Below are 57,671 nucleotides of genomic sequence, written 5' to 3' on the forward strand. Positions count from 1 at the left end.
TTTTTTTTTTTTTTTTTTTTTTTTTTTTTTTTTTTTTTTTTTTTTTTATTTTTTTGTGTTTTATTTCCAATTTTCAGCTATGATTTTTAGATCATATTCGGATTAGTACAGACTTAGGCAATGATAAATTTAACCACAGATTCGCAGATTTTTATTTTGAATGCGAAGCATTTGTGCAATCCTAATAAACTACCATTGATTCCCAGATTAGTTCTATGTTGTAAAAAGAATAACCGCAGATTCAAAGATTTTAATAATCTGCGAATCTGCGGTTTTGATTACAAAAGTTTATTTGTTTAAAACAAAAATGCTTTTAAGTTATGCTACAACTGCCTTCTGATTTCTAAAAATAGTCCATTGTAAGAGTAACGAAATAACAATGGTGAGCATGGCACCTATAAAATTTAACCACAGGTAACCCAGTTTTTCTTCTCCACTTGGGAAAATATAGATGGCATAATAATAGATTATAAAAATTGTAAGTTGACTAATTACCGCACTGTAAAAAATAGCTTTGGATTGTACATTTTTGATATAAAAACCAACGAGAAAAATCCCTAGAACAGTTCCGTAAAATATAGATCCAATGATGTTTACCAATTGAATCAAATTTTCAAATAAGGTACCAATACAAGCAAAAAGGATGGCAATAACACCCCACAATAGAGTGAAAAATTTTGTTGCGTACAAGTAATGTCTTTCTGATTTTTCTTCTTTTAAGTTACGTTTATAAATGTCAATAGCAGTAGTCGATGCTAGTGCATTTAATCCTGAAGCGGTTGATGACATTGCTGCCGAAATAATTACTGCTAGTAACAAGCCGATAAGTCCTTTGGGTAGATAATTTAGGATAAAATGAAAAAACACATAATCTTTATCATTAGTTTCACTGTTGCTATCGGCTTTTAGGATTATTTCCTTTGCTCGATCTCTCAAATCTTTTTCTTTATTTGACAATGCGACTAATTCTTTTCGAAGAATTGGATTGTCATAATCTTGATTGAGCTGATCGATATACAACAGATTAATTACTTTTTTATCTTCTGATAAATCGTCTAATTTTTTCTCCAAAGCATTGTATTCGCCCTTAAAAGCTGATTTTTCAATCATAGCTTTGTTATTTGGATTGAAATTCAAAGGAACGGGATTGAATTGAAAAAAAACAAATACCATAACACCAGTCAATAAAATAAAGAACTGCATCGGCACTTTTAATAATCCGTTCATGATGAGTCCCATTTGACTTTCACGAACCGATCTCCCAGATAAATATCGTCCCACTTGAGATTGATCGGTTCCAAAATAGGCTAACGCTAAGAAAAAACCACCGGTTATTCCGCTCCAAAAGGTGTATTTTTCTTCAGGATCAAACGAAAAATTGACAATATTCATTTTATCATTCGCACCAGCGATATGCAAGGCAGAAGTAAAAGTCATGTCATTTGGTAAATAATGCAAGATTAGAAAAAAGGTAATAAACATACCCGACATGATGACAAACATCTGTTGTTTTTGAGTTACATTAACCGCTTTGGTTCCACCAGAAAAGGTATAAATGATGACTAAAACCCCAATGATAATATTCATATAGGTTAAGTTCCAACCTAATATCGCCGATAAGATAATGGCTGGTGCATAAATCGTTAATCCAGTTCCAAGTCCTCTTTGAAATAAAAACAAAATAGCCGCAAGCGAACGCGTTTTTAGGTCAAATCTTTTTTCGAGGTATTCATAAGCTGTATATACTTTGTATTTGTGATATAATGGGATAAAAGTAACGCAAATGACAACCATCGCTATGGGTAATCCAAAATAGAATTGCACAAAGCCCATTCCGTCATGGTAGGCTTGCCCTGGCGTAGATAGAAACGTAATGGCACTGGCTTGTGTTGCCATCACTGAAAGTCCTACAACGTGCCAAGGAGTTTCATTACTTCCTAGAATAAAGTCTTGAACATTTTTACTGCCTTTGGTTTTCCAAGCACCATAAATTACAATGAACAGTAAAGTGACTATGAGTATAATCCAATCAAATAATTGCATAATTTAGGCGTATAATTTCATAATGAGACAAAAGATCAAAATATAAATGGCATTGGCTACTAAGACCCAAGTATAGTTTTTTTTCCAGGTTTTTACTTTTTTTGTTTCCATTTTAGTTAGGTTTAGGGCTTGATTTTTTGTGTAGGAATCGTTTCTGATGGCTGTAACGAGATCATATTGGAAAGTAATTTATATGCACCAGTAACACCTTCAGGTAGTTCTCTAAAAAAACTTAACCCAGTATAAATGTAGTGTCCTTTTCCATAAGGAGCAATTAACAGAGCACTATTTTTTGGACTTTCCCCTTTATCATTTGAAGATAAAATAGGAGTGAAGGCTGTATCATATTCACCCGGATAATACAATCCTTGCTCTTGTTTCCAGCCTTCAAAATCTTTAGTTGTAATTTTGTTTGGAAAATTTAAAACGGGATGATTTGGTGCTAAAAAGCGAACTTCTGCATTTTCTTCTGTAACCCGATCACGAGAAAGTTTTAAAGGGTACGGCGCAATATTCTCCGTTACTAAATCGCCAGCAGTATTGTATTGTACGAGCATTGTTTTTCCTCCTTTTACAAAATCAAAAAGTATGTTTTGCTTATTGGCTAAGGCGGTTACAGTGTTGTAAGCCCGAACTCCGGTCATTACCACATCAAAATTTTCTAATTTTTCAGGTGTAATGTCTTCAGGTTTAAGGAGCGTTACGGTGTATCCTAATTGCGTTAAACTACTAGGAACTTCATCACCAGCACCCATGATGTAGCCAATTTTTTCGTTAATGGTTTTTAAGTCTGTTTTTATTACTTTGGCTTCAGCTGATTTTAAAACTTGCTGTTTGGTAATGTGGTCGTAATTAATGATAATTTGTTCCTTATCAAAACGTTTATTGTCAATAATTGCAATGCTTTTTGCAGTTGCTTCCTCCGATTTATTTGGAGCAGTTACTTCAAAATAGACGACTTGTTCGGCACCCTTTTTTTCAATAGTAAACGGAATTGATTTTGGGACAATTTTCCAGTTGTTAGGAAGTTCAAGTTGTAAATCTCCTTTTAATGCGTCTTTTCCGGCCTTGATTTTCACACCTACATATTTACTTTTTGAATCTCTAAAAAGCAAAACTTTGTCAATAATTGATGTGGTCACCTCAGGCACAATATCCAGATAATTATAGACTTCACCCTTTACGTCGTCATTGTATTTGTAAACTACAGTCCGCTCAAATGGAATTTCGATTCCGTTTATTTGAATCGTAAAAACTACTTTAACTTCGCGAATAATATCAGGAATACCTCTATTTTGTTGCTCATTTACAGTATACATTCCTACTGTTCCTTTTTCGTCTAACCAATACGGTTGCGTGTAGTTAATTGATTCAGGTACTTTTAAATCGAGGTTTATGTTATTTAGAATATTATTTTTTAACTCGCGATTCTGAGGTGTATTTATTTTTTCTGGTAAAGTGGTCACGCTCGTTAATTGTATAGGCGCTGAGCTTCTGTTAATGGCTTCAAGTTTCAGTTTAATAGTGCTTCCGGGAGTTGCTTCTTGATTTTGGGCTACGGCTTCTAAGTATAATCCTGAGCAGGCAGCTATAATTTCTTTTATTGCCTCAGATTTTAGCGGTACCCAATGATTTTCGTCCAAAGCTTTCATCATAGCATAGGCTTTCGCCAAATTTGGAATACTCGCAGATGGATTGTTATAATTGTATTCTGCTGCAATTTTAGATAGTAATTCGCCAATGGCTTTCCCTCCTTTAACACGATTCCAAGAGGTATCAATCCCTTCAAAAATAGATTTTTTCGCTTGCAGCGGTTCACCATTTATGAATTCTAAATATTCTGTTTCTTCACCTCGTGTTCCTGTGCTTCCAAAACCTTGTGATTGATGACGGCTGCGGCTTAAGGCAGCAATTTCCTGATTTGATTTACCAATGCCCGTATAAAATACACCAGTTTGCAAGGCAATTAAATTGGTTTTATCAGCTGCATTAAATTTTTCCATAGTACCGTAAAACCACCATGAGGTGTTAAAAAACTGGCGTTTTACTTGCCACGGTTGTACAAATTGTAATTGTTCAGGAAAAATAGTTGGATCGTTTGCTAAGGCAAAACTTTCTACACTTAGCATAGCTGATGCCGTGTGATGACCGTGAGTGGTTCCTGCAGAGCGATGATCAAATCGGTTGACAATTACATCGGGTTGAAATTTTCGTATAGCCCAAACAACATCAGCCAATACTTTCTCTTTATCCCAAATTTCTAATGTTTCTGTTGGGTTTTTAGAAAAACCAAAATCGTTTGCACGAGAGAAAAATTGCTCTCCTCCATCAATTTTTCTAGCTTCAATAAGTTCTTGAGTTCTTATCACGCCGAGTAATTCTCGTAATTGCGTTCCTATTAAGTTTTGTCCACCATCGCCTCGCGTCAAAGATAAATAGCCAGTTCTAGCTTTTTGTTCGTTAGCTAAATAGGCGATTAAACGTGTATTTTCATCATCTGGGTGTGCCGCGATATAGAGTGCGGATCCAAGAAAATTTAGTTTCTCAATTTGATTATAAATTTCAACAGAATTCGGCTTTTTGGGTTGTTGTGCAAGTAGTATTTGGCAACATACAAGAAAGAGAAATAGTGTTGAGAAGGATTTTTTTTGCATTGTTTTAAATTTAATTTGCAATTGCTTCAAATGTAGGAATTAAATAATCTCTTCTAAAATGTTTTGTATTTTCTTTAGTAACAAAAAAGAGAGAGAGAACCAAAACTGATTCTCTCTCTCTTTTAAACTATTATTTGCTTAATCTCTCTCATGTCCTTTTCCTTTACCATGCCCTTTATCGTGTTTTTTATATTCTTTTCGGTTATCATTATCATGATCTCTCTGATAATAATTTCTATTATCGTTGTCATAATACCTGCGATTATCATTGTAACCTATATTTCTTTGTTCTCTACCATGGTATCCTCTGTAATATTTTACTTTATGATTTCTAAAGTTGGTATACGGTCTAGAACCATGATAATCGTTGAGTACTACTTTGTATCCACCGTATAAATCATAGTTTCGATATTGATTTGGTAAATATCTAGAACGAATCCATCTACCACCACCAAAATAAATGAATTGAGTAGCTCTCACATCATAATAGGCTTCAACATCTGGTAAGTAGTAATATTCAGCTTCAGCGTAGCCAACAGGACCCCAGTTTGGAGCGGTACCTATGTTAAGATTTACAGAGATTTGTGCATGTATGGTACTCGAGGCAAAAAGGATAATTCCTATGGCGATTAGTTTTAATGTTCTCATCTTTTCAAAAATTTAATTAGTAATAATTTTAATATAATAGCTCGTAAACACGATTCTTTTATACTATTTCCAACAACTGTGCCAAATCATGCAAAAGGACATTTAGTTAAGCATTAATACCCTAAAAAAAAAGAGTCTCATTGCTGAGACTCTCCTTAAAAATTATATAAAATCAGTATTAATTTTTTCCATTTCCATTATTCCCTTTTCCACCTTTATGTCCATTTTCTTTATGTCCATTTCCTTTATTACCATTCTCATAATTCCCATTACTTTTGTATGCCTTGGTTTTATAACTTCCGTTGGAACCTATAGATTTTTGTGGTTTTCCTTTATATCCTTTGTAATATTTTACTTTGTGAGATTTAAAGTTACTGTAAGGTCTAGAACCACGGTAATCGTTTAGGACTACTTTATATCCATTGTATAAGTTATAGTTTCTGTATTGATTAGGAAGGTTTCTGGAACGAATCCATCTTCCTCCACCAAAATAAATAAACTGTGTAGCTCTAATATCATAGTATGCTTCGATATCTGGTAAATAATAATAATCTACAGAGGAGTAACCAACTGGACCCCATGAAGGAGGATTACCTAAATTTACATTTACTGAAACTTGTGCTTGGGTTGCAGTCGTGCTAGCAAAAAGTATAATTCCTGCAATAATTAATTTTAATGTTTTCATTTTTCAAAATTTTAATTAGTAATTAATACCTAGTAATTTTTAGTTACCGTATTATCTCGTTTTATGATAAAGCCAACAACTGTGCCAATATCATATAATTAACAATTAATAGTGTTATTTTACTTCATAAAAAAAGGAAACGAATATCGCTTCCTTTTTCTACAGTTATAAATTTATTTACAATAAAAGAATCAATAAAAGAATAACTATTATAATTGCTCCTACAGAAAGATATACACCATTTCCTGTAGATTTTAATTCTGCTTTAATTGCACGCACTTCTTTACGCAGCTCTTTTTTCTCTGAAGCGTTTAAAGATGATTTGTCCATTGCTTTTATTTCGTCAAGACGATTTAGCAATACTTTAACTTCAGCAGGTACTTCTTTTGGAGTATTTGAAACCGAAGTTGGATTTTTCTCTGCGGCTAACATTTGTGTTGGAACAACGCTTAATGATAATACCATCATCATTAAATAAAAGGTGATTTTTTTCATTTTTTATGGGTTTTTGTTAGTAACTAATTACAGTATAAAAGTAAGCATTATTAACAGATGTAATCTTATACAATTATTATATTAAATTACATAATTAACACTATTGGTTTTGCTGTTTTAAGAATAACTTATTGATAAGCTTGTAGTTATGTAAAATAATAAAAAACAGTTATTTATAATGATTGCGAGTTATTTAAAAATAACGGCTCGTGGTTTGCCTAAATCAAAATCTTGAAATCCAAAATCAGTAGTTTCAAATGAGTTCGTTTTAAAAACATTTTCGCCGGTACCAGGAATTGATGGATAGTAGGATAGTGAAATTTGGAAGGCACTAAATATTAAAAAGTCATTGTTTATAATCATTCCTATTCCAACTTTAGAATAGGCTTTACTTACTAATAGTCCACGGGTAGGGGTTCCAAGCAATGCGATAGAATAGTTAAAGTAAGGGTTTAATCGAAATCCCCATAGATTCCATGGTGCATATGCCTGCGTTTGCAAAGTCATTATTGCTTTTTGGGTTCCATATTCAGGACTATTAAATCCTTGGATGCCATTGTTGTCATTAATACTAAGCTGATCGCCAATGCTATTAAGTCGTTTGGAACCAATTATTAATTGTGGCTTTACGAACTGTCTCAATTTCCATTTCCCAAAGCTCATTAACTTGGTAAAGTAATTCGCTTGAAATGAAAAAGCACTTTGTTCGGTAATAGATTTATTTAGAAAAGTACCCAACTCAAAATTAGCGCTTAAAAATCCCCATTTATAATAATTTCCGAAAGCCGCACGTGCTCCTATGTAATAGCGCCCTAGATTATTTTTAAATTGGTATCCCGAAGTAATTCCAAATATTTTTCCAATGGGAACATCTTCAATAATTCCATTTCTGAAAATATAATTATCTTGAACGAACTTACGTGATGCAAGACCAATTCCTAAAAATGAAAATTGTTCATTAGTGTAAAATTTTTCAGGATCGTAAACCAGAGCCGGACTCTCTAAATATTTTACATTTAAAAAACGACCTGCAAGTATTAGATTCGTAGTTCGGTCACTTTCAGTATTCCGGTTAAGAATTTTAAAGGCATAACCAAGCCATAAATCATGGGAATTGTATTTGAAATTTTGGTATGAAAATACACGATTGTTATCTGGAAGCGTGTCTTTTCTAAACTGTGTATCAAGATAAATTCCTCCAGCCCATTTAGTAAGTGCAGAATAAAATAAACGTTCTATGTTGATGCTTTTACTGTAATAATCATCTAAATCGATCTGATAATTTACTGTAGTTTTAATGAATGTATTTTTAAAATTAGGAATGGTATACCCCACACCATAGGCATTTTTGCCATCGCTGAATCTGTTTCTAAATTTAGTGTTTAATTCATGACCAGAACCAATGATATTTCTATCAATAATTTCAAATCTACTTCCGGAACTAGACACAGAGCCTTTTGGAATAATACTCCAAGAATCTAAAACTCTAATATTAATATCTATCGAGTCACTATTGTTTAGAATTATTTGAGGAGCGATATCTACACGGCTGATGTACCGTTGGGTTCGAATTAAACGTTCAGATTCTTTGACCAATAAGGAATCAAATGGTTTATTTTTTTTTATGAGTAAAACATTTCTAATCGCACTTCGGCTGGTTTTGATGTGAATTCTATTACCAGAACGTTCTGCCCAATTTCTAGGTTTTTTAGTAGTGTCAAGTTCAGAATACCCAAATGGATCTAATGTTACAATATTGATGTTTCGAATAATTTTCCCTTCAAAAGTTTTAAATACTTTGGGGGCAATAGCTAAATCTTTAGTTTTTAGATTTACAGGTCTGAAAACGAGTTTATGAAAGAGTTTTGTAAATTTATTTTTCTTAGAGTAGGTCTGTATTTGTTTATACATGGCTGAGGAATCTTTTCGCTTTTTTTCAACCTGAGAAAAAGAAATTTGATAACAGCAGGCGATTAAAATAAGTAGAACCAGTCTTTGTTTTTTAAACATGATAAAAAATAATAATTTTAAACATTGTTAACCAAACAAAAGAAAAATCTTTTAAGTACTAGTTCGAATTAACAAAATTCAGAATTTGAATAGTCGAAAGATACTCTTTTAAAGATTATTCGTTGGTTCTAGTAGTGTCATTTTCGGTTGTAGTTTCAGTAAATACGGGGACTACAATATCAGTCTTGATAACTATTTTTTTTGGTGTTGATTCAGAATCAAACAACGGTAGCTTAATGTTGCGCCAAGTATATGTTTTGGGTAAATGATCTCCCATAAGGTAACCCCAAGGTTCTAAGGATTCTACTCTATCAAAAATTACTTTGAGTACTGCCAGAATAGGAAGTGCTAAAAACATACCGGAAACTCCTGCAATTGCACCACCTATAATAATTCCAATAATCGATATAAATGCATTAATTTCTACTTTTGAACTTACAATCATAGGAACCAAAATATTATTGTCAATTAATTGAACAATAACAGTGACAACGATGACACCAATAATTATGGACAAATCTGGTGAACTAGTTAGAGAAGCCACAATACTTAATACTCCAGCAAAAAGAATTCCGATGTACGGAATAAGGTTCAAAATCCCTGTGATTATTCCCAATAAAATGGCATATTTCACACCAATTACCATAAACCCGAGTGTTGTCATTGTGGAGACCAAAATCATTTCAATGATTAAACCCACGATGTAACTGTTTATGGCAACTCTTATGTTTGTCAATATATCTTTTAACTGCTCGTGGTTCTCTTTTTTGAATAACTTGGATAAAAACAATAAAAAATGCGTTCGATACAACAGAATTAAAAAAGTGTAAATAGGTATTAATGTCAAATTTACTAATGTATCCGTAAATGACATTAAAGTAGTACCAATCATTTCTTTTCCCTTTTCCATTGAATCTTCAGTAGCGGTATCAATATATTGTTTTTGCTCGCGGGAACTTAAATGGAAATTATCTCTTATAAATCCTTGAATATTTCGAATATGAATGTTGATGTTACGCTCAATTTTATCAAAATCTTCTGCAAAATCACTTATTTGAAAGGATAAAAAGACAAAAACCCCAATAAAAAACAAAACAAACAAAAGTACAGCCAGCATAACTGCCAAAACGTGTGGAAAGTAGAGTTTCGATTTTAGAAACTGCACTATTGGATACAGTAAAATAGCAAATAAAAAGGACATCATCACCGGCACTAAAATATCCTGACCAATATAGAGTACGAAAATTAGTGCTATTAGACCCAATAAAACAGCGGTTAATTTGGCATACAATGGAAATTTTAAAATGTCATTCATGTTTTATATTCTTTAAATAATTGGTACACTATTCCATACTGAATGGTTTAATTCCTAATCGACAAATATGAAAAATTAAAAAAAATGAAATATTATATATTTTCTATCAATAGTTGTAAAATTATCACTTTTAAAAAATAAATTTGGAATCTAAAATCGAAAAAAGTTATGCAATAATGTCTCAATCCACAAATTCTTTATCGTCAAAATAGTCTTTCAATATCGAAATTCCTTTCTGTAAAAGGAGATTATTAGGATAAATGATTTTTTCGCCTTCCCTTGTTTTTAAATACACATGAAATGCTCCAATATCTTCAATTTCAGCTTCGATAGGAAAATCTTTATCATGTATTTTTATGACATCACCAATTTTAAAAGGGAATGAAAAAAACAAAATAACACCTGATGTAATGTTGCTCAAAATAGACCATTGGGCAAACATAGCAACACCCACAACGGTTGTGATAGAAGAAAGTGCGATAAAAATATCCTTGGTTTGCACTCCCCAAATAATGATCAAAGCAATTACGACCAAAATATTGATAAACAAGTGAATGTATTTAATCACTAGATTGGTTCTATGATCCAGAGTTTGATTTGTTTTTGCGTAACGTCTCACTAGTTTTGTAGCAATTATTCGAAATAAAATCAAGAGAATTCCAAGGATTCCAGTGGCAATAAGTTCTCTTGTATATTCTTGAAAAAAGACCATATTCATAATTTATTTAAGCTAATTTACACAAATAGTCGTACACTTTATCTGTAGGCAGTCCCATTACATTGGCATAGGAGCCTTCAATTTTTGAAACTCCAATAAAACCAATCCATTCCTGGATGCCGTAAGCACCAGCTTTGTCGTAGGGTTTATAATTTTCTAAATAGTAATATATAGCTGCATCACTTAGTTCCTTAAAGGTGACTTTGGTAACATCGTGCAAAACATCCTCTTTCTCATTGGTTTTAAAACAAACCGATGTGATGACTTCATGGGTTGCATTTGATAAAGATTTCAGAATTTCAAAAGCATTTTGTTCGTCTTTTGGTTTACCCAAAGCGGTGTTGTTGTGCCAAACAATTGTATCGCTTGTTACTAGAATTTCACCTGCTTTTAATTCGCCTTCGTAAGCACCAGCTTTCAACACTGCTAAATAATTGGTAATTTGTTCGGCTTTTAACTCTGGAGGATAAATTTCGTCAATTTCTTTTAATCGAATTTCAAAATCCAAGTCTAAATCCTTAAAAAATTGTTGGCGTCTTGGTGAACCCGAAGCCAGAATTAAACGGTATTTTTCTAATTTATTTTTAAGCATTGTATTTCATATTTAAGCTAATAATAACAACGGAGAGAATTCCAAAGAACATAATCCATTTCAGGAGCAAACTCAACGTATGGAATTCTTTTTTAGATTTTGCCGACCAAACTTTTACAGTAAAATAAAATAAAGGACCCATTACAAAAAGCAACAAATAAATGGTGGTATAAATCAAGTTTAAAAGATACGAATTGATGTAATACAACAGGAATAAAATAGGAATAAAGCTAAGTCCAAATACTATTTTAGCAGTTCTAGATTTACCAATAACAATAGGTAAAGTGCGTATTCCTTGATTGTAATCACCATCTACATCTTCGATATCTTTAATGATTTCCCGCAGCATATTGATGAAAAAAGTAAAAATTGCATAGTCCAAAAGTATAGAAAAAACAATTCTCATTTGTTGTTGGTTTCCAGCGTCTATTGCGGGTAGTAAGTCAAAAATACCAATGATAATGACGCTGCAAGACAGTAGAATTGCCACTATGGTATTGCCAACAATTAGTATTTGTTTCAAACTTGTTGCATACAAATAAAGAGTGGCAGCCATCAAAATAAAAACAGCCGCAAAGCTAGGTTTCAAGATCACATTTGACAAATAAAAACCAATTGCTACGCCAACAACCGTAAGTGCCATATAAAGGGTATACGCATTGGTTTCGGAAATATTTTTTCCAATTATAACATTATTTGGCTTATTGATTGCATCTGTTTTTTGGTCCAAAATATTATTAATTACATAGCCACCAGCAGCAATCAAAACTGTGGATAAAACTAATAATCCGTATTGCCAATCGGCTAGAGCCAAAGGAATATCTTGAATTTTAAAAAAAGCATACCGAAAAACAAGCTGCATAAAAGCAAGCATTAGTAAGTTTTGGTAGCGAATGAGTTTTAAAATTGGAAACATTGATAATATTTAAAATTATAGTTTAACATTTAAAATAGTTCTAATCGTGTTTCCCATCAAAATGTGCCATCCATTTCCCTTGTGCTTTCATGACTTGTTCGATGACATCTCTTGCAGCGCCTTTTCCACCGTTTTTATGCGAAATATACTTAGAAATCGCCTTGATTTCTGGACTTGCATCTTGCGGACAGGCCGCTAAACCAACCAGTTTCATCACATGATAATCAGGAATATCATCGCCCATATACAAAACATGTTCTGGATTAATAGTGTAAACATTCGTGTATTCTTTAAATGTATCTACTTTATTTGGTGTTCCTAAGTGAATGTCTGTAATTCCTAAATTGCGCAATCTGACGCGAACGCCTTCATTGCTACCTCCAGAAATGATGCACACATTATAGCCACTTTCTACAGCAGCTTTCATGGCATAACCATCCCGAATATTCATAGTACGGAGAATTTCTCCTTCATTGTTCACAAAAACAGAACTGTCTGTAAGTACGCCGTCAACATCAAATATAAAGGTGCTGATATCATTCATGATTTCTTTATAACTTTTTGCCATTCTCTTGTATTGATTGTGTTAGTGTTTGATAAATTTTAAGATGATTTTCAGTTGTTAAAAATGCCTCATGTGCAGCAATAGTGTCTGTATCATTTCGCTTCGCTGGACCTGTTTGTGCATCTTGTGGCGAAAGTAACATTATTTTTTGAGCGGTTTCAGAAATTAAAGGAGTTAAAATTTCAAAAGGTACGCGGTTGTCAAGACAAATTTCATGTCCTATTTGGTACAGATGATTGGTGAAATTGTTAACAAAAACGGCCGCTACATGCAAGGCTTTTCGTTGTTCAGAGTTGATTGCGAATATCTTATCCGAAATTGATTTGGCTACTTTGTCCAATAATTGATAGTCAGTTGCATTTTCGCTTTCCAAGCAAATTGGAATAGTTCTAAAATCTACTTCCTTGTTTTTTGAAAAGGTTTGCAAGGGGTAAAAAACACCTTTTCGATTGTTATCATCCAAAGCATTCAAGGAAACGCTCCCCGAAGTGTGAACTACCAAGCGATTTTTAAACGGAAGTTGTGCAGCAATCTCAGCAATCACAGCATCAGATACAGCAATAATATAAAGATCAGCTTCTAGTAACGAATTCAAATCATCCGTAATTTTAGCATGATCGAGTAGGTGAGATACTGTTCCTAATCGCCTTGAATACACTTGTACCAATTCGATTTCAGTTCCCAAATTTTCAGCATTTTGAAAGGCAGTGATTAGATGCTGTGCTACATTTCCAGAACCAATAATAATAACTTTAGTCATGGGACAAAATTAGCAAAAAAATACGAAGTGTTTTTAGGGAATTTCTAAGTTGGTAATAAACTGAAAATCTATGAAAAATATGGTTTTACGCTTGAATTAGCATCTATTTAATTTTGGATTAAATTAACAAATGTGCGAATATAAGAGTCGAGATTTTTAAGTACTTTTGTGCCACTTTTATTAAAACATAATCCCTTAAAAATGGATAAAAAAATAGTTTCTTTTTTGTTTTCTACTCGATTAATGGCTTTGTTATTTATTGTTTATGCAGTTTCAATGGGTGCAGGAACTTTTATCGAAAGCAAATACAATACCGACACAGCAAAAATTCTAATTTATAATGCTTGGTGGTTTGAAGCCATTCATGTTTTCTTTATGATCAATTTTATTGGAAACATCAAGCGTTACCAATTATTAAAGAAAGAAAAATGGGCTACTTTATTGCTCCACCTCTCTTTTATTTTTATTATTTTAGGTGCTTTCGTAACACGTTACATTAGCTATGAAGGGATGATGCCCATAAGAGAAGGTGCCGCTGAGAATCAAATTTTTTCAGATAAAACCTTTCTGACTGTCTTTGTAGACGGTGAATTCAAAGGAGAAATGAAACGTCGTACGTATGAGAAACAAGTTCTTTTCTCTCCTGCAACGGACAACGATTTTAATATTTCTGGGAAATTTGCTGATACACCTTTTAAAATAGAATATGAAAATTTTATAATGGGTGCCAAAGAATACATCAAACCGGACCCTAACGGAGTGACTTATTTGAAAATTGTAGAAGCAGGTGATGGCGGACGTCATGAGCATTTCTTGAAAGAAGGTGAAGTTCAAAACATTCATAACGTACTTTTTTCAGTAAATAAATTTACAGATGGTGCTATAAACATAAACACAACTGGAACCGCTTACACCATTCAAACGCCATTTGAAGGAAACTTTATGCGAATGGCTGATAAGTTACAAGGAAATGTAACAAAGGATGCGGTACAACCCTTAATGATGCGCTCTTTATATAGTATTGGCGAAATGCGTTTTGTATTCCCAGATCCTGCGGTGAAAGGAATAGTAGATTATAAATCAGATAATGATTTTAAAGCGAAAAATCATGAGGATGCAATTGCAGTGAAACTTACTGCTGAAGGTCAAGAAAAAACAGTTACGCTATTAGGTTCCAAAGGTAAAATAGGAGAATCTAAAACAGTTAAGATTGGGAATATTGATTATACTTTTTTCTACGGAAGTAAAGCGTATGTATTGCCTTTTAAAATCAAATTAAACGATTTCATTGCAGAAAAATACCCCGGAACAGAGAAAAGTTATTCCGCGTTTGAGAGTAAAGTAACGGTTCAAGATAAAGAACCATTTGATGCCCGAATTTATATGAATAATGTACTGGATCATGGTGGTTATCGTTTTTTTCAATCTAGTTTTGATCCTGATGAAAAAGGAACTGTTTTGTCTGTTAATCACGATTTTTGGGGAACAGCGCTGACTTATGCGGGTTATTTTATGTTGTATTTTGCAATGATGGCTATTCTATTTACTAAGTATTCGCGTTTTGCAGATATCAAACGTAAATTGGAAGTGGTTAAAACCAAAAAAGCTAAATTATTGACCATTCTAATGTTGTTATTCAGTTTGAGTGGTTTTGCGCAAGAGCAAGAACACAATCATGATGAACATGACGGTCATGCCCATGTCGAAGCTGCTAAGCCGCCAGTAAAACATGAGAACCATACCAAAAAAGTATTGAGTCAAGAGGAACTAAATACTTTGATCACTAAATACAAAGTACCTGAAGAACATGCAGCAAAATTTGGTCGACTAGTGATTCAAGATGGTGGGGGAAGAATGAAACCCATCAATACGTTTTCATCTGAACTGTTGCGAAAAGTAAGTCACGATGATACTTACAATGGTATGAACTCTGATCAAGTATTTTTGTCTATGACACAATACGCCAGTTATTGGATTGAAATTCCAATTATTTATATCAAAAGTGGGAATGACAGTATTCGTAAAATTATAGGAATTGACAAGGAAGCTAAATTTGCTCCTTTCGTATCGTTTTTTGATGCAAAAGGAAATTACAAGCTTTCTAAATATTTAGAAGAAGCCTTCAAAGCGGCAAATCCTAATCAATTTGAGAAAGATTTTATTGAAACCGATAAGAAAGTAAACTTAATGGAATCAGCTTTGAGTGGCAGGATATTAAAAATTTTCCCAATACCAGAGGATAAAAACAATAAATGGGTTTCCTATTTAGAATTGAATGAGTCGGGATTCAAAGGGATGGAAGAAACGTATACCAAGAATGTATTGCCGTTGTATTTTGGATCTTTGGCGAATGCCTCTAGTTCCAATGACTTTAAAACTGCTGATGAATTACTAGAAAGTATTACTGGTTTTCAAAAACGTTTTGGTAGTAAAGTGATGCCAAGCGAGGAAAGAATTACATCTGAAGTATTGTATAACAAATATGATGTGTTTAAGAAGTTACCCTACTGGTATATTTTTGCTTCTATATTGATGTTGTTGTTAACAATTATGAACATCTTTAAGGAAAGAAAAGTGCTTAATTATTTGGTTAATTTCATGCATATAGTCATTGTTGCTTTGTTTGCATTACACACTTTTGGATTAATAGCCCGCTGGTACATTTCGGGTCACGCGCCTTGGAGTAATGCCTATGAATCGATTATTTATGTGGCTTGGGCAACGATGTTTTTTGGTTTGGCCTTTGACCGAAAGTCGAAATTGACGGTTGCTTCATCGGGATTTGTAACGGCTATGATTTTAGCTGCAGCTTATATGAACTGGATAGATCCTGAAATTGCCAATTTGCAACCTGTTTTAAATTCGTATTGGTTGATGATTCACGTGGCCGTAATTGTTGCTAGCTATGGGCCTTTTGCTTTAGGAATGATATTGGGAGCAGTTGCTTTGTTGTTAATTTTGTTTACCAATGAAAAAAACAAAGCCAAAATGGATTTGAATATTCAAGAAATAACTTATATAAACGAATTAGCATTAACGATTGGTTTGATCATGCTGACTATTGGTAACTTCCTTGGAGGACAATGGGCCAATGAAAGCTGGGGACGTTATTGGGGATGGGATCCAAAAGAGACTTGGGCCTTGATTAGTATTATGGTGTACGCATTTGTTATTCATGCTCGTTTTGTTCCTTCTTTACGAGGAAAATGGATTTTTAATTTGATGAGTATGTTTGCTTTTATATCTATTTTGTTTACCTATTATGGTGTAAATTTTCACTTGGTAGGATTGCATTCGTACGCTAGTGGAGAAGCACATTCATTGAATTGGATCTGGTACTCATTAGGTGCAATCACATTATTCGGAGTGATATCTTTTCCGAAATATAAAAAATATTATAAGAAATAAGTAGTTTTTTATTACTGAGAAAAGGGTTTAACATTAATAGTTTTGAACCTTTTTTTTTGTGCCCAAATCAGATTAATTATCTTATTTGGGCTTTTTTTTTAAGTATACTTGCTTAATACATCAGAATTATCAAACAATAATGTGTTTAGTTATTTAGCCCAATAGATTACGGCCTTTGTCTTATTTATATGAACATCAGTTTTTTATATAAAGTAATATTTACCTTGTTAAAAATAAATATTTAAGATTAAACGCATATTTTATCGTTGAAATACATTTATTTTGTGTAATATTGTGTTAAATTTTATATTTATGAAGTACTTACTTATATTATTTACGGTGACTTTTCATGGTCAGGTTTTACATCATCAAATGATTTCGGCGCAAGGTGCTTCCAAAAAATTACCAGATGGTGTTTTAGTATCACAAACTATTGGACAAAACAGTAGTGTTGGAACTTCAAGTTTTGATTATGTGATTCAGCAGGGATTTCAACAGAGTTTTTGGGGAAAGTATATTGCCTCAAATCCACCCGAGAAAATAAAATTTAATACCTATCCCAATCCATTTATTCAAACACTAAATTTCGAATTCTCAAAAATTGTTTCAGATGATATTGAAATAAATGTATTTGATGTAACTGGTAGGTTAGTTTTTAATCAAAGTAAAAAAGCAGATAATTTCCTCTTGACTGTTTTGCTTCCGTTTTTATCAAGAGGTGAATACCTAGTTCGCTTAAATACTTCAACCTTTTCAGTATATACCAAAATCATAAAACTATGACAAAAAATTACGCTTCCTTATGTGAGTGCTTAGCAACATTTTTGCAAATAAAAATAAAGAATTTTTGTGCTAAGAATACATTCAATGTTTACCAATTACTTTCGAAAAACTTCTTGTTCTATTTCTTACATCACTTTTATGAGTCTAAAAATAGGGTCATTACAAATTTCTGCAAACAGATTATTCAAAATGGCAATGTGAGTTATGTAATGCTTCCCATTATGGTAGAACTACCAAAAGTTCTATCGAAAACCTATAGGCAATTCTAATTTTTTTTAGAACGACATCAATCTTAGTTTTTAAAATTCATCACATTTAATGCATCAAATTATGAAAAAAATTATTTTACTTTTCATCTTTTTTCTTTGTGTAAAAGGTTTTTCACAAAGCAATGGAATTACCTACCAGGCCGTTATTTTGAAACCAACTAATAAAATTTCTACAGCAACTAGTGAAAATCTGCCTGTAGCAAACAAAAATGTTTGCATGCAATTCCAGTTTATAGATGAGTTTTCAAAGATCGAATACCAGGAAGTTATTCAAACTACAACAGATCAATACGGGATGGTAAATCTTGTTATTGGTACAGGCACTCCTAATGGGGGATATGCAGCTTCATTTGACAATATAGCATGGGTTGCTGCTCAAAAAAAGTTGGTTGTGAGTATAAATATTGCAGGCGAATGCTCATCATTTACTGAAATAAGCAACCAACCTTTTACGACCGTTCCGTTTGCTTATGCCGCAACAAATAGTACGAATGTAACAGGTGTTGTAGCTGTTGAAAATGGAGGTACAAATGCTACTACTGTTATAGGCGCTAAAACAACATTAGGATTAGATCAAGTTGACAATACCAGCGATGCAGCAAAGCCAATTAGCGATGCTACGAAATCTGCACTCCAATCGAAAGAAGATCTCGCCAATAAAAGCACTAATTTTTTACAAGATGGAAGTTCGGATGTTAAGTTTCCAACTGTAAAAGCAACTAAGTCTTATGTAGATACAGGAATAAATACCTTATTTACTGCTACACAAACCGCTTTAGATTTAAAAGCGCCATTGAATTCGCCAACATTCACCGGAACTGTTTCGGGAATCGATAAAACAATGGTCGGACTTGGAAATGTTAACAACACCAGCGATGTGAACAAACCCGTTTCAGCTGCTGCACAAATTGCTTTAGATTTGAAGGCAAATTTAGCTTCGCCAACATTTACAGGAACTGTTTCTGGAATTGATAAAACAATGGTTGGACTTGGTAATGTTGATAATACTAGCGATGCGAACAAACCTGTTTCAGCAGTTGCTCAAATTGCATTAGATTCAAAAGCGAATTTAGCTTCGCCAACTTTTACAGGAACTGTATCAGGAATTGATAAAACAATGGTGGGATTGTCAAATGTGGATAATACTAGCGATGCGAACAAACCAGTTTCTACAGCAACTCAAACGGCTTTAAATTTAAAAGCGGATTTAGCTTCGCCAACATTTACAGGAACCGTTTCAGGAATTGATAAAACAATGGTTGGACTTGGTAATGTTGATAATACTAGCGATGCGAACAAACCTGTTTCAGCAGTTGCTCAAATTGCATTAGATTCAAAAGCGAATTTAGCTTCGCCAACTTTTACAGGAACTGTTTCTGGAATTGATAAAACAATGGTGGGTTTAGGAAGTGTGGACAATACTAGCGATGTAAACAAACCAGTATCAACAGCTACGCAAAACGCTTTAGATTTAAAGGCGAATTTAGCTTCGCCAACATTTACAGGAACGGTTTCGGGAATTGATAAAACAATGGTTGGATTGTCGAATGTAGATAATACAAGCGATGCCAACAAGCCAGTTTCTAATTCAACTCAAACCGCTTTAGATTCAAAAGCACCATTGAATTCGCCAACATTTACAGGAACGGTTTCAGGAATCGATAAAACAATGATAGGATTATCCAATGTGGATAACACCAGCGATGCGAACAAACCTGTTTCAGCTGCGACTCAAATTGCATTAGACACAAAAGCGAATTTATCTTCACCAACTTTTACAGGAACCGTTTCGGGAATCGATAAAACGATGGTTGGACTCGGAAATGTAGACAATACCAGCGATTTAGCAAAGCCAATAAGTACCGCAACACAATCAGTTTTAGATTTAAAAGCTCCTTTGAATTCACCAACTTTCACCGGAACTGTTTCAGGAATTGATAAAACGATGATTGGACTTGGAAATGTTAACAACACTAGCGATTTAGCAAAGCCAATAAGTACCGCAACACAATCAGTTTTAGATTTAAAAGCTCCTTTGAATTCGCCAACTTTTACAGGAACTGTTTCTGGAATCGACAAAGCCATGGTAGGTTTAGGAAGTGTGGACAATACAAGTGATGTAAGTAAACCTGTTTCAGCTGCTGCTCAAACTGCTTTAGATTTAAAAGCGAATTTAGCTTCACCAACATTTACAGGAACCGTTTCTGGAATCGACAAAACAATGGTAGGTTTATCAAATGTAGATGATACTAGCGATGCGAACAAACCAGTTTCTATAGCAACTCAAACGGCTTTAAATTTAAAAGCACCTTTGAATTCGCCAACATTTACAGGAACCGTTTCGGGAATCGACAAAGCCATGGTAGGTTTAGGAAGTGTGGACAATACAAGTGATGTAAGTAAACCTGTTTCAGCTGCTGCACAAACCGCTTTAGATTTAAAAGCACCGCTAAATTCTCCTGTTTTCACTGGGACAGTAACAGGTGTAACTTCAACGATGGTTGGATTAGGAAATGTAAACAACACAAGTGATTTGAACAAACCGGTTTCAGCTGCTGCTCAAATTGCATTAGACACAAAAGCGGATTTAGCATCGCCAACATTTACAGGAACGGTTTCAGGAATTGATAAAACAATGGTTGGATTGTCAAATGTGGATGATACTAGCGATACGAACAAACCAGTTTCTTCAGCTACTCAATCGGCTTTAAATTTAAAAGCAACTTTGAATTCGCCAACATTTACAGGAACCGTTTCAGGAATTGATAAAACAATGGTTGGACTTGGTAATGTTGATAATACTAGCGATGCGAACAAACCCGTTTCAACAGTAGCTCAAATTGCATTAGATTCAAAAGCGAATTTAGCTTCACCAACATTTACAGGAACGGTTTCAGGAATTGATAAAGCGATGGTTGGATTATCAAATGTGGATGATACTAGTGACACGAATAAACCAATTTCAGCTGCAACGCAAACAGCCATAGATTTGAAGGCAAATTTAGCTTCGCCAACTTTCACAGGAACGGTAACTGGAGTAACTTCTGCGATGGTTGGATTAGGAAATGTAACCAATACAAGTGATGCCAACAAACCAGTTTCAAATGCTACACAAACCGCATTAGATTTAAAAGCGTCAATTGCTAGTTTAGATTTGAAAGCTCCACTAAACTCACCAGCTTTCACAGGAACGGTAACAGGTGTAACTTCTGCGATGGTTGGATTAGGAAATGCAGACAATACGAGTGATGCCAACAAACCCGTTTCAGCTGCTGCACAAACCGCTTTAGATTCAAAAGCACCATTGAATTCACCAACTTTTACAGGAACCGTTTCTGGAATTGATAAAACAATGGTAGGTTTAGGAAGTGTGGATGATACCAGCGATGCAAATAAACCCGTTTCAACTGCTGCGCAAACCGCTTTAGATTCAAAAGCACCATTGAACTCGCCAACTTTTACAGGAACTGTTTCTGGAATTGATAAAACAATGGTTGGATTATCAAATGTGGACGATACCAGCGATGCGAACAAACCAGTTTCTGCTTCTGTTCAAACCGCCTTAGATTCAAAAGCCCCCTTGAATTCGCCAACATTAACAGGACTACCTTTAGCTCCAACACCAAACCCAGGAGTTTCTAATGACCAAATTGCGACAACAGCATTTGTGACTGATGCCGTAACAACAGCTTCATCTACAACAAGTTCAAATCTTGTCAATTTAACAACAAATCAAACGATTTCAGGAATCAAAAATTTTACCGTTGATGCTATTATTAATGGCGTTACAGTTGGTAGAGGGAATTTTAATGAAAACTCTAATACAGCTATTGGACTAGGAACTTTAGCAAATAATGCGGGGTATGCTAATACTGGAGTAGGTAGAGGGGCATTAGCTTCTAATGGAGCGGCCGGAGGAAATACTGCATTGGGTTACATTGCATTATCTAACAATGTTTTAGGAACAGACAATGTTGCCATAGGTACTCAATCATTACAGTCAAATATATCAGGATCACAAAATACTGCTATTGGAAAAAATGCAGATGTCGCAGCAAATGGTATTTCTAATTCGGTTGCAATTGGAGCAAATGCAATTGTTACCTCTTCTAATACTATTCAATTAGGATCAGATGGTAGTGGCTCACATACAGCTATAACAGATGTAAAAACTAGTGGTAGTATAACAGCTGCAGGATACAAAATTCCAGGTAGTACTTCTACGGAATTTTTAAAAGCTGATGGCAGTTTAGATACAAGTACTTATCTCACTTCTACTGTAGCAACAGATATAACTGTTAATGGTGTTACAGTTGGTAGGGGTAATGGAGCAGAAGTTTCAAATACAACTTTTGGATCTCAAGCTCTAGTATCAAACACAACAGGTTTTTTAAATAGCGCTTTTGGTTTGGAAACTCTTCATAATAATACCGTGGGTTCAAGAAATACAGCGCTAGGAAGTAAAGCTTTATACTATAACAACGCATATGACAATACAGCTGTTGGCTATTTGACATTACAAAATAATACAACGGGTAGTTATAATGTAGGTTTAGGTTCTGAAACTATGTTTGATAATACTTCTGGAGGTTATAACACGGCAGTAGGTTCTATGGCTTTAAGATCAAATATTGGTGGAAATAGTAATACAGCGAGTGGATATAATTCTTTGGGTTCTAATACTTCTGGAGGTGGAAATACTGCTTCTGGATATAACTCTTTGCCTAGCAATACTACTGGTACATATAATTCCGGATTTGGTGTTCAAGCATTAGAACAAACATCTACAGGAAATCGTAATACAGCAATAGGCGTGGCTGCAATAGACCAAAACACTATAGGGAGTAATAATGCTATTTTAGGTGCATTTGCTGGTAGATATGTAAGAGACGGAAGTCCAAATACAATTATAAATAGTTCGATATTAATTGGTGCAGAAAGCAGACCAAACGCTATAAATGAATCTAATCAAATCGTAATTGGGTATGGAGCAGTTGGAAATGGATCGAATACCATTCAATTAGGAAATACTTCTATTACTGATGTGAAAACTAGCGGAACCATTACATCTATGGGTTATAAAACTCCAAGTGGTACTGCTTCTCAATATTTAATGGCTGATGGTTCAGTTTCTTTGGGTATTGCTCCGGTTAGAGAAGTCGCCGATGAATTTTCTGCGACGGCGTCGCAAACTAGTTTTACTTTAACTCAAACACCATCAGCAAATAGTAAAGTAAAAATGTATGTTAATGGCATTAGAATTAGTAATTCGGCTTACTCGGTTTCTGATGATACATTAACTTACTTTCCATCTAATAACGGATCATACACGTTGTCAGTAAACGACCGAATTCAATTTGATTATTTTTATTAATAGTAACTTCTAAAACAGGAATATGATGAAGTTTTATAAAAATATTTTTTTGATTTTGTTATCACTTTTAGCTTTTCAAGGATATTCTCAAAACAGTTTAGATGTGTTGGGTCTTGGAGGCACAACGCCAGCTGCAGTTGCTTATAGTTTACGAAAAGTAAGCAGCTCATATAGTGGCAATGCAATACAAATACGACGCAGCTTAGATAACGCTACTCTTAACATTGGTTTCGACGGTAGTGGAAATCTAGATTCTGCAGCTTTACTCTCATTTGTGGGTGTTCAAGATGGTTATGTTAATATTTGGTACGATCAAAGTGGGAATAATAGACACCTCGTAAAAGCAGATCTAAATCAACAACCTAGAATTGTATCAAACGGAATCTTCAAATATATAGGGACTAAGATTGCAATTGATTTTTCAGGGAATAAAGGTCTCGTATATTCGGGGGCATTAAATTTGGCAAGTATAACATCAGTAATACGTTCAGAGACTACTAATTGGCCAGGTTATCACTGTATTCTAGATGGTAGCCCAAGGATAGGAGGGATACTAGAAAACGGAGGAACAAATTTTCATTCTAATGTGTCTCCTGTAGCTATTTGGAGAAACGGAATTTCAAAATTGATTTCGAGCTCATTAGGGCCTACAAATGAAAGTATGGTATTGTCAATTACTACCAGTACGGATAATTTGAGCCAAATTTTTATAGGTAATTATGATGGTGGATCTAATGGAGGCTCTATTTTAGAAAACGAAGCTATTGGTTTTTCGACTTTAAATACTGTAGGAGTTAGACAATTATTAGAGTGTAATCAAGGAAGTTATTATGGAATTCCATTAACTCTATGTACAACTGCAATCCTTTCTAGTCCTTCACCACTAAATAAGTTTGAATGTAGAGGAACAGTTGCAACGCCATTAAGTGTTGAAGCTTCGGGTCAAAATCTAACTTTTCAATGGTATAGCAATACTATTCCAAGTACTGTGGGAGGCACATTAATTGCTGATGCAACTTCAGCGACTTTTATTCCACCAACCATAAATAATGGAACTACATATTATTACGTTGTTGTTTCTGGAGCTCTTGGTTTGCCAGCAGTAAGTCTCATTTCGGGACCTGTAATAGTTGAGGACCTTGGACCAGTAACTTTAAATCCTGCTTCAGTTTCCATAAATGCGGGCGATTCAGTTACTATTACTGCTTCTGGTGCACTTACTTATTCTTGGAGTAGCATTTTGTATACCCCTTTGGATCAAGTGACAACGGCTAAGTTAGCTGTTGGATTGCGATTGCTAAAATCTAATTATACGGGATTTGCAGTTCGTTTACGACGCGCAAGTGATAATGTAGAGGCTGATTTTGGCTTTTCAGGAAACAATCTAGATACCGCAGCAATTGATTCATGGTTAGGCGTTTCAGCTGGTTATTGTGTAAAACTATACGACCAATCAGGAAATGGAAATGACATGATCGCTCCTTCAACTAGTGCACAACCGCTTTACGTTGCAACGGGATTAAATTCAAAACCTATTTTAAGATTTAATCCTTCACAAAGCATTAAAAATAATTTTAATTTTTCGACACCTTATACCGTGGTATATACAGCAAAGCAAACAGGTCCAAGTAGAGGCAGGGTTTTAAATGGCTCTAATAATAACTGGCTACTTGGTTGGTGGAATGGAAGTAAAAGTCAAGCTCACTATGACGGTTGGGTTTCTAGAGATGGAAACACTCCAGCTGATAATAACACATATGTATATACTGCAACGGGAACTGGCAGTGCCTCAAGAATTTTTGAAAATGGGATTTCTAAAACTTTAAATACTAATGGAGGATTGAACGGTCCAAATGGATTAAGAATTAATGAATATGAGTCATCCGATGCAGATGTTGCTGATATTTTTGCTTTTCAATCTGATTTATCTGCAGTTGATAGAGTAAAAGTGGAGTTAAGTACAGGAACATATTATGGCATTTACCCTTCTATTCCTCTTGGACTTACAGCAGCGATTACTGTAACTCCGGCTGAAACAACAACCTATTTTGTGTCTGGTTTTTCTGCTAATGGCGCATGTGTTACCAATAATTCTATAACGGTAACTGTTTTAAAAGATCCAAATTTGAATAATTTTGAGAATAAAACAAAAACCTTTTTTGATGGCACTTATACAATTTCACCGCCAACGAGTCTAAGTTTAGGTACTTTTTCATTTACAAGTAGTGATACTACTGTAGCAACTATAGTAGGATCTACGGTAACAATTACTGGTCCAGGAACTGCTACAATTACAGCACTACAAAGTGCTACTACAACTCATTTTGCTGGAACTATAAATGCAACCTTAACGGTGAATAGCGTTCCTGTGCTCACAAGAAACGGGAAAATTTCTACTTCCGATGCTAATTATGTGAATAAATATGGAGCATTGCAAACCAGTAATTCGCTAACACCGTTTGGAAGTAAAACCAATACAAGATCGAATGATGGACTTTCAGCAGCTACAGCAGGAAGTAGTGCACTCCAAATTAAAACAGATTATCCAAATTCGGCAGATGGATTGTACTGGATCATTAATTCTAATATTAATGGAGGTTTACCATTTCAAATTTATGCAGACATGACTACTGACGGAGGTGGTTGGACCTTACTGCTTTGTAACAATAATAATTCAGGTTGGAACGGTACAAATGCAATTTTAAGAAATCAATCGACACCGACTCTAAATGGACAATATTCAATTATAGCCTTTGCAGATTATCTTAAAAAGAGTGCTAGTGGTTTTCAATATATGATTGAAGCAACCGCAAGAGGTCGTTGGGGAGGTATTTGGACCGCCAATCAAGCGTATAGTTTTGTAAATACAAACAATACACAAACCGATATTACTATAAATACAAGATTTGATTCGTGGAATTATAATAATGACGGAATTGAACAAATTATGCCTTGGTATTCTAATGGTTCACAAGGCGCCATAACAACAAGTAGCGATGCCAATGGTGCTTGGTGGGGTACTTTAGTGTCTACAAGCGGATATTCTCCCGCACCATGGATGGGTTGTTGTGGTATTGACAATCCAGGAATTATTTGGTATTGGGTGCGGTAAAAAAGAAAGTTATAGAAATAGCTTATCAAAAAAAAGGTTCAACTTTAAAGTTGAACCTTTTTTAGTAATACAGTAAAAGATATAGTTTATACTTTTCCTAATGTATATAATTGTTCCATTGTAGGAGTTAAGCTTCCGCCTTTAGGCTCTAGCGTTATCCCAAATGCTTGAGCTTCATTAGCATTATTTACAGCAAATAATTTTTGATCATTCTCATCAAAATTTTCTAATAAACCGATGCTTGTTGGTGTTAAAGGATTTAGTTTTAATGCCCATACTTGATATACCATTCCTTCTGGTGGTTCTGGCAATCCCGAGGCATCAACGTATACCACTTTTGTGTCTTGGTTCCAATATACTTTTGCAAAAGACTCTGGTGCAACTGCTTGACCACCTAAGCCCACGACTGTATTTTTGGTATCGCGTACTACTGCTAAACTTGTTTCAACAGCTGTATTTTTGATTTTTAAACTTTTAAATTCTTTCTCTAAAGTTGCTTTTTCGATTTGAGTATTTACAATTTGAGTACTAGATTGATTGAGCTGATTGTATTGGTAACCAACTCCAATCAATAATAGAATTGCCGCTGCCCAACCCATGTATTGAGATCTATTGCTAGATGGCTCCATCTGTATCACATTGGCATGTTTTAATTCTAGTTTTTCTTTAATTTTCTCAAAGTTGCCCACTGAGTGAAAAGGAGAAAAACTGGATGATAACGCCACAATAGCTTTTTCGATAGAAATGATCTCTGAGTTTATCTCAGCAGAATTTCTTGCTTTGCTGGCAACTTCTTCGTTTTCAGACTCGTTTAATAAGCCGTAAACATAAAGTTCCAGAATTCCTGATTCTATATATTCTTTTGTTTCCATTATACTTTCAAATAATTACGTAGATCGTTTATACAATTTCTATTTTGTGTTTTTACTGTTCCAAGGGGTATCGCTAATTCATCTGAAGCTTCTTGTTGCGTATACCCTTTAAAAAATAATAAGTCGATAATCTGAATGCATTTTGGTTTTAATTTTTTTACAAAATCTTGTAACCCAATGGTGTCCATCTTATCTGCCAGTTTCGAACTGTCTTCAAAGTGATTTACGAAATTATCTGTAGATAGGTTTTTTTGACTATTATTAAAATTCTTGGAACGCAATTTATCTATAGAAGTATTTCTAGCTATATTTAGTATCCAAGTGTAAAAACGTCCTTTGCTTTCATTGTATGAATCAATGTTTTTCCAAATTTTAACGAATACTTCTTGTAGAACGTCTTCTGCTTCCTCTCTATTTTTTACTAAAACACTAATTACAGAGAACAAGCTCTTAGAATACATATCGTATAGATGTGTAAATGCTCTCTCATCTTTTTTATAAATTAAAACCAATAATTCTTCTTGACTCATATGATTGTTTATTTTTAGTACTACAAATTTAAACTTTACTATCCATAAAAATAGTAAAATTATTCCAATGAACTTATTTCGGAAGTGCATTAATACGGCACATTTAATTTTTTTGATTAAAAACAGCTTTTTTGTAAAACTATTTTTGAATTGTTTACGTAAATATTCATGTAAAGAATTTAAAGGCACTTCTGTAAAATATAGCGAAATGCAGCTTATAAATTATTGTCCATGAACAAGTTAAACCTAAGGTTTAGCAGTTGAAATTTAAATACCACAATAAGTTTTGTTGTTTATTTGTTTGGAAGCCTGGCAGTTCATAGAGTCAGGCTTCTTTTTTTATTTAACTACTGTTTAACAAAAAAATAGTTTGTTGCGACAAAAAATTATTTAATTTTATAAAAAAATTAATATTATGAAAAAGTTAGTATGCATTGCCACTTTTACAATGATTTTGTTCAGCTGTCAAAATCAGGCACAACCTAAAAAATCTGAAACTAATATGACAACACCAGAGGTTATTAAAGAAAATATTTATCAGTTCAAAGTGGAAGATCTATCTGGAAAAGTATTTGACTTTGCTACTTTAAAAGGAAAAAAAATCATGATTGTAAATACCGCTTCAAAATGCGGAAACACGCCTCAGTACAAAGGTCTTGAAGCAACGTACAAGGAATATAAAGATAAAGGTTTTGTGATTGTTGGTTTTCCAGCGAATAACTTTGCCTCACAGGAGCCAGGCACCAACGAAGAAATAGCTACTTTTTGCCAGATGAATTACGGTGTTACTTTCCCAATGATGGACAAAGTATCTGTAAAAGGGGATGACATGGCTGCTATTTATCAATTTTTGACTCAGAAATCAAAGAATGGATTACAAGACTCTAAAGTAGAATGGAATTTTCAAAAGTACTTAATCAATGAAAAAGGGGAGTTGGATAAAGTAATTTCTCCGCGTACATTAGTTACCGATCCTGAAGTACTAGATTGGATAAAAGCTTAATTTTCTACCTCTAATTTGCTAATTTTTATTTAGTAAACAAAAAAAAGAGATTTTCAGTCAAATGAAAATCTCTTTTTTTTGTGGTTTAAGTACGTGTCGAATATTTTCTAAATTTGAAATCATTAACAAGTCAAGTTAGATTAAGAATCAGACCTTAATTTTTCTTAATTTCTTAAAGTTTATTTCTAATTAAATTTTTTCATTTTTGAAAATCTCAGCTACAGCAGCTTCATAATTCCGAATACTTTGTGCTTTTTTAATTTTTTTCAAAACCTTATGCGGAGTAGCAAACGTAACTGAAAAATATTCCCATAAGTGATACATTTTCAATAAAATATGTGTAGAACCTGAGAGTGATTCGCTGTAAATAGCATACAATGTATCATGAAACGCACTAAATAATTCCATTTTGTTGGTGGGATATTCCTGCGTATTATTTTTTATCATACTCGGTAAGAATGGATCAGAAATTAATCCTCTCCCAATCATCCAGTGATCAATACTCGGATAGCGTTCTTGCATTTCATGAAATTTTGCAACAGACGTGATATCTCCGTTGTAATACAATTTGTGCTTGGTCGTGTCAATACATTTTTGAAAGCCATCTAAATCTACACCGCCTTTGTATAATTGTTTTCCTAAACGAGCGTGAATAGCTATATTTTTCAGAGGATATTTGTCAAGAATAGGAAGTACATCAATAATTTCTTGAGGCGATTCATAACCCAATCGCATTTTCATTGATACTAAAATATCTGATTCAGTGTGTGCTCTTTCTAGAATATGATTGATTTTTTCGGTATTACTAATCAAACCAGATCCCATCCCAGACTTAGTAACCATCGGGTAAGGACAGCCCAAGTTCCAGTTGAGTTCTTTGTATCCAAGCGCCCGAACATACTTTGCCACAAATAAAAATTCATCAGCGTCATTTGTGATTACTTGTGGAATCACTTCTAAATCGAGATTGTTTTCAGGTAATAAGTCGCGTTCGTAAGAGGCTTTAATCACCATTTTTCCGTTCAAGCGAATATAAGGTGAATAAAAAGTATCGATACCTCCAAAAAGTTTGTTTTGGGCATTTCTAAATCTAAAATCGGTAAAACCCTGCAAAGGGGACGAAAGCAATGTAAAACTCATAAGTACTATAAAAACACAAAAGTACCTTTTTCAAGTTAGTAACACTAATTAAGGAGTCTTATTCTAAAATCAATTGCATAAAAACCGAGTGCAACCAGCGATCAAATTTATATCCAGATTCCTTAATAATCCCTACAGTTTTGAAACCATATTTCTCATGAAACTCTATGCTGCTTTGGTTTTCAGCATCTATTACGGCAATCATAGTGTGTAGCTTTTGATTCTTAGCAAGCTGAATGAGTTCTTGTAAAAGCAGTTTTCCAATCCCTTTTCCATGATGATTTTCGTTGACATAAACAGAATGTTCCACTGTAAATTTGTATGCCTCACGAAAACGAAACTCGCTATACATACCAAAACCAACCGCAATTCCGTCTAGTTCAGCAACTAGAACTGGAAAGCCTTTTCTGATTTTTTCTTCTAAAATATTTTTTTGTTGCTCAAATGACCTGATGGTATAATCATACAAGGCAGTCGAGTGTAAAATATTGAAATTAATGATGTCCAGTATCGCTTGGTTATCTTCAATTTTATAAGGTCGTAACGTGATTTTCATGAGTTGTTTATTTGCTTCAAAATTAAGAAAAAACAGTTAAAAATTAAGGAAAAAGGATTGCAAGTTTGTAACTTTGTATTTCAGAAAATTGATACAATGATATACCCCAAAATACCTTTAGCTCAAAGCATTATTGAGATTTGTTTGGCCAAAGGAATTACCAACATTATTATTTCTCCAGGTTCCAGAAATGCACCCTTAACAATAGGTTTTGTAAGTAATCCAGCCTTTCAATGTTACAGTATTGCTGATGAACGAACCGCAGCTTTTTTTGGATTAGGAATGGCGCAACAAACTAGAAAGCCAGTTGTATTAGTTTGTACGTCGGGTTCTGCTTTACTAAATTATTACCCTGCTTTTGCAGAAGCATTTTACAGTCAGATTCCTATGATTGTGATTTCAGCAGATCGCCCACAAAGTAAAATTGATATTGGAGACGGACAAACCATCCGTCAGGAAAATGTATTTGAAAATCATAGTTTGTACAATGCGAATTTGCATGAGGATGTTTCAGCTGAAAATGATTTAAAAATCAACGAGGCGATTAATACGGCTATTTCTCAAAAAGGTCCTGTTCATATTAATGCTCCTTTTGAAGAACCTTTGTACGAAACCGTTTCGGAACTTTCAGTCGAAGTAAAAACTACTGCTTCCGCAAATGTGACTCAGACGATTTCCATTGAAGACGTTTCGGAATTTGCAACGATTTGGAACAATTCAACCAAAAAAATGATTTTGGTTGGCGTGAATGAACCGAATGCCATCAATGAAAAAATAATCGATGCTTTTGCCAGAGACGAATCGGTTGTGGTGTTGACCGAAACAACTTCTAACTTGCATCACGATACTTTCATCAACAATATAGATACGATAATTACACCTTTTACGAATGAAGATTTTGAAAATTTTTGTCCAGAAATTTTAGTCACTTTTGGCGGAATGGTCGTTTCGAAACGAATCAAAGCTTTTTTAAGAAAATACAAACCAAAACACCATTGGCATATTGATTCTTGGCGAGCGTATGATACGTTTGGCGCTTTGACCAAACATTTTGAAGTAGACCCAAATGTGTTTTTTGACACTTTCTTACCGCTTACAAACGCAATAGAAAGTGATTATTTTCAGCAATTAGACGCTGTAAAAGCATTACGAAAGCTAAAAAGTGATATTTATTTAGATAAAATTCCTTTTTCGGATTTTAAAGTTTTTGAAAAAGTGATGCAGGGTTTACCAATCAATAGTCAGTTGCAAATCAGCAATAGCTCAGCTATTCGTTATGCGCAACTTATAGACATTCACCCTACAATTGAGGTATATTGTAATCGTGGAACTAGCGGTATTGACGGAAGCACCTCGACGGCTATTGGTGCGGCTGTAGCCAATGCAAAACTGACTGTTTTTATTACAGGTGATATCGGATTTTTGTACGATAGCAATGCATTATGGAACAATTACATTCCTAAAAATTTCAAGATTATATTGATTAATAACGGAGGTGGCGGAATTTTTAGAATTTTACCCGGTCACGAAGAAAGCCCTGTTTTTAATACTTTCTTTGAAACTTCACATTGTTTAACGGCGGAGCATTTGGCTAAAATGTTTGGTTTTGAATATACAATCGCTAGTGATGAGGCAAGTCTTGAAAGTGGTTTGTCTACGTTGTATGGACAAAATGACAAACCTAGTCTTTTAGAAGTTTTTACGCCTACATTAATAAATGACCGTATTTTACTTCAATATTTTAAAGAATTAGTCTAATTTTTTTTTAAAATTTGTTAAATTAAATGAATTAATGTTTAAATTTGAGAGTGTAAAACCCTAATAATCAAAACAAAACTTTAATTTATGAGTGCAAGAGAAGAATTAATTGTGAAGTATGCTGCCGATTTGAAAGAAAAATGCGGTGTAAATCCAGATATGGATTTGTTGACAAAAGTAACTATTGGTTGTGGACCGTCAATTTATAATGCTGATGCAGCAACGATAGCCGGAAGTCAGCAATCCGAATTAGATACGGTGAAAAACAATTTCTTAATTAAGAAATTAGGTCTTGCTGAAGGTCCAGAACTAGATGCCGCAATTGATGCTGTAATGGAAAAATACGGTCGTTCTAACAGGAATAAATACAGAGTGGTAATTTATTATTTACTGGCTGTTCACTTTAAAAAAGAAAGTGTTTACAATTAATACTTAATTTGTAAATGGTAGCCATAAAAAAAGAGTTTGCCTCAGGCAAACGCTTTTTTGTTTGATGTTTTATTGAACCTCTAAAAAATACGATTCAGTACTTAAAACTTAATTTTCTAAATGGGTGACTGATTAAAAATCTTCTAAAATTTAACGAATTGGTATTGGAAAAACTGGTAAACTGGAATGTCCTAATGCATCTACAGCTTGAACAGCAAACAAAAAGTTATCTTTTGAATACGGGATTACAGCTTTTGTATCTTTGACAAAAATTGTTTTTTCCCAATGTTGAGAGGATGTTTCTCGTACTAGAATATGATATCCGTAAACTGATTTTCCTTCAGGTGCAGTCCAAACTAATGTGGAGAAATTTGTTAAATCCTTCACTTCAATTCCAACGTTTGTAGGTGCTTTTGGAGACCACGCTAAATTACTAAATGTAGCCAAGTTAGAACAGGCTACTTTCTTTAAATATTCAAAGTCCATAAAATCAGCAAGATCGCCATATTGAATGTCATTTTCTTTACGTACGTTTTGGTGTTGATGGTCATAGTTTTCATTCATTTCACAAAAACGAATGGCTGTGAATCCATTTTGACTAAAAGGAGTGTGATCACCTCCGCGCAAGAAACGGTCGTTGCGATACACTAAATTAATATCCAGTTGCTCTACATATTGATTGGTAACCGTCTTGATGTATCGGGCTAATTGTCTGGATGGACTGTCATTATCACGATTAGTTGATTTACGCATTTTAGACTCCGCTTCTGTTTCTAAATAAGGGATGGTTTCACTAAAAACGCGTACTTTAGTATTGTCACGTAGCATTGTCCCGCTAGACAAACTGTTGCCAACCATGTCGTTATTCAGCATCGCAATTACATTCCATTTGCCATCTTTGGCAACATCTGCTAAATGTTTGGCTCCATACAATCCTTGCTCTTCACCAACAACAGCTACAAAAATTAAGGTAAAAGGAAATTCTCTCTTACTCATGATTCGGGCCAGTTCCATCATAGCTGCTACTCCAGAAGCATCATCATTTGCACCTGGTGCGTCAGATTTTGCATCCATTACATCTGAGGCACGTGAATCTAAATGGCCGCTTATAATCATTACTCGATCATCAGTAGGATCGGTTCCTTTTAAAGTTGCCATTACGTTTCCTAATTGGCTGTCGGTGGCAATTCGTTTTCCATCGGCTTTGATAGTAAAAAAATCAATAACAGAAGTTAGTCTTCCGCCTGATGCCATTGCATAGTTGTCAAATTCCGATTTTACCCATCGTTGCGCTGCGCCAATACCGCGGGTATTGCTTTTAGTGTCGCTTAAAGTGTGACGGGTTCCAAAAGAAACGAGTTTCCGAACGGTAGCTTCCATGTTTTCCGATTTTACTTCGGCTACCATTTTCTTTATTTCAGGATCATCGATTGTAGTTTGTGCGTAATTGGTATGAGAAATGAATAGTAGTAGGAACAAACAGAGAATTGAAGTTGGTTTCATTAATTGTTTTTTTAGTTTTCCCAAAGTTAGTAAAAAAGAAAAAGAGTTGTTCATGTCTTAGTAATTTTAGTAATTTTTTGAGGTTAAAATCAAAAACTAAGACTTGTTTTGCAATTCAGGATTCTACCTTTTAAGTTTTTTTTATTTCTATGCAGGTGGACATGCCACCATAATTCCTGCCTTAAAACGAAACAATAATTTTGGGTTTATATTTTTCAAATCTATTAAATCTTGGTCCGATGTTATGATGATTTGTTTTCGTTCTTGACAAAAAGTATCTAAAACGTCTAAGATTAACTCTTGAACAATTGTTTGTCCAGAAAGAAATTGAATATCTTCAAATATAAAAACATCTATCAATTGTAGCCAATTGACAAACCTATCTCGATTATTGTTCTCAATTGCTTCGATACATTGCATCGAAAAAAAATCACTAGCAACACACAGAACATTTTTGTTAGGAAATCGCTCTTTAATTTCATTGGCAATAGCATATACTAAATGAGTTTTTACTAAGCCACTTCCACCATAAATAAGCAAAGGATTGAATAATTTTTCTCCTGGTTTACGCGAAACAAAAAATGCCGCTAAAAGTGCATCTTCATTGGAATCGCTTTTAATGAAATTATCAAAACGATACTTTTTATTCAATTGTGATTTTATTTTCAAATTCAAGGGTTTAAAGTGTACGCAGGGATTTTGAGTTTTGTTTGATTTTTTCCGAGAAGAATTCATTGTGTCGTTTTTTAGTTTGTCTACTTTTATCGGCTTTCGGCATTTCCATAACACAAATTTATTGGACAAGTAGGACAAAAGAAGGCAGATTGATTTTTTTGTATAAAAAAAACGATACTTTTTTAGAAGTATCGTTTTATTGTAAAATGAATGACTAGTTAATTTTTAAGTATTGAAATAATCTTCAGAATCTCGTCTGTTATAATCAAAGCTATCTCTTCTTCTGATTTTTCAATGCCAAAATTAATTTTTTGAATACCTTTTTCTTCAAGCTTGTCAATTTTATTTTTATTATCACAATAGTAATACGAACCAAGCCAATCCTCTCCTATAGCAACCTCATAAGTAAAAGAATAATTATTGATTTCTATATTGTATTTGAAATATTCAGAGTCTTTGCCTGATCCTTTCAGCCCTTGAAGTTGAATTTTTTTATTTAATTCTGAGTTAATTTTATTTTCATCTATAATTGCATGAATATCTTTTAACTTTTCCTTTAGTTCAAAATTAAATTGCTCATAATATTCTTTAGGTTTGTATTTTATATTAATTCCTTTTTCAAACCAAGTCAATTGGTCTCCAATTTCATTTTTTAAATAATTATTCCAACTAATCCAAGAAAAAAACATACTTGTATGCTTGATGAATATGAGTTTTATCTCATTGTTGTCAGTATCTTCCAAAACAACACTCCTACCATAAGTGCCGTTAATTGGTTTGCCATTTTTCAATTTATCACTAATCCATTCAGTATTTTGAATAGCAGACTCCAAATAATCAGAAGCACTAACCCCAATAAACACGCATATTTTAGGTTTCGTAATTTTTATTAAATCAAAAAATGTATTCCAACCGTTGTTAAAATCTTCACTGCTAGGTCTGTCTTTAATTGTATGCATTGGCCTTTGTATAAAATTATAATAAGAAACCAAATTCCAAAAATCTTCTTTAGAAAACTCATCTTCCCGAAACATTGCTTTATGAAAATTGGGCATTATTTTAGTAGGCCAAGGGTCAAAACCCATAGCATCCTGTTCAATCATATCTATTGTCCAATCTTCATTTTCAACTTTAGTTTTTGAACCTTCTTTATCATCATAATAATGGCTTTCACCAATTATAATCAGACGATTATCTATGATGTCTTCATCAAAATATTTTTTCCCAATAAATGGAAACCACTTTAATGTTTTAAGTTCAATCATTTCTTTAAATTCTTCGTCCATTTTTTTATATTTAGTTTTTTAATTTTTTTTAAAGGTATCTATTTTCTGTTTTCAAAATTTATTTTTAGCGATACATATTAGCCATTTTTTTCACTCTTTCTATCATTGTTACAATCAAACTTTTGGGTTCTAATACTTCAACATTACTTCCATATTTCAAGAGTTCCATTATAATATCTTTGGTAAGATGAATGTAAATTTCTAGTAGTACGGTATCTTCGGTTTCATCTACAATTCGTTGGGATTCGTGTAACGGAAATGTTTTGATGTAATTTCCTTGCTGTTTGGAAAATTCCAAAACCACTTTTTCGGCAGGTGCATAAGTCTCGACTCCAAAAGCGTGCTTAAACTCTTTTTCTACATTATAGTCAATGGGTTTGAACTTGGTGTCGGTAATTTTTAGGTTGAAAATTCGGTCTAAACCAAATGTTTTTATGTTTTCATCCTTTTTATCCAGTGCAACTAAATACCATCTTTGTTGCGATTCTTTGATGGCAATGGGTTTCACTTCCCGTTGCGTACTAAAATCTTCCCAATGTTTTTGATGAGTAAATTGTAAAACATTTAGATTTTGTATGGCATGAATAATGCCGTAAATATTTTCGGTTCCTAATGATTTACGTTTTTCAAGAAACACACTTGGCGACAATTTATTCCCTTCTTGCAGTGCGTGATGTATCGAAAAAGCATCTATCATTCGAGTTACCGACTGGTCTTCTATTTCTACTTCATTAATAGCATAGGTTTTGTCTTTGCGATTGTAATGTATGTCAATTCCAAAAAGGGTTGAAATGTCTTTTTTGTCCCGTTCAAAAGTGCGAATGGCATATTCGAAAGTGGTGTCGATATCGTACTTTTCCAATTTACGCATAACGTGTTCTTGCAACTCAATAAAACTACAAGGCCTACTTTTCAGGCGGTCTATAACGTACAAATACCTTTTAAAATAAATTAATTTTGACATAATGACTTGGATTTATTTTTCAAAGATAATTCTTTTGTCTGCCATTTTATGACAGAGTAAAAATAATTGAATTATGAAAACAATATTTCTAATCTAGCCCCGATAGAGGCGGTATCCTTGTAGCGTAGCGGAGAGACAAAGCCGAAAGCGGGACAACCCGTGGTGAAACAGCGGAAAGTGCTGCTCCTAAAAAAGAAAATAATCGTCGGATTCTGGCTTTGTTTTTTTGTGGACAGTTTCTTAATATCCTATTTTCAAACTTCGTACCTTTGCGCTTTAGAAATTGAAAGAAAATGATTGAAATAGGAAAATACAATACGCTTACCATATTACGCGATACCAAAGTAGGATTGTTTCTAGGTAATCCAGAGCAAGATCCTGCAGGAATTCATGACATTCTGTTGCCTAACAAATACGTACCAAACGAATTTGAAATAGGCGAGGAGTTGATTGTTTTTGTGTATTTAGACCACGAAGAAAGACCCGTTGCCACGACATTAGAGCCGTATATATTATTGAATGAATTTTCACTTTTGCGTGTGAATTATACCAATCAGATTGGTGCTTTTATGGATTGGGGAATGGAAAAAGATATTCTGGTTCCGTTTAAAGAGCAGGCACGTCCTATGGAAAAAGGAAAGCGCTACTTAGTGTACCTTTACATGGACGAGAAAACCAATCGTTTGGTGGCTTCCAGTAAATTGAATCAGTTTTTGAAAAATGAAAACCTAACCGTTGAAAAAGGGGAGGAAGTTGATTTAATAGTGTCGCATATTACTGAATTAGGAATTAATGTAATCATCAATGAAATGTACAAAGGTTTGATGTACAAAGATGAAGTGTATGACGATGCAATTCGCACGGGAGATCGTATGCGTGGTTATATTAAAATGATTCGCCCTGATAATAAAATTGATGTGGCATTGCAAGTTCAAGGCTATCAAAGTATCGAACCGAATGCTGAGAAAGTTCTGGATGAACTAAGAGCCAGCAGAGGTTTTTTGCGTTTGACTGATAATTCACATCCGGAAGACATTAAAACGGTTTTGAAAATGAGTAAAAAAACCTTTAAAAAAGCTATAGGTGCTTTGTACCGAGAGAAATTAATCGAGATCAAGGAAGACGGAATTTACTTGGTTAAGGAATAAAAAATACCAACACTATTGCTATTTAATCTTTTGTAACCATTAAGAGATTAAGGTAATTTAGTTAAGGGGAGATTTTTACTATAGCTTAATTTCTAAATGGTTTAGAAAAAAATATATTGTTGTAAAATCTTTATTTATTTAAAAAAAAGAAAGACTAATCGTAACGGTTAGTCTTTCTCTTTTTAATGCTGTTTTAGAATATTAAATTCTGGCAACATTAAAATAAATTTGAAGTTCAAAAGTAGCTTTTTCCGCTTCTAAGCACAATAGTATGCTCTATACTATTTTAAATATATTATCTTAAGCGTAAGTACTTTATAATACTATTTTGTCTTTAAATGTACAATCACTTACTTACGAGTTAAGAAATAATTTCACAATAAGACCTTTGGTTTTTATATATATTTTAAGATCATTTTCTGATTTTTTGTACTGTATCGCGATTGCAGATACAAGAAAAATAGATCTTTGTTTAACCATAGGTGTTACTTTATATTTTTAACTGCTGGGGCAAATGCCAGTATCATTAGCTCTTTTATCGGGGCTTTTAAATTGTTTTTATAAGTTATTACCGTAGAAAAAAGAGCGACAACATTTTTAATTGCATTCAATACATTCTTTTTTTAGGTTAATAAATCAGTGAAGAATCAATAATTAATTTAGATGAATCATGTGTATTCGTCTGATTAGCTACACTTAAAAGTAAAAATAATTTGAATTGAAGTCGCGAAAAAAAAAATTAAAGTATCATTTTTTAACATTACTAAGCCTTTAATCAGAGAAGGATTACCACAAGCTTGTTGAAATAGAATAGATAAAATCTAAAAAAAGATTTATTTTTACATTAAATAATTTAAAACACAAACAATGGATTGGATTACTGCTAAAGATTACGAAGATATCACTTATAAAAAATGCAATGGTGTTGCCAGAATTGCTTTTAACAGGCCTGATGTACGCAATGCATTTCGTCCAAAAACAACTGCTGAATTGTATAATGCCTTTTACGATGCGCAGGAAGATACGTCAATAGGTGTCGTTTTACTTTCTGCCGAAGGACCTTCTACTAAAGATGGCGTATATTCTTTTTGCAGCGGTGGCGATCAAAACGCACGCGGACATCAAGGATATGTAGGCGATGACGGACAGCACCGTTTAAACATTTTGGAAGTACAACGTTTAATCCGATTCATGCCAAAAGTAGTTATCGCTGTAGTTCCAGGTTGGGCTGTAGGTGGAGGACACAGTTTGCATGTAGTGTGCGATTTGACTTTGGCAAGTAAAGAACACGCAATTTTTAAGCAAACGGATGCTGATGTAACCAGTTTTGATGGAGGCTACGGTTCAGCTTATTTGGCTAAAATGGTGGGACAGAAAAAAGCACGTGAGATTTTCTTCTTGGGACGCAATTATTCGGCTCAGGATGCTATGGATATGGGAATGGTAAATGCCGTGATTCCGCATGCTGAATTAGAAGATACGGCCTATGAATGGGCACAGGAAATTTTGCAAAAATCACCGATGGCTATCAAAATGTTGAAATTTGCTATGAATTTGACAGATGACGGCATGGTGGGACAACAGGTTTTTGCTGGCGAAGCTACTCGATTAGCGTACATGACCGAAGAGGCAAAAGAAGGTAGAAATGCTTTCTTGGAGAAAAGAAAACCGAATTTTGAGAAAAAATGGTTGCCGTAAAAAAAGTTTAATGTTTAAAGTTTAAAGTTGTTTTAAAAATGAACTTTAAACTTTTAAACCTTAAGCTTTAAACTAAATTTTATAAATGGAAAATTTCACAAACGAAACGATTGATACGCGCCAACTTCCAAAATTTGAGGAAGTCACTTTTACGAATTTACATCCTAAATATATTTGGGTGGTATTGATTAATTTGGCGTTATTTATCGGCTTGCTTATTCTTGTTCCAATATTGTTTTCCATGTTTAAACCCGAAATTTTTTCAGAAAGAGTCTGGCTGATTATAGGTGCTGTTATTCCTGTATTTTCGATTTTGTTGGTAGTATTTTCTTTTATTGGATTCCAAAGAAAAGGATTTGCATTTAGGGAACATGATGTGTTGTATAAATATGGAATTTTAGCTACTAAAACGATCATAATTCCTTATAACAGAGTACAACATGTTGCGTTACATGAAGGATTTGTTTCCCGTTATTTGGGCTTAGCCAAGATTGAAATTTTCACTGCTGGAGGAAGTTCTAGTGATATTGAAATTCCAGGAATCGAAAAAGAACAAGCCGAAAACATCAAACAATTGTTGATGGGTAAAATACAAAAGCAATTGTAATGGAGGCCGATTTTAGTACTCCACAACGGCAATCTTCAATAGGGATTTTAGTGCTATTTTTTTATACGCTTCAGCAATATGCTAGAGCGTTGTGGCCCATTATTGTGATTTGGATTTTCAAGTTTGACGAGGTTAATAAATTGTATTTTTTCCTCGGAATAAGTATCATTTTTGCATGTATTGGAGTTGTTTCCTATTTGAAATATCTGAATTTTACTTTCTTTTTGGATGCTGAAAATCAAGAATTTATTATTACCGAGGGTGTTTTTAATAAAACCAAAACTGCGATCCAACTACGGAAAATTCAGCAGGTCAATATCAATCAATCATTTATTCAAAAGCTAATTGGGGTGTATGAATTGGAAGTTGATACAGCAGGAAGTGCTACAAATGAGGTTGGTATAAAAGCAATTTCACAGCAATTGGCTTTGCAGTTGAAATCTCGTTTATTAGAAAATGAATCGCTGCAACAAGAGGCAGAGGAAGAAGTTTTATCATCGAAAGAAACAGAATTAAAGGGAATAGATTCTAAACCATTTATAAAAATAAGTTTTTTGAGTCTGTTGAAAGTTGGAATCACGTCTAATTACGTTAAAAGTATTGCTTTATTGCTCCTTTTTATGAGCACTATTTATGAGAATTTTCAAAAATTTGCGGAGCGGAATTCAGCTTACGAACACAAAGTTGATTCCTATATTGACGAAAATTTGATGTCAAAAGGAATTCTGGTTGGTATAGCTGTTTTGTTTGCAATAGTTTTAATTATCAATGTCATTCGGACTTTATTCATCTATTTTGATTACAGTATCACGAGACAAAAAGGTTCTTTGTTGCTTACTTTTGGCTTGCTTAATACAAAAAGCACAATAATTAAACCAGAAACAGTACAAATTACGACCGTTACCCGGAATTATTTTCAAAAGAAAATGGGAATACTCGAGCTTAAAATTAGGCAATCTACTGGTGGTGAAAAAGAGGAACAAAAATCAGCAATAGAAATTCCGGGATGTAGTGAGACGGAACGAGATGCAATTTTGAAATTATTATTTCATAAAATTCCAGAAAGAGGATTGCTGTTAGAACCTAATTTTCGTACACTTGTTTTTTCTATTTTTCTTTCTATTGGATTACCTTTGTTGGGATTTATGGCGGTTGGCTATTGGTTTGCACCTATGATTTTTGAATATAATTATGTGGTGCCCATTTATGTGATTTTTATTGGATTAATTCAGTATTTTAAATACAATAACAACAAATTGTTTATCCATAAGAATTTTATAATTAAACAAAGTGGTGCTTGGGATGTGAGTAATGCGATTATTGTAACTAGTAAAATTCAAGCGATTACAACGTCGCAGCTTTTTTGGCATAAAAAACTAGATATTGGTTCCATAACATTGCACACTGCAGGTGGAAATATTGCATTTCAATTAGGGAATTATTCAATACTCAAACAAAAAGTCAACCTTTGGTTGTACGAAATAGAAACTTCCAATAGCAATTGGATGTAACAAAATGGTTTAAAGTGTAAGGTTTAAAGTTGTTTGCTAAACAAATCTTAAGTTTTAAACTTCAAATTTTTAAATAAAAAAATATGAAACATTGGATCGAAGCCGCACGTTTACGAACCTTACCCTTATCGGTTTCTGGAATAATTGTGGGGAGTATGTATGCTTTGGCGCACCCAACAGATAGTATATTGACCCCAACAGAAGTCTTTAACTGGCGATTGTTTGGCTTTGCAATTTTAACAACATTAGGATTGCAAATACTGTCCAATTTTGCTAATGATTACGGTGACGGCATCAAAGGAACAGATAATGAAGATCGAGTAGGACCAAAGCGCGCCATACAAAGTGGTGTGATTACTCCGCAAGCTATGAAGCGCGCCATTATAATTACATCAGTATTGACATTGTTATCTGCTATATTGTTGATTTATTATGCGTTTAGAGATACAAATGTATGGTTTTCTTTGTTTTATTTGGTTTTAGGAATTTTGGCAATTATATCTGCCATTCGCTATACAGTTGGGAATACCGCTTATGGCTACAAGGGTTTTGGTGATGTATTTGTGTTTGTATTCTTCGGATTGGTAAGTACTTTAGGTGTAAATTTTTTATACTCCAAACAATTGGATTTCGAATTGGTTTTGCCAGCAATAGCCATTGGATTGTTGAGCGTAGGTGTTTTAAATCTCAATAATATGAGAGACGAAGCATCCGATAGAAAATCAAATAAAAATACGATCGTAGTTAAAATTGGCGGAGCTAAAGCTAAAATATACCATTACATTCTTATTGTAACGGCGATGGTTTTGGTGTTGATTTTTGCAATTATAGATGATTTTAATTTTGATCAATACTTATTTTTATTGGTGTATATCCCTTTAACTAAGCATTTAATTACTGTATATAAAAACCATAATGCTAAGGAATTAGATCCCGAATTAAAAAAATTGGCACTGAGTACTTTTGCACTTTCGGTATTGTTGTCGTTAGGTATGATTTACTTCTTTTCGGATCTAGTTGTAAATACTTTTTTAGGTGGTAGATAAATAATAATCAAATACTAAATCACTCAATTTTTAAATTTAAAAAGATGAAAATAACATTTTACGGCCACGCCTCATTAGGGATAGAAGTAGGTGGCAAGCACATTCTAGTGGATCCTTACATTTCGGCTAATCCAAAAGCGGCTCACATTGACATCAATAGCCTTCAGGTGGATTATATTTTACTAACACATGCTCACGGAGACCACATTCTGGATGTCGAGGCAATCGCCAAAAGAACGAATGCAATAATTGTTTCCAATGCTGAAATTGCAGGTTATTATGGCGCAAAAGGCTTTCAATCGCATCCCATGAATCACGGAGGAAGTTGGAATTTTGATTTTGGAAAACTGAAATATGTAAATGCCATTCATTCCAGTTCGTTTCCCGACGGCAGTTACGGCGGGAATCCAGGTGGTTTTGTCATTGAAGGCGAGCATAAAAACATCTATATTGCGGGCGATACAGCGCTGACAATGGACATGAAACTTATTCCGATGCGTACTAAACTTGATTTAGCAATTTTGCCGATAGGCGATAATTTTACCATGGATGTAGAAGATGCGATTATAGCATCAGATTTCTTGGATTGCGATAAAATTTTGGGCTACCATTACGATACTTTCGGGTATATCGAAATCGACCACGAGGAATCCATTCGTAAATTCTTTAATAAAGGAAAAGATTTGATGTTGCTTGAAATAGGAAGTTCTATAGAGTTGTAGTTTTTATTTGGAGCAATCTCCTGCTATTCACTTGTATCTTTACTTGCTTAAAGAAAGCAAGTAAAGGATACCGTTTCTATCAGGGCTAAAAAATCATTTTAATCAAGAACATGAATAGTATAAAAGGAATTTTTCTACTCCTAACTGCACTCGCATTTCAAACGAGCGCTGCTCAAAAAGAGGGCTATTGGGATAAAATTCGCGCTACAACCGAAGAAATTACGGTTTCCGCAAGAGACAGAATCATCATAAAAACCCAAGATTTTCCTGAGGGAACTACTGAAGTCGTTTATAGAATAACGCTTTTGGACAAAAACCAGCAAATGGCGAGTAGTTTAGTTTCGGTTTTAAAAGCGATTCCGGACCCAACAGGAATTAGTCAAGGATCGGCAGGAGCGGTTTTTATCGTGTCTAAGATCTCAGGGGATGACAAATGCAAGTATGCTGTTTTTTCTGGCGCTGACTTAGCTACAAAATACAAAGAAAGCGGAAAAACAGATGATGCATGTTTTATTCAAGATACGCCGGTGAGCAAAGATGCCAAGCTAATTTCGACCGATAGATCAGCTTGTATGCAATCTGGTTTTAGGAATTTATGGTTTGGTTTCGAAAGTAAAAACTGGATTATGAACCAGAAAATTATTCTAGAAGTCGTGCCGTGGGTCGATAACAAACTCAGTCGTGGCTGGACCGTTGAAAACAGAAAAGCAATTATTGATCAATGCAAAACATCGAATTTGGCACAAAAAATGACTAATTCTGATGATTTTTGCGTTTGTATTCTCGACAAAATCCAAGCCAAGTACAAATTTAAGGAATTTCAGAAATTATTGGCTGTAGAGCGTGCTAAAGCGTTTAAGGATTTTGGGAACAGTTGTTTTGGACAAAGCAGTCTTTCTAAAAGTGTGTATGACGATTTGCGCAAGCAAGCCGCTGTATTAGCTAAGCAAGGAAAGCAAGGCGAAGTAATTCAGAAACTGACAACGATAATCAATGATGGTAAAGCCACTGCATTAGATTACAACGCCATAGGAAGCAGTTATCTTTTGACGAAGCAATACGGGAAAGCGATTAAATTCCTGAGAGAAGGCGAGAAGCTCGATGATACGGAGTTGTTGATCAAATTAAATTTGGCGCATGCCTATTTATTGAATGATAATTATTCGTCAGCAAAAGCCATTTATAAGGAGTATCAGTCTCAAAACGTAACGGATAGCTTGAGTTGGACTCAAGAAGTAAAACAAGATTTTGTCGCTTTCAAAAAGGCAGGAATTCCTTCAAAAAATTTTGAAAGAGTTTTGAAGTTGATGGAGCGATAAGTTAATTTTTTAAAAACTAAAATGGTTTATCTGTTTTAAAGAAGTAATTATTAAATCAAGCATTTTTTGTTATAATTCTAGTGTTAAAAAAATATATTCCCAAAACGGGAACTTTTTAAGTATCTTTGTAAAATAAATTGAATTTGAGGGTAATTGCGAAAAAAATATTGAGGGATTTCTGGATCGTGCATACTGATTGCGAACAGCAGTTAAAATCTTGGTTTCAGGAAAGTAGCAAAGCAGAATGGGAAAATCCAAATATGATAAAACAGCAATATCCAAGTGCGAGTATATTGAATGATAATCGATTTGTTTTCAATATCAAAGGGAATAAGTACCGATTAATAGTAAAAATAAATTTTGATTATCAAATGGTTTGGATTCGGTTTATTGGAACGCATGCAGAATATGATAAAATTGACGCCAACAAAATTTAATTACGATGGAAATTAAACCGATAAAAACAGAAAACGATTACAATCAAGCTCTTGTAAGACTGGAAGTTATTTTTGATGCGAAAAAAGGCTCGTCTGAAGGCGACGAATTAGAAGTGCTTGGAATTTTAATCGACCAATACGAGAATGAACATTTCCCTGTAGGCATGCCAGATCCAATTGAAGCAATAAAATTCAGAATGGAGCAAATGGGATACAATCAAAATGATTTAGCGAATATTGTTGGTTTAAAAAGTCGTGCGAGCGAAATCTTAAATCGCAAACGAAAACTTTCATTGGAAATGATCCGTCAATTGCACGAGCAGTTAAACATTCCTACAGATGTTTTGATACAAGCGTATTAAAATTGATTAAGTTTATTCCAATTCATAATTCACAATTTATAATTCATAATTTTGAAAGCAACCTACCACAAATACATGCTCCATTTTAAACGTCCATCAGGAACTTCCCGTGGCGTTATGACCGAAAAAGAAACTTGGTTTATTGTCTTGGAACAGGACGGTAAAAAAGGAATAGGAGAGTGCGGTATTCTGCGCGGATTGAGTATTGATGATCGACCAGATTATGAAGAAAAATTGCAATGGACTTGTGCCAATATTCACCTTGGAAAAGACAGGTTATGGGAAGCGTTATTAGAGTTTCCTTCGATACAATTTGGAATCGAAATGGCGTTTCAATCTTTAGTGAGTGAAACTCCTTTTTTACTCTTTCCTTCGGCCTTTACGCATGGTTCAAAATCGATGGTGATAAACGGTTTAGTTTGGATGGGTGAGGAGGCTTTTATGAAGCAACAAATTGAGGAAAAATTAGAAGAGGGCTTTACCTGTGTAAAACTAAAAATTGGGGCTATAGATTTTGATCAAGAATTACGATTATTGCGCTTTATTCGAGAACATTTCAGTCCGGAACAAGTCGAAATTCGGGTAGATGCTAACGGTGCTTTTGATGAAAATGAAGCTTTAAATAGATTAACTCAACTATCTGAATTTAAGCTGCATAGTATTGAGCAACCGATACAAAAAAATCACACTGACAGGATGGCAGAGTTGTGTAAAACCAGTCCTTTTCCTATTGCGTTAGACGAAGAGTTGATTGGCGTATTTGGTATGCAGGAAAAAGAGCAATTATTGACTAAAATCAAGCCGCAATACATTATTTTGAAGCCTAGTTTTGTGGGTGGTTTTCGTGGCACACAAGAGTGGATTTCATTGGCTGAAAAGCATAAAATCGGGTGGTGGATAACCTCAGCTTTGGAGAGTAATATTGGACTGAATGCCATAGCACAATGGACGTATTTGCAGCAAAATTTAATGCCTCAGGGATTAGGAACTGGAGCATTGTATACGAATAATTTTGATAGTCCATTAACTGTTGCTACAGGTCAATTGTGGTATAAACCAACAACAGCTTGGGACTTTGATTTTTCAAAATTCATGTAGATAATTTTAAAAAAAATGCTCTTTAATAAATCAAAAAAAATTATTCTTTTGATTGTTTAGAGATGTATTTACGAAGGGATTCCTGCGCCTGTTGTTGAATTTTCTTTTGAAAAAACCCTGTCCATCCAAGTAAAAAACCTGTAACTCCAAAAGCTTGTTTAGACCATTTATACAGGTCAAATTCATCAACATGCTTTATGATAAGACCGTTTTTAAATTGAAATTGAGCAGCAATAGTATTGACCACCATTTTATTGGTTTTACTAAATATATAGGTAGCCTGCCATAGAGCAGAGCCCATAAATTCATTGGCTTGACAGTCAGAAAAAATTACTTTTAAATTACCGTTACTTCTTTCTAAAAGCATTTTCCACATCATAGAAATCTGATCACCAGTTAAAGTGCCAAAAACAGGGTCTCTAAATTGTGCATCGGCAGCGTAACATTGACTCATGCTATTAAAGTCACTATTTGCAAAAGCAGTATAAAATTTTGTGATTGTATTTTCGGTATCAGTCATAGTATGAATTTTAGTAAAACTATTAAATTTCTTGCGAAACCACATATTTATTTAAAAAATAAACGTTCGATGTACAAGAAAGCTATTAATAAAAACAAAAAAGGATAGCTTTTTGGGCTATCCTTTTTTAAAATATCAATTCAAATTATTTTATAAACTTATTTTACAACAGGTATTATATCAATTATAACAGTACGGTTGTAAAAGCGTTCCTCTGGAGTTTTGTTATCAAAAGGTGCGTTATTTTCGTTCTCACCATAACCAGAGACATCAAACTTCACATCGTTTCTACCAGCTTTACTCAAGCTATTTTGAATGATGGTTTTCACATCATTGGCACGAGCTAAAGACAATTCTTGATTGTAAGCCACCTCACCAATAACATCTGTATGTCCTTTAATCATTACGGTTGCTCCCATAGGAATTTTAGGCGTAACAATTTCAGTTAGATATTTTTCATACATAGAAATTGCTTCTGAGGAATTAAATTCGTAGATGATACTATACCTTGTACCTTCATCCATTTTTGCAGGAGTCCAAAGCACAACATGAGCAGTAGTTTCTTTCTCTACAATTTTTCCACTTTTAGTTTGACCAATCATTTTTACTTTATAATCTCCTTCTGGACGAGACTCTAAAATCATTTTTCCAGGAATTTTTACCTCATCTTGTGTATACGGACCAAAAGATTTTGTTTTTCCTTGTTCGTCTGTTAATTGTAAAGACCATGACGATAAGGCTTCTCCAGCTCCTTTATTATCAAAAGTAACATAACTTTCAACTGGGGCTTCCTGTGATGCAATTATCTGCACTGGTTTTAATGGTGCATTAGGACCACTTTGAAATTCCATCAATAAATCTGGAGAGTTACTTTCTATAGAAACTCTGCGATCTCCTTCACGTAGTAACACTAATTCTTGCGTTCCTCCTGGTTGTTCAGATGGTATATTGGGTTTGTTTTGACCTTTTGTAGTAATTCTAGATGCATTGATTGCAAATGTATTTACCAAGTAGGTTTTAATAGATTCTGCCATTGTAAGACCCTCTGAATTACTATTATTTGATGAACCTACCAAAGTAATTGTTGCTGAAGGATTTTTTTGCATTCGGTCTCCAAGGATATTCAGTACGTTGTAATACACCGTCATTTGACGTTTTGAACGATCTGATAAATTTTTTGGAGCAAATGTTTCCAATTGATCCTCTTTGAAATCCTTTACTTGATTTTTTGTTAAGGATACATAACGATTTGGAATTTCAGTAGAACCTTCATTAAAGAATACATAGTTTCTAAGTGGGAAAATTTCAGTCATTCTTCTTTCTCCAGGAACATTGTTAGGAGAATTTACAGCGAACTGTACTTCACGGTCTTTTACTAAATCTGTAGCTTCTTGAATGTTTTTTCCTTGTCCAAATTTAAGTGCAACTCCAGCTCTTATTGTAGTTATATTCCAAGTTTCTGTAGCACGTGGATTTTGTCCAAAATAAGGTTGGAAAGAAACAAAAGGGGATAATACAAACTGTGTTTTGTTGCGATCTGATGAAAGTGGAATATCAAAACCAGCACCAATTTGCATGGACAAAATAGTTTCTTCAATTTCACTAAATTCACCCGTAACAGGAGCAGAAGGTGCTTGATTTGGGAAAGCCGGATTTATACCCAACTGGTAGGTAAAAGATTTATCCATATTGAAAGCCAAACGTGGACCTCCATACAGATAAAAATTAGATTTAAAAGGTGCAAAGCGCACACTTGGCTCAATGGTAATATAGCTCAAATCTGTTTTTAAGTCTGCAGGACAATCACATGCGGTAAGCACCTGATCAAAAGATCCTCTACGGCTATCATAACCTGCTTGTAACATTACTCCCCATCTTGAAGTAGAAGGACGATATTCTAAAAGTGGCGCAATAAAAAGTCCAACTCCATCTCCATCATGAAAAGTAGCAGGAGGTGTAAAAGCAGCATTCAACTGATTTGTTGAGCCACGATAAAAATTAAAATTGGCTCCACCTGCAACCCCAAAGTACCAAGAAGGTTTAGCATATTTTATCGCTCTAACTTCTTGTGCTTGAACTGTTTGAACACTTAACCAAGATAAAGCAACTATTGCAACACTTTTGGTAATGTTAATAGGGGACCATACAGAAGATGGTTTCTGATTATATTTAGTTTTTGATTCCATTTTTTTATATTTTAAATTATTCATTTTTTTGGTAAATCCCGCCCTAAGACGGGATGTAATTATTTAAATTTAAACCAACCTACTTTGTATCTAATTATTGGATGTTAATAACAGTATTTACCATAGTAACTGAAGCAACTATTGAAATGGCTTTACCATTTAAAGTAGTTACAGCAGCATTTGTACTATTAGCTGGGTTAGATAATGTTATACCAGAATTAGCTGCTATAGTTCCAACCATAACTCCACCACCTGCGTAGTTGATTACTGCTGTTTCTTTTACATACCAAAATACGTTGCTAGCTAAAGCTCCACCTGTCAATTTTATACTTCTCGGCAATACTGCTCCCACTGTTAATGATGATCCTGCTTGGAAGATCCAAACATCATTTGGACCACCGTTAAGTGTTAAATCCCCACTTGTGATATTGATTGTACTTGCAGAGGTGTAAATACCTGGAGCTAAAATCTGTCCACCAAGATCTGCAGTACCAAGGACTGCACCTCCTGGTTTTGAAGCTGGAGAAATACTATTATAAAGTGCTAATGCTGTGTTATAATCAGGATTTGCAGCTGTACCAACTATAATTCCGCCATTTGCAAGCCCTCTATTAAGTGGTGTAACAGTGTAATCGATATTGTTTGGAACATCGTGAAATCCTGTTACTAGCGTTGCAGCAGCAGTTGTGCTAATACTTCCATTGTTAATTCGTGTAAATAATCCTTGATTAGTTATTCCTGCACTTCCTCCGAAAACTCCTAAAGTTGAACCACCAGGTGGTAAAGCAGTCGTAACACCTGTAGAAAAGCTCCATACCTTTGCAATTGCCATTGGCACACCTGCCACATTTTTAGCTGCTGTAGATACAGTAGCAGTGTATGTTTTTCCAGCTAATAATAAAGAATTTGGCTTGAATGAAGCAGTTAATCCAGAATAGGTAACTACACCAGCAACATTGTTATTTAAATCATCTTTTACTGTAAATGTAGTAGCAGGATCAATCAAGGTTGCCGGATCCATAGCCATGTTAAATAGTGCAGTAATTGTTTTATTTAATGGAACATTAGTTGCAAGCGGAGCAGGGTCAGTGCTAACCACAAATGGTGCTACACCAGTTATGAATTTCCATACATATTCTGTTTGCAAAGCATTACCCGCTAAATCTTTAGCTGTAGTTTTGATTCTTGCTGTATATTCTGTAGTAGCGAGAAGTAGAGTGCTTGGGGAAAATGTAGCAACAAGACCGGAATAAGTAACAACACCGTTTATTGTTGTACCGCCCGTTTCTACCGTAAATGATGTAGTAGCAGGAACAATAAAGGTTGCTGGATCCATTTCCTTATTAAAGGTTGCTGAAATTTTCTGATTCAAAGAAACACCTGTAGCTCCAGGAGCTGGAATTCTAGATTCTACAACTGGACAAATACCTACTGTTTCTATAAAATCGTCTTCTGCACATCCAGAAATTAAAGCAATAAATAGTATTGCAAATGTTGATAGTAAATTTTTCGTTTTCATTTTTTTTGATTTTAATAGATTAAGTATTCTACACAACAAAGGTTACTATGTTGATAGGCAAAAGAGTTATACAATTAAAAATAGAAGTAGTAAGATTCACTTATTTATCGTGTCTAAACATTATAATTAACTGATAATGAATTACTTGTATAAAAAAATAATAAGAGTAAAATTTTAAGAATCTTTTGTTTATAAGATCGAAATTGAAAATAGTATTGTTGAAGCTGATTTTTTGTATTTTTTTTTTGGAAATTACTATTCAAAGAAAAAATACAGGGCAAATTGAAATTTGTTTAATCAATAAAATTCCATCCATTTCTAATTTGAGTTTAACCAAAAAAAAGAGGATAGCTTTTGTGGCTATCCTCTAATGAATTTTAATTCTTTATAATGTGTTGCAATTAAGGTTGCTTTTCTAGGGTATAATTTTCAGCTTTTTTACTTACAAAGTTTGTTATTGCAAATTGTAAAATTGTACCAAGAACCTTTTTAATAGGATTATGGGTAGAACCCAATAAAACTTTTTTTGTTAAGTATCCTGATGCAATACCAATAACACTGTTAAAAATATTTCCTTTAAATTCTGTGGTAGTAGTAAGCTGCCCAAAAGCATTTTTTATAAGATTTACCGGTTTCAAACTTTCATACGTATGGTAATACTGATCTTTAAGTTGCATTAAATCTTCAGCTTGTTTTACTTTCAGTAACGCGATTGCTTCTTTAAGAATTTCGGTCTCTTGTTGCTTTTTCATATTAACTTTTTTTAAGCATTTTAGCAATTATAAAGTTGCTGATAGGCATTTTGAGTACTTTATCTTTTACAATGTATAACACAATTGCAAGGACTAAATAGATACTGGAAACAATAAAAAAACCATGATATACTTTTCCAACTAATTCTCCTACCCATAAGGATAGGCCAATATTAGCCAGAAAGGCAAACAGCACAAAAACAATAGAAACGGTTAAACGTGAAATTAATGAAGAAAGTACATCAGCGGTTTTATCAACTGCGGTAAGTTTTACCAAATCAATGGTTGTTTTAGTATAATCTTCTGCTCTTTCAAAAAGCATTTCTATTGTTGATGTGTTCTCTTCCATGGTATTTTTATAGATGAATTTAATATTGAAATTATAATAGTACTTATATAGTAGTATTTTTTATTTCATTTTTAGCATCATAAAATTTTGATTTACCCTCTTCAATTAGCGTTTCACCATCATTTTTGACATCATAGAACTTTGATTTTCCTTGAGCTAATAAGGTTTCACCTTCAGTCCAAATTTTTTCATACTTTTTGTTTATTGTTCCAAGTAAAGTATCTAATTTGTCTTTAAGTTCATCAGCATAATCATTGCTTTTATCCATGATTTTCTTTCTTGTTTTGTCTCCTTTTTCAGGTGCAAACAAAACGCCTAATAATGCTCCTACAGCTACTCCGCCTAAAACTCCTAATATTATTTTATCTGATTTCATAATGTTGTATTTTATTGTTAAATGTTATGTTTTAAAGACTTCTACCTTGTATAAGTCTGAATAATATTGCGATTACTGCAATTACAAGTAAAACGTGTATAATAGATCCAAGACTGAATGCAAAGAATCCAATTGCCCAAAAGATTACTAATATTACTGCTATGGTGTAAAGAAGATTGCCCATTTTTTTTTATTTAAGTGATTAATTAATTGTTTTATTATTTTTCTTAGACTTTTCTGCCTGATATAAGTCTGAATAAGATTGCTATAACTGCAATTACAAGCAGTATATGGATAATTGACCCAGCGCTATAGGCAAAGAACCCAATAGCCCAGAATATTACTAAAATTACTGCAATGGTGTAAAGAAGGTTACTCATGATTTCTAGTTTTTAAGTGGTTGTTAATTATTTTGAACACAAACGATTAGCCTTTAAAATTCTGCGAATGCTTGTGTTTTTTTATACTTTAATTTAATGTAGTGGCGTTTGTAGTGAAACGCTTAAAGTGCAAAGGAAGCATATACACTCAAGACACTGTTTTTAGCATCTGGCGAGGTAAAATTACTATTGGCGTCGTCTTTACCAATTTTGGTAAGACCATAATTATAACGTACTCCAAAACTAACGGATTCTAAATCAAGACCAACTCCTCCAGCTAAACCAGCATCAAATCTATTGAAGTCATCTACATTTACATTGTCTTCAAAATTGTAACTACCGCTATCAGATTTATTAGTTGTTTTACCGCTAATTAAATAAGCAGCATAAGGACCTGCATGAATGTTTAAATTTTGGGTAAGATTAACCACTAATAAAAGGGGTACTTCGATATAATTTAACTTGAATTGTGCTGTTCCGTTCACTAACGCATTATTATAAACTAATTCAGCTCCTTTTCCTGTGTACGAAATCTCAGTTTGGAAAGAGATGTTCTCTGAAACAGGCATTTTAGCAAAAAGTCCTACATTAAATCCTGTTAGTACATTATTATCATCAACATCATCTGTATAAAAGTTAGAAAAGTTTACTCCACCTTTTATCCCAAATTTCGTTGCATCTTCTTGAGCTTGAACAGTTGTAAAGGTCATTAAGCTAAGTGCTAATGAAGCGAAAATCAGTTTTTTTGAATTTTTCATTTTGTTTTTTTATTGAATTATTACACTACAAATATCAGAATCTTACATAAGGTAATTGTTACAATACTTTTGGTTAAGTTTACATTATTCACACCTTAATCATTTTAGTATCAATTATTATGAGTTTTTTTAAGGAAATAAAAAAACACAAAACCAAAAAAAAGACGCGTTTTTTAACGCGTCTTTTTAGAGTTCTATTTATTATCTACTGTCAGGTTTTTAAAAGCTTGGCCTAATTCATTCATGTCACGATTGTATTCTTTCTTGAATGATTCCCAATCATCTTTTGAATCTTTTTTATAGCTTTCAATCTTTGCTTTCATGTCGTTATTTTTTTGTTCTAATACTGCAATTCTTCTAGCGTATTCGGTATCAATCGAACTACCTGTATTTTTCATACGTGCTTTTAGATCCAATATTCTATTTTCATTGGCAGTAATTGTCGCATCTGTGCTAGCTCTAAATGCGTCCCATTCTTCATGAGTCGCTTCTTTACGCGCATCTGAGAGTTCTTCTTTAGCGTCATCAAGATTTTCTCTTGCATTTTCAACATTATCTTGAGCAGCTTCCTCTTTTTTTGTAGTGTTTTGACAACTGGTCAAAACGGTTCCAGCCATAATGGTTGTAATTGCTAGTGTGTAAAGTGTTTTTTTCATTTGATTTAATTTTAGGTTTCGTTTTAATTTGTTCGTAAGGGTCTTGTATGTTCACATGTAAATTGCTGTTTTATAGAACTGCTAAGTAGCAGACAATAGTGGCGATTGTAATAAATTATTTTTAAAGCAGTGATCAATCATATAAGCGAATTGCGATTTTTTCAACAACTGATAAGCTCTATTTTTTCAATGAATTGCTTTTTGTTTTTAAACTTTTAAAGTCAATATGTCGTATTGAATTAAATCGATTTTTTCTATTATGTTTATTTTCAGGCCATTGAAATTTAATTCTCTAAGCAGTCAATTAAAAAAAAATACTAGTACAAAGTTGGGGTATGGAGGCAAAAATTCAGTTATAAAACTTTTAGAATAAGTTGTATTATTTACAGATTATCAAAAAAACACATAATTTAAATCTGTACATTTTATTATACAAAATATTGATTAAAAGGAATATAATATGTATTAACTGACGCTATAATTTAAGTATAAAGATTCAGTTTTTGGTAAGCAAAAAAATCATTAAAAACGTTCTATAAGTAGATGTCGTTTTTAACGATTTTAGATTTTTAATTCCTGGAGTCAACATCTTTATAAAATTTAAAAAGACATTGTCAACTTCATTCTTTAAATTATAATGAAAGAACCTATGTCGGTAATTTGACCTGCTGTAATTACTACATCAGTTTTAACTACTGGCAATAATGGAAGTGATGGTGTGATCGTAATTTTGTATGTTCCTGGAGGAAGACCCATTACCATAAAATCGCCATTATCATTTACATTACTGGTATAACTTACACCACTTGCAGAAGTTGCTTCAACAACGGCCATAGTTCCTACTGGAGTAATTTTACCTTTTACTGTACCACTGATTGCTTGTTCGATGGTTCTAATCACTGGTTTCAATGAGTAGGTTCCATTTCCTTGCTTCACAATAGATTTATTAGCGTCAAAATCTAAAAGAACGGTATACAAAATACCGTCTTGAAGTTTGTTATTAACTTTTATTTTTAATCCGCTTTGCTCTGCACTTGGAGTACTTAATGGGTAACTTACACCGTCTAGAACTACTGTATTATTTGGACCTAAAATAAGTCTTACTTGATTTACTGAAGAAATTTCAAGTGAATCAGTAGCCAGTAAAGTATCTACACCATTAGAGAATTCCAATAAATTATAGATTCCTTTTTTTACATTCAGTAAGACAATTTTTCCACCATCACCTGTAACTTCTACACCTTGTACGTCTACATTTACTTCGTCATACGGCCCAGGTGCATCTGTTAATCGAACGGCATAAGGGTAACTAGCATTTGCATCATCATCATTATTACAAGAGTAAATTATTGCTCCAAGTAATAGGAAAGGCAGGATAAATTTTATTTTTTTCATAATTTTTTACTTTAGGTATTCTATTAATACTTAAGTAAAGGTACTTTTCGAACCAAGATATTGTGTTATAGAACTATAGTTTAAAGTTGTATAATTGTCACTTGTACTTAATCTAAGATGATATTTCAAAAAAGCAAATGGTGATTGATATCTTTTAAAATACAATTGCTACGATATGGAACGGTTACTTTATAGTGTCAAATTTGGCACCCATATTGAGTTCTTTTTTCATTTCATTTTCTTCCAGATCTTCTAAATCTTCCAATTTTTTATCTTCGGCCTTTTTCTTTTTATTGAAATATCCGCGCAGTAGAAAATTGTGTTTGGCAGCTTCGATTACTTCATTTAAACCTTTGGTTCCTGTTTTCACATTTGTCATTGTAGAATCTATCATTAAACCCATTTTTTCATCGCTAACTAATTTAGATAAAGCTCCTTTTCCATTATTCATTTTTATAGTGAATTTTGAAAATTCGTTAGAACTATTTTCTAGATTAATAACCATTTTTTTTATGCTATTTCCAAACTCTTCATCGGAGACCAACCTGGATAAAGCACCATTTCCATTATTCATGCTACTACTGAACTGAGCAAGCTCTGCGGTAATAACTCCAGCATTATCTACACTTTTTTTAACGCTCACCATCAAGTCATCCATTTCTATTGCTTGTTTAGAGGCAATATTGTCGTTGTCTTCTACAATAACATTGGAGTTTTTACCAGATGAAATTATAAGTACTTTATCACCCATCAAACCATCAGAACTAATACTTGCAATAGCATCTTTTTTGATGTATTTACGAACTTCTTCTTTGATGACTAATTTAATAACCACCGATGTATCTGTTAAAAACTCTATTTCTTCTACCGTACCGATATTGATACCAGAGAAACGAACATTATTGCCGACATCGAGTCCGTTTACTGAATTAAATTTGGCAGTCAACTCAAATGTAGAGCCAAATAAATTTTTCTGTTTTCCAACAAAATATATTGTTGTAACAAACAGTACCAACCCAATAATTACAAACATTCCTAATTTCCATTGGTATCCAGATTCTTTATTCATTTTATTTTGTTTTTTTGGTTATATAAAAAAAGATCGAACCCATTCGTCATCACTTTTTTCTAATTCTTCGTAGGTTCCTTCCACATGTATTATACCTTCTTTTAAAATTACTAAACGATCAGCAGTATGTTTTGCGCAAGCCATATCGTGCGTAATTATGATGGAAGAGGTTTTATTCTTTTTTTGAATTTCTAATACTAATTCGCTTATTTCCCTCGAAGTAATAGTATCGAGTCCCGTTGTTGGTTCGTCGTATAAGATGATTTCTGGTTTTAAAATTAAAGTTCTAGCCAAACCAATTCTTTTACGCATACCTCCTGATAATTCAGATGGCATTTTATCTATCGCTTCACTTAGACCTACATTTTCTAAGATTTCCTTTATCTGATTTTCAACTTCTTCTGACGATAATTCTTTTGCATGACGCTTGAGTGTGAATGCCAAATTTTCTCGTACGCTCATGGAATCGTATAATGCTGCATTTTGAAAAAGGAAACCAATTCGAACTCGTATTTCATTGAGTTCGTTGGTATCAATTTTGGTAATATCAGTGCCAAAAACATTAATTACTCCTGAATCAGCGCCTACTAGACCTACAACACATTTTATTGTGATTGATTTTCCAGAACCTGATTTTCCTAAAACCACTAAATTTTCTCCTTTTTTTACTGAGAAAGTGACTCCTTTTAATACTTCGTTA

Annotated in this window: 50 protein-coding genes (1 of these 50 running past the window's edge); 17 read left to right on the top strand and 33 right to left on the bottom strand. The window is 33.7% G+C overall.

The features are described from left to right. Positions 1-318: 318 nt before the first annotated feature. From AC061C_RS00740 to AC061C_RS00795, 12 genes are all read right to left on the bottom strand, one after another. Positions 319-2,043, bottom strand: a complete 1,725-nt coding sequence (locus tag AC061C_RS00740) for a sodium:solute symporter family protein (protein ID WP_417972135.1) — start codon at positions 2,041-2,043, stop codon at positions 319-321. A gap of 122 nt (positions 2,044-2,165) precedes the next feature. Then, the gene (locus tag AC061C_RS00745) at positions 2,166-4,697 is read right to left on the bottom strand and encodes a PIG-L family deacetylase (RefSeq protein ID WP_478289609.1); all 2,532 of its coding nucleotides are present in this window, start codon (positions 4,695-4,697) and stop codon (positions 2,166-2,168) included. A 138-nt stretch (positions 4,698-4,835) separates the two neighbouring features. Continuing rightward, complete coding sequence (locus tag AC061C_RS00750) at positions 4,836-5,345, bottom strand: hypothetical protein (protein ID WP_478289610.1); 510 nt, start codon at positions 5,343-5,345, stop codon at positions 4,836-4,838. 178 nt (positions 5,346-5,523) lie between these two features. Then, the gene (locus tag AC061C_RS00755; protein WP_478289611.1) at positions 5,524-6,030 is read right to left on the bottom strand and encodes a hypothetical protein; all 507 of its coding nucleotides are present in this window, start codon (positions 6,028-6,030) and stop codon (positions 5,524-5,526) included. A 177-nt stretch (positions 6,031-6,207) separates the two neighbouring features. Beyond that, positions 6,208-6,525: a hypothetical protein gene (locus AC061C_RS00760; RefSeq protein ID WP_417944573.1), complete on the bottom strand. Its 318-nt coding sequence runs from the start codon at positions 6,523-6,525 to the stop codon at positions 6,208-6,210. Positions 6,526-6,714: 189 nt separating this feature from the next. After that, the gene (locus tag AC061C_RS00765; protein ID WP_417984740.1) at positions 6,715-8,436 is read right to left on the bottom strand and encodes a BamA/TamA family outer membrane protein; all 1,722 of its coding nucleotides are present in this window, start codon (positions 8,434-8,436) and stop codon (positions 6,715-6,717) included. A gap of 214 nt (positions 8,437-8,650) precedes the next feature. Then, positions 8,651-9,850: an AI-2E family transporter gene (locus AC061C_RS00770; protein WP_417984741.1), complete on the bottom strand. Its 1,200-nt coding sequence runs from the start codon at positions 9,848-9,850 to the stop codon at positions 8,651-8,653. A 181-nt stretch (positions 9,851-10,031) separates the two neighbouring features. After that, positions 10,032-10,562 carry a mechanosensitive ion channel domain-containing protein gene (locus AC061C_RS00775; protein ID WP_309755834.1) on the bottom strand — a complete coding sequence of 177 codons (531 nt, stop codon included), beginning with the start codon at positions 10,560-10,562 and terminating at the stop codon, positions 10,032-10,034. A 13-nt stretch (positions 10,563-10,575) separates the two neighbouring features. Then, positions 10,576-11,160, bottom strand: coding sequence for a Maf-like protein (locus tag AC061C_RS00780; RefSeq protein ID WP_478289612.1), 585 nt, complete (start codon positions 11,158-11,160; stop codon positions 10,576-10,578). After that, on the bottom strand, positions 11,153-12,076 hold the full coding sequence (locus AC061C_RS00785) for a geranylgeranylglycerol-phosphate geranylgeranyltransferase (protein WP_478289613.1): 924 nt from the start codon (positions 12,074-12,076) through the stop codon (positions 11,153-11,155). The genes AC061C_RS00780 and AC061C_RS00785 overlap by 8 nt, the downstream gene beginning before the upstream one ends. A 40-nt stretch (positions 12,077-12,116) precedes the next feature. After that, complete coding sequence (locus AC061C_RS00790; protein ID WP_478289614.1) at positions 12,117-12,644, bottom strand: KdsC family phosphatase; 528 nt, start codon at positions 12,642-12,644, stop codon at positions 12,117-12,119. After that, positions 12,628-13,401, bottom strand: coding sequence for a Rossmann-like and DUF2520 domain-containing protein (locus AC061C_RS00795; protein WP_478289615.1), 774 nt, complete (start codon positions 13,399-13,401; stop codon positions 12,628-12,630). Before AC061C_RS00795 ends, AC061C_RS00790 begins: the two co-directional genes overlap by 17 nt. Before the next feature lie 201 nt (positions 13,402-13,602). On the opposite strand from AC061C_RS00795, the gene AC061C_RS00800 reads away from it, so the two are divergent. The 4 genes from AC061C_RS00800 to AC061C_RS00815 all read left to right on the top strand — a co-directional run bounded on the left by AC061C_RS00800 (position 13,603) and on the right by AC061C_RS00815 (position 26,347). Beyond that, on the top strand, positions 13,603-16,809 hold the full coding sequence (locus AC061C_RS00800; protein WP_478289616.1) for a cytochrome c biogenesis protein: 3,207 nt from the start codon (positions 13,603-13,605) through the stop codon (positions 16,807-16,809). Between the two features lie 312 nt (positions 16,810-17,121). Next, positions 17,122-17,592, top strand: a complete 471-nt coding sequence (locus AC061C_RS00805) for a T9SS type A sorting domain-containing protein (RefSeq protein ID WP_478289617.1) — start codon at positions 17,122-17,124, stop codon at positions 17,590-17,592. Positions 17,593-17,922: 330 nt separating this feature from the next. Continuing rightward, a complete protein-coding gene (locus AC061C_RS00810) occupies positions 17,923-23,235 on the top strand; it encodes a beta strand repeat-containing protein (RefSeq protein ID WP_478289618.1) in 5,313 nt (1,770 codons plus the stop codon). A gap of 22 nt (positions 23,236-23,257) precedes the next feature. Beyond that, positions 23,258-26,347, top strand: a complete 3,090-nt coding sequence (locus AC061C_RS00815) for a fibrinogen-like YCDxxxxGGGW domain-containing protein (RefSeq protein ID WP_478289619.1) — start codon at positions 23,258-23,260, stop codon at positions 26,345-26,347. Positions 26,348-26,433: 86 nt separating this feature from the next. Here AC061C_RS00815 and AC061C_RS00820 read toward each other — a convergent pair whose 3' ends face one another. Then, entirely contained in the window at positions 26,434-27,219 is a 786-nt protein-coding gene (locus tag AC061C_RS00820; protein WP_478289620.1) for an anti-sigma factor, read from the bottom strand. Further along, positions 27,219-27,749 carry an RNA polymerase sigma factor gene (locus tag AC061C_RS00825; protein WP_417944564.1) on the bottom strand — a complete coding sequence of 177 codons (531 nt, stop codon included), beginning with the start codon at positions 27,747-27,749 and terminating at the stop codon, positions 27,219-27,221. Before AC061C_RS00825 ends, AC061C_RS00820 begins: the two co-directional genes overlap by 1 nt. Before the next feature lie 415 nt (positions 27,750-28,164). On the opposite strand from AC061C_RS00825, the gene AC061C_RS00830 reads away from it, so the two are divergent. Then, positions 28,165-28,752, top strand: coding sequence for a glutathione peroxidase (locus AC061C_RS00830; protein ID WP_478289621.1), 588 nt, complete (start codon positions 28,165-28,167; stop codon positions 28,750-28,752). Positions 28,753-28,941: 189 nt separating this feature from the next. Here the strand turns inward: AC061C_RS00830 and AC061C_RS00835 are convergent, their stop codons facing one another. Both AC061C_RS00835 and AC061C_RS00840 read right to left on the bottom strand, forming a co-directional pair. Beyond that, a complete protein-coding gene (locus AC061C_RS00835; RefSeq protein WP_478289622.1) occupies positions 28,942-29,892 on the bottom strand; it encodes a tRNA dihydrouridine synthase in 951 nt (316 codons plus the stop codon). Between the two features lie 58 nt (positions 29,893-29,950). Further along, entirely contained in the window at positions 29,951-30,448 is a 498-nt protein-coding gene (locus AC061C_RS00840; protein WP_478289623.1) for a GNAT family N-acetyltransferase, read from the bottom strand. 96 nt (positions 30,449-30,544) lie between these two features. Between AC061C_RS00840 and menD the strand changes: the two genes are divergently transcribed. Then, the gene (menD, locus tag AC061C_RS00845) at positions 30,545-32,206 is read left to right on the top strand and encodes a 2-succinyl-5-enolpyruvyl-6-hydroxy-3-cyclohexene-1-carboxylic-acid synthase (protein ID WP_478289624.1); all 1,662 of its coding nucleotides are present in this window, start codon (positions 30,545-30,547) and stop codon (positions 32,204-32,206) included. Positions 32,207-32,293: 87 nt separating this feature from the next. Then, positions 32,294-32,635: a DUF2853 family protein gene (locus AC061C_RS00850; protein WP_309756527.1), complete on the top strand. Its 342-nt coding sequence runs from the start codon at positions 32,294-32,296 to the stop codon at positions 32,633-32,635. 150 nt (positions 32,636-32,785) lie between these two features. Here the strand turns inward: AC061C_RS00850 and AC061C_RS00855 are convergent, their stop codons facing one another. The 4 genes from AC061C_RS00855 to AC061C_RS00870 form a co-directional block, all read right to left on the bottom strand. Continuing rightward, entirely contained in the window at positions 32,786-34,138 is a 1,353-nt protein-coding gene (locus AC061C_RS00855; protein ID WP_478289625.1) for a M28 family metallopeptidase, read from the bottom strand. A 147-nt stretch (positions 34,139-34,285) separates the two neighbouring features. Further along, entirely contained in the window at positions 34,286-34,807 is a 522-nt protein-coding gene (locus AC061C_RS00860; RefSeq protein WP_478289626.1) for a DnaA ATPase domain-containing protein, read from the bottom strand. Positions 34,808-35,031: 224 nt separating this feature from the next. Continuing rightward, positions 35,032-36,099, bottom strand: coding sequence for a uracil-DNA glycosylase family protein (locus tag AC061C_RS00865; protein WP_478289627.1), 1,068 nt, complete (start codon positions 36,097-36,099; stop codon positions 35,032-35,034). Between the two features lie 64 nt (positions 36,100-36,163). Next, positions 36,164-37,063, bottom strand: coding sequence for a helix-turn-helix transcriptional regulator (locus AC061C_RS00870; protein ID WP_478289628.1), 900 nt, complete (start codon positions 37,061-37,063; stop codon positions 36,164-36,166). A 293-nt stretch (positions 37,064-37,356) separates the two neighbouring features. On the opposite strand from AC061C_RS00870, the gene AC061C_RS00875 reads away from it, so the two are divergent. The 10 genes from AC061C_RS00875 to AC061C_RS00920 all read left to right on the top strand — a co-directional run bounded on the left by AC061C_RS00875 (position 37,357) and on the right by AC061C_RS00920 (position 47,011). After that, entirely contained in the window at positions 37,357-38,211 is an 855-nt protein-coding gene (locus AC061C_RS00875; protein ID WP_478289629.1) for a CvfB family protein, read from the top strand. Between the two features lie 867 nt (positions 38,212-39,078). Further along, positions 39,079-39,909 carry a 1,4-dihydroxy-2-naphthoyl-CoA synthase gene (locus AC061C_RS00880; RefSeq protein WP_417944555.1) on the top strand — a complete coding sequence of 277 codons (831 nt, stop codon included), beginning with the start codon at positions 39,079-39,081 and terminating at the stop codon, positions 39,907-39,909. Between the two features lie 85 nt (positions 39,910-39,994). After that, positions 39,995-40,516, top strand: a complete 522-nt coding sequence (locus AC061C_RS00885) for a PH domain-containing protein (RefSeq protein ID WP_478289630.1) — start codon at positions 39,995-39,997, stop codon at positions 40,514-40,516. Further along, on the top strand, positions 40,516-42,027 hold the full coding sequence (locus AC061C_RS00890; protein ID WP_478289631.1) for a PH domain-containing protein: 1,512 nt from the start codon (positions 40,516-40,518) through the stop codon (positions 42,025-42,027). The genes AC061C_RS00885 and AC061C_RS00890 overlap by 1 nt, the downstream gene beginning before the upstream one ends. 83 nt (positions 42,028-42,110) lie before the next feature. After that, positions 42,111-43,073 (top strand): 1,4-dihydroxy-2-naphthoate octaprenyltransferase, encoded by a 963-nt coding sequence (menA, locus tag AC061C_RS00895; RefSeq protein WP_478289632.1) that lies wholly within the window; start codon positions 42,111-42,113, stop codon positions 43,071-43,073. A 44-nt stretch (positions 43,074-43,117) separates the two neighbouring features. Next, positions 43,118-43,795: a metal-dependent hydrolase gene (locus AC061C_RS00900; protein ID WP_478289633.1), complete on the top strand. Its 678-nt coding sequence runs from the start codon at positions 43,118-43,120 to the stop codon at positions 43,793-43,795. Positions 43,796-43,905: 110 nt separating this feature from the next. Next, on the top strand, positions 43,906-45,114 hold the full coding sequence (locus AC061C_RS00905) for a tetratricopeptide repeat protein (RefSeq protein WP_478289634.1): 1,209 nt from the start codon (positions 43,906-43,908) through the stop codon (positions 45,112-45,114). Positions 45,115-45,257: 143 nt separating this feature from the next. Then, the gene (locus tag AC061C_RS00910; RefSeq protein ID WP_417944549.1) at positions 45,258-45,551 is read left to right on the top strand and encodes a type II toxin-antitoxin system HigB family toxin; all 294 of its coding nucleotides are present in this window, start codon (positions 45,258-45,260) and stop codon (positions 45,549-45,551) included. A 5-nt stretch (positions 45,552-45,556) separates the two neighbouring features. After that, positions 45,557-45,913, top strand: coding sequence for a helix-turn-helix domain-containing protein (locus AC061C_RS00915; RefSeq protein WP_478289635.1), 357 nt, complete (start codon positions 45,557-45,559; stop codon positions 45,911-45,913). Between the two features lie 51 nt (positions 45,914-45,964). Beyond that, positions 45,965-47,011 (top strand): o-succinylbenzoate synthase, encoded by a 1,047-nt coding sequence (locus AC061C_RS00920; protein ID WP_478289636.1) that lies wholly within the window; start codon positions 45,965-45,967, stop codon positions 47,009-47,011. 40 nt (positions 47,012-47,051) lie between these two features. Here the strand turns inward: AC061C_RS00920 and AC061C_RS00925 are convergent, their stop codons facing one another. The 13 genes from AC061C_RS00925 to AC061C_RS00985 form a co-directional block, all read right to left on the bottom strand. Further along, positions 47,052-47,531, bottom strand: coding sequence for a nuclear transport factor 2 family protein (locus AC061C_RS00925; RefSeq protein WP_478289637.1), 480 nt, complete (start codon positions 47,529-47,531; stop codon positions 47,052-47,054). Between the two features lie 158 nt (positions 47,532-47,689). Continuing rightward, positions 47,690-49,717 (bottom strand): OmpA family protein, encoded by a 2,028-nt coding sequence (locus AC061C_RS00930; RefSeq protein ID WP_478289638.1) that lies wholly within the window; start codon positions 49,715-49,717, stop codon positions 47,690-47,692. 94 nt (positions 49,718-49,811) lie between these two features. Further along, positions 49,812-51,236, bottom strand: coding sequence for an Ig-like domain-containing protein (locus AC061C_RS00935; protein WP_478289639.1), 1,425 nt, complete (start codon positions 51,234-51,236; stop codon positions 49,812-49,814). A 401-nt stretch (positions 51,237-51,637) separates the two neighbouring features. Beyond that, a complete protein-coding gene (locus tag AC061C_RS00940) occupies positions 51,638-51,988 on the bottom strand; it encodes a hypothetical protein (protein WP_478289640.1) in 351 nt (116 codons plus the stop codon). Position 51,989: 1 nt separating this feature from the next. After that, the gene (locus tag AC061C_RS00945) at positions 51,990-52,337 is read right to left on the bottom strand and encodes a hypothetical protein (protein WP_478289641.1); all 348 of its coding nucleotides are present in this window, start codon (positions 52,335-52,337) and stop codon (positions 51,990-51,992) included. A 43-nt stretch (positions 52,338-52,380) separates the two neighbouring features. Continuing rightward, positions 52,381-52,713: a YtxH domain-containing protein gene (locus tag AC061C_RS00950; RefSeq protein WP_417944541.1), complete on the bottom strand. Its 333-nt coding sequence runs from the start codon at positions 52,711-52,713 to the stop codon at positions 52,381-52,383. Between the two features lie 31 nt (positions 52,714-52,744). Next, positions 52,745-52,897: a lmo0937 family membrane protein gene (locus tag AC061C_RS00955; RefSeq protein WP_417944540.1), complete on the bottom strand. Its 153-nt coding sequence runs from the start codon at positions 52,895-52,897 to the stop codon at positions 52,745-52,747. 43 nt (positions 52,898-52,940) lie between these two features. Beyond that, entirely contained in the window at positions 52,941-53,093 is a 153-nt protein-coding gene (locus AC061C_RS00960) for a lmo0937 family membrane protein (RefSeq protein WP_139259470.1), read from the bottom strand. Between the two features lie 122 nt (positions 53,094-53,215). Next, a complete protein-coding gene (locus tag AC061C_RS00965) occupies positions 53,216-53,851 on the bottom strand; it encodes a porin family protein (protein WP_478289642.1) in 636 nt (211 codons plus the stop codon). Positions 53,852-54,045: 194 nt separating this feature from the next. Then, the gene (locus AC061C_RS00970) at positions 54,046-54,507 is read right to left on the bottom strand and encodes a sll1863 family stress response protein (RefSeq protein WP_478289643.1); all 462 of its coding nucleotides are present in this window, start codon (positions 54,505-54,507) and stop codon (positions 54,046-54,048) included. A 627-nt stretch (positions 54,508-55,134) separates the two neighbouring features. Further along, a complete protein-coding gene (locus AC061C_RS00975; RefSeq protein WP_478289644.1) occupies positions 55,135-55,902 on the bottom strand; it encodes a DUF4382 domain-containing protein in 768 nt (255 codons plus the stop codon). Positions 55,903-56,086: 184 nt separating this feature from the next. Then, positions 56,087-56,971 (bottom strand): MlaD family protein, encoded by an 885-nt coding sequence (locus tag AC061C_RS00980; RefSeq protein ID WP_478289645.1) that lies wholly within the window; start codon positions 56,969-56,971, stop codon positions 56,087-56,089. Positions 56,972-56,989: 18 nt separating this feature from the next. Further along, positions 56,990-57,671 carry the 3' portion of an ABC transporter ATP-binding protein gene (locus AC061C_RS00985; protein ID WP_478289646.1) on the bottom strand. 89 nt of this gene lie beyond the right edge of the window, so the window shows 682 of its 771 coding nt (coding positions 90-771); its start codon lies off the right edge, out of view — the gene reads right to left on this strand; its stop codon occupies positions 56,990-56,992.

It is taken from the genome of Flavobacterium sp. GNP010 (genome assembly GCF_056428945.1).

Coding starts and splice junctions, on each gene's coding strand:
- AC061C_RS00955 (WP_417944540.1), bottom strand. CDS start 52,897: ATGGGCAATCTTCTTTACACCATAGCAGTAATATTAGTAATCTTTTGG.
- AC061C_RS00815 (WP_478289619.1), top strand. CDS start 23,258: ATGATGAAGTTTTATAAAAATATTTTTTTGATTTTGTTATCACTTTTA.
- AC061C_RS00935 (WP_478289639.1), bottom strand. CDS start 51,236: ATGAAAACGAAAAATTTACTATCAACATTTGCAATACTATTTATTGCT.
- AC061C_RS00785 (WP_478289613.1), bottom strand. CDS start 12,076: ATGTTTCCAATTTTAAAACTCATTCGCTACCAAAACTTACTAATGCTT.
- AC061C_RS00820 (WP_478289620.1), bottom strand. CDS start 27,219: ATGGAAACAAAAGAATATATAGAATCAGGAATTCTGGAACTTTATGTT.
- AC061C_RS00905 (WP_478289634.1), top strand. CDS start 43,906: ATGAATAGTATAAAAGGAATTTTTCTACTCCTAACTGCACTCGCATTT.
- AC061C_RS00790 (WP_478289614.1), bottom strand. CDS start 12,644: ATGGCAAAAAGTTATAAAGAAATCATGAATGATATCAGCACCTTTATA.
- AC061C_RS00885 (WP_478289630.1), top strand. CDS start 39,995: ATGGAAAATTTCACAAACGAAACGATTGATACGCGCCAACTTCCAAAA.
- AC061C_RS00970 (WP_478289643.1), bottom strand. CDS start 54,507: ATGAAAAAAACACTTTACACACTAGCAATTACAACCATTATGGCTGGA.
- AC061C_RS00750 (WP_478289610.1), bottom strand. CDS start 5,345: ATGAGAACATTAAAACTAATCGCCATAGGAATTATCCTTTTTGCCTCG.
- AC061C_RS00875 (WP_478289629.1), top strand. CDS start 37,357: ATGATTGAAATAGGAAAATACAATACGCTTACCATATTACGCGATACC.
- AC061C_RS00865 (WP_478289627.1), bottom strand. CDS start 36,099: ATGGACGAAGAATTTAAAGAAATGATTGAACTTAAAACATTAAAGTGG.
- AC061C_RS00760 (WP_417944573.1), bottom strand. CDS start 6,525: ATGAAAAAAATCACCTTTTATTTAATGATGATGGTATTATCATTAAGC.
- AC061C_RS00980 (WP_478289645.1), bottom strand. CDS start 56,971: ATGAATAAAGAATCTGGATACCAATGGAAATTAGGAATGTTTGTAATT.
- AC061C_RS00780 (WP_478289612.1), bottom strand. CDS start 11,160: ATGCTTAAAAATAAATTAGAAAAATACCGTTTAATTCTGGCTTCGGGT.
- AC061C_RS00950 (WP_417944541.1), bottom strand. CDS start 52,713: ATGAAATCAGATAAAATAATATTAGGAGTTTTAGGCGGAGTAGCTGTA.
- AC061C_RS00775 (WP_309755834.1), bottom strand. CDS start 10,562: ATGGTCTTTTTTCAAGAATATACAAGAGAACTTATTGCCACTGGAATC.
- AC061C_RS00965 (WP_478289642.1), bottom strand. CDS start 53,851: ATGAAAAATTCAAAAAAACTGATTTTCGCTTCATTAGCACTTAGCTTA.
- menD (WP_478289624.1), top strand. CDS start 30,545: ATGATATACCCCAAAATACCTTTAGCTCAAAGCATTATTGAGATTTGT.
- AC061C_RS00855 (WP_478289625.1), bottom strand. CDS start 34,138: ATGAAACCAACTTCAATTCTCTGTTTGTTCCTACTACTATTCATTTCT.
- AC061C_RS00870 (WP_478289628.1), bottom strand. CDS start 37,063: ATGTCAAAATTAATTTATTTTAAAAGGTATTTGTACGTTATAGACCGC.
- AC061C_RS00830 (WP_478289621.1), top strand. CDS start 28,165: ATGAAAAAGTTAGTATGCATTGCCACTTTTACAATGATTTTGTTCAGC.
- AC061C_RS00900 (WP_478289633.1), top strand. CDS start 43,118: ATGAAAATAACATTTTACGGCCACGCCTCATTAGGGATAGAAGTAGGT.
- AC061C_RS00915 (WP_478289635.1), top strand. CDS start 45,557: ATGGAAATTAAACCGATAAAAACAGAAAACGATTACAATCAAGCTCTT.
- AC061C_RS00890 (WP_478289631.1), top strand. CDS start 40,516: ATGGAGGCCGATTTTAGTACTCCACAACGGCAATCTTCAATAGGGATT.
- AC061C_RS00880 (WP_417944555.1), top strand. CDS start 39,079: ATGGATTGGATTACTGCTAAAGATTACGAAGATATCACTTATAAAAAA.
- AC061C_RS00795 (WP_478289615.1), bottom strand. CDS start 13,401: ATGACTAAAGTTATTATTATTGGTTCTGGAAATGTAGCACAGCATCTA.
- AC061C_RS00940 (WP_478289640.1), bottom strand. CDS start 51,988: ATGAAAAAGCAACAAGAGACCGAAATTCTTAAAGAAGCAATCGCGTTA.
- AC061C_RS00810 (WP_478289618.1), top strand. CDS start 17,923: ATGAAAAAAATTATTTTACTTTTCATCTTTTTTCTTTGTGTAAAAGGT.
- AC061C_RS00800 (WP_478289616.1), top strand. CDS start 13,603: ATGGATAAAAAAATAGTTTCTTTTTTGTTTTCTACTCGATTAATGGCT.
- AC061C_RS00945 (WP_478289641.1), bottom strand. CDS start 52,337: ATGGAAGAGAACACATCAACAATAGAAATGCTTTTTGAAAGAGCAGAA.
- AC061C_RS00835 (WP_478289622.1), bottom strand. CDS start 29,892: ATGAGTTTTACATTGCTTTCGTCCCCTTTGCAGGGTTTTACCGATTTT.
- AC061C_RS00745 (WP_478289609.1), bottom strand. CDS start 4,697: ATGCAAAAAAAATCCTTCTCAACACTATTTCTCTTTCTTGTATGTTGC.
- AC061C_RS00930 (WP_478289638.1), bottom strand. CDS start 49,717: ATGGAATCAAAAACTAAATATAATCAGAAACCATCTTCTGTATGGTCC.
- AC061C_RS00740 (WP_417972135.1), bottom strand. CDS start 2,043: ATGCAATTATTTGATTGGATTATACTCATAGTCACTTTACTGTTCATT.
- menA (WP_478289632.1), top strand. CDS start 42,111: ATGAAACATTGGATCGAAGCCGCACGTTTACGAACCTTACCCTTATCG.
- AC061C_RS00765 (WP_417984740.1), bottom strand. CDS start 8,436: ATGTATAAACAAATACAGACCTACTCTAAGAAAAATAAATTTACAAAA.
- AC061C_RS00805 (WP_478289617.1), top strand. CDS start 17,122: ATGAAGTACTTACTTATATTATTTACGGTGACTTTTCATGGTCAGGTT.
- AC061C_RS00960 (WP_139259470.1), bottom strand. CDS start 53,093: ATGAGTAACCTTCTTTACACCATTGCAGTAATTTTAGTAATATTCTGG.
- AC061C_RS00755 (WP_478289611.1), bottom strand. CDS start 6,030: ATGAAAACATTAAAATTAATTATTGCAGGAATTATACTTTTTGCTAGC.
- AC061C_RS00975 (WP_478289644.1), bottom strand. CDS start 55,902: ATGAAAAAAATAAAATTTATCCTGCCTTTCCTATTACTTGGAGCAATA.
- AC061C_RS00770 (WP_417984741.1), bottom strand. CDS start 9,850: ATGAATGACATTTTAAAATTTCCATTGTATGCCAAATTAACCGCTGTT.
- AC061C_RS00840 (WP_478289623.1), bottom strand. CDS start 30,448: ATGAAAATCACGTTACGACCTTATAAAATTGAAGATAACCAAGCGATA.
- AC061C_RS00825 (WP_417944564.1), bottom strand. CDS start 27,749: ATGAGTCAAGAAGAATTATTGGTTTTAATTTATAAAAAAGATGAGAGA.
- AC061C_RS00925 (WP_478289637.1), bottom strand. CDS start 47,531: ATGACTGATACCGAAAATACAATCACAAAATTTTATACTGCTTTTGCA.
- AC061C_RS00850 (WP_309756527.1), top strand. CDS start 32,294: ATGAGTGCAAGAGAAGAATTAATTGTGAAGTATGCTGCCGATTTGAAA.